The organism is Actinomadura violacea (genome assembly GCF_017573465.1).
GTDB classification, from domain to species: domain Bacteria; phylum Actinomycetota; class Actinomycetes; order Streptosporangiales; family Streptosporangiaceae; genus Spirillospora; species Spirillospora violacea.
In genome coordinates this window covers 109951-167621 of record NZ_JAGEPF010000016.1, presented here as the reverse complement: position 1 = coordinate 167621, position 57671 = coordinate 109951, and the positions used below count along the sequence as shown (strand labels likewise).

Sequence of the window (57671 nt, the reverse complement as noted above, 5' to 3'; positions counted from 1 at the left end):
CGTCGAGGAGATGGAGCGGGAGATCCGCGACCAGGTGCCCGAGTACGCGGGCGGCGGGCACGGCGAGTACGCCCTGCGGGTCGAGCGGACGGTCAGCGAGACGGTCGCGTTCTTCGTCGACTCGGTCGACCACCCCGACGCCGACGCGCGGCACCTGACCGAGCTGTACATGCACCTCGGCGAGCTGGAGGCGCGGCAGGGGCGCGGGCTGGAGGCGCTGCAGACCGCGATGCGGGTCAGCAGCCAGATCGCCTGCCGCCGCTTCATCAAGGACGCCTACCGGCTCGACTGGTCGCGCGAGACGCTGGGCCGGCTGACCGACTCGCTGTTCATGCTGGTGGCGCGGGTCGCCGACGCGGCGGCGCAGGGGTACGCGCGCGAGCAGGGGCAGCTGGCGACCGAGCGGGAGCAGCGCCGCGAGCGGCTGCGGGACGCGCTGGTCGCCGAGCCGTCGCCGGGCCATGAGGCGATCACCGAGCTGGCGGTCGCGGCGCGCTGGGACCCGCCGCGCAGCGTCGGGCTCGTCGCGCTGCCTTCCGGCGCGCCCGCGGGCGCGCGGATCCTGCCGCCCGCGGTATTGGCCGCGTGGGACGCGCCCGTCCCGTTCCTGGTCGTCCCCGACCCCGGGGGGCCCGGGCAGGACCGGCTGTGGCCGGCGCTGCGCCGGATCGGCACCGCCGCGATCGGGCCGACCGTCCCGCTCACGCAGGGCGCGGTGTCGCTGCGGTGGGCGCGGCATGCGCTGACGCTGGTCGAGCGGGGGTTGCTGCCCTCCGGCGCGCCGGTCCGGTGCGTCGACCACATCGCCCCGCTGGCGACGCTGGCGGCGGAGGAGCTGGTCGGCGCGACGGCCGGGGCCGTGCTCGGCCCGCTGCTCGACCTGGCGCCGGCGCGCCGGCAGCCGCTCGCCGAGACGCTGCTGACCTACCTGGAGTCCGGGGACAACGCCGTGGTGGCGGCGGAGCGGCTGCACATCCACGAGCAGACCGTCCGGTACCGGCTGCGGCGGATCGCGGAGCTGACCGGCGGCCGGTTCTCCGACCTCGACGGCCGGCTCGACGTGATGCTGATGCTGAGCTGGCTGGTGCGGTCCGGGCGCGCCGAGGAGTCCGCCTGACCGGCGCCTGGAGCGGAGCGGAAGGCGCCGGTCAGGCTTGCTCTTGCCGGGGGGTTTGGGGGTCGACCCCCCAAAGCTGACCCGCGCCGCGCCCGGCTAGCGTCCGGCGAGGCGGTGGCCGAGGAAGGCGAGCTGCGCCGGGAGGCGGGGGCGCCAGAAGCCGCCGTCGTGGCAGCCGCCGCCCATCGAGCCCTCCGGGTGGATCCTGCCGCGCAGCCTGCGGGCCATCGGCGCGAACGGGTCGCTCGTGCCGCAGTCGACCCGGATCGGGACGCCCTTCAGCGCGTCGAGGTCGGAGAAGACGTCGTTGCGGGCGAAGTCGGCCGCGTCGTCGAAGGACCGCGCGTTGGTGCGGCGCGCGTCGGCGTAGGAGCCGAACAGGGCCGGGGACGAGGCGACGACGGCGGCCGTGCGCCGCGCGCCCAGCCTGCGCGCCAGCACGAGGGCGCCGTAGCCGCCCATCGACCAGCCGATGGCCCCGACCCGGTCGGTGCGGGCGCCCTGCCGGCGCAGCCGCGGCAGCAGCTCGTCGACGATCATGCCGATGGGGTCGTCGCCGTCCGCCCTGGCGTGCCAGTAGGTGTCGGGGCCGCCGTCGACGGCGGCGATCAGGAACGGGGGGACGCCGCCGCGCGCGACCGCGTCCGGGAGGTAGTGGTCCAGTGCGAGCGACCGCACGGCCGACGCGCCGTCCCCGCCGCTGCCGTGCAGGGCCACGGCGACCGGCAGGCCGCGCGGGGACCGGTTCGCCGCGGGCAGCACCACGGTCGCGGTGACGTCGGTGCGGCGGTGCGCGGAGTGCCAGGTCAGCCGCTGGACGGTGGTGGACGCGGCGGGCGGCGCGGGCACGTCCCCGCACCTGCCGAGCGCCTTGTCGAGGCGGACCCGGCCGGGCAGGACGTCGCGCTCGACGAGGGCGTAGCCGGTCCCGCCCGCCGCCGCGAAGGCGCCGAGCCCGCCGAGGCCGCCGAGCAGCAGCGCGCGTCTGGAGATCACGGGAGGTCCTTCCGGGAGGGGGGCGACACCCGGTTGGATCTCCGCAACCCCGCAAAGGTTCCGACCGAATCGCGCCGCGCCCGGAAACCGGTGGTCAGGGGGCGGCGGGCTCGTCGGCGCGGCCGGGCGCGGACTGCGAGTGCGACAGGACGGTGACCCCGGCGGTGAGCAGCACCACGCTCAGCCCGACCGCCGCGAACGCCGACGCCGACCGCGGCGGCTCGGTGTGGAACGCGAAGACGGCCAGCACGTAGGACGCGACGGGGTTGGTCATCGTCATCGCGGTCATCGCCGCGGGCAGCGACCCGGCGGCGAACGCCTTCTGCTCCAGCACGAGCCCGAGCAGCGTGGACCCGGCGAGCGCGTAGCCGGGCCAGTCCAGCGCCGTCGCGGCGATGCCGCGCTCGACGAGGTCGGCGGTGGTGAGCTTGATGAGTACCGCGGTCGCCGCGAACATCAGGCCGGAGCAGACGCCGAGCAGGACGGCCCGGACCGTCCCGCGGCGGATGTTGGCGGCGCGCGACAGCGCCAGCACGAACGGGAGGGCGACCAGGCCGGCGAGGATCAGCCGGGGCCGGGACGGCTCGCCCTGCGGCGGGATCGCGCCGGGCACGGTGAACAGCACGGCGAGGCCGGCGGTGACGGCGATCCCGCCGACCAGGTCGCCGCGGGCCGGGCGGCGGCCCGTCACGGCGGCGCCGAGCAGGATCGTGAACACCAGCTGGGTGACCAGCAGCGGCTGGACGAGCGCGGTGGAGCCGAGGTGCAGCGCGGCGGCCTGGCTCATGAACCCGGCCAGGTTCGAGGCCCAGCCGGCCAGCCACACCGGGTCGCGCAGCAGCGCCCCGATCAGCCGGACGGCGGGGATCCGGCCCCTGCCCTCGCCCACCGCGCGGCGGGCCGCGCGGTACTGCAGCGCGGCGGCCGCCGCGAACAGCAGCGCCGCCAGCACGCTGAACGCGGCGGACCACGCCATCAAGGCGTTCCGGTCTGCGCGCCGCTGCGGCCCGGGCCGGCGTCGACGCCGAGCTCGGCCGCGAGGGCCTCGAACGCCCGCGGCAGGCCGGCGGCGAGCCGGTCCGCGCCGGGCGGCGCCAGGGTCTCGGCGATCACGGACACGTGCAGGGCGCCGTCCAGGCTCAGCACGCCGACCGCGACCGGGACGCCGCGGGCGGGCGGCAGGATCGGATGGACGGCGCCGAGCGGCGCCCCGGCCAGCAGCAGCGGGCCGGACGGTCCCCGCAGGTTCGCGACGACGGCGCAGGAGGGCGGCGACCGGCCGTCCGGCGGTGCGGCGTCCCGCTCCGCGGCGGCCTCCGCGGCGGCGTCGCCGGCGAGCGCGGCCAGCAGATCGGCGACCCGGATGCCGGCGGCGCGGGCGACCTCGCGGACCCGGTCCAGCGGCAGGGTGACGGTTCCGAAGCCGTGCGGCGGCGCGGACGCCCCGTTGACCGCCGGCGGTGCCGCCATGGCGGGCGGCGCGGGCGCGGGCAGCACGGCGGCCGGGCCGGGCCCGCCGGTGTCGCCCGCCGGGTCGAGGAGGCCGCACAGCAGGTCGAGGGGGCGACCGCCGTCCGCGAGGGCGCGGTCGAGCAGGACGACGACGGCGTCCGGGGCCGTCCCGCCGCCGCGGACGAGGTGGAGGCGCCACGGCGGGCGGCCGGGCGCGAACGGTTCGGCGATCAGCCGCGCGACCAGGGCGTCCCGAGCGCGGCGGTCGCCAGGGGCAGGCAGCGCGGACTCCCGGACGTGCCATGCCGGGTCGGGTTCGCCGGCGTCCTCCCAGCGCGCCCGGCCCGGGGCGCCGGGCGCGCGGAGCCGGCGGGTGAGGTGCGGCAGGTCCGGCAGCCGTTCGGCCAGCAGCGCACGCACGCGCGCGGCGGCGGGGCCGGGCCCGGTGAACTCCGCGACGGCTCCCACCACCCGCGGCGCCTCCGCGCGCCCCGCGAGGACCGCCGCGGCGCGCCGCGACGGCCCGGACGCCGCGTCCGCCGGCGGACCGGTCCCCGGGCGGCGGCCCCGTACGAGCCGGGCGCGCAGCGCCTCGGCGCCCGCCGCGGCCGGGACGAGCAGCAGCCCGCCCGGGATGTCCACGACGTAGTGCGCTGCCGTCGCGACGATCACCAGGCCGGTGACGACCAGGTGCAGGGCGCACAGCCAGGCGACGGCGGCGCCGCAGCGCGCGCGGACGGCGGTGACGCCGATCCACGCCACCCAGCCGATGTGCAGGCTGGGCATCGCCGCGTACGGGTCGGCGCCCGCCGAGACCACGCCGGTCCCCCAGGTGGCGGGCGGGTGGTGCAGCGCGATGATGTCGGTGTACCCCTCGCCGGGCAGCAGCCGCGGCGGCGTCGACGGCCACGCCGCGAAGCAGGCGATCGCGATCAGCGTGATCCAGATGAGCATGCTGCGGGCCCACGGGTAGACGGGGCTCCGCCGCCACCACAGGTAGCCGAGGAACCCGAACGTGGCGAGGACGTACGTCGTCGCGTACTCCCACGCCGCCAGCGCGCCGAGCCAGTGGTGCCGGATCAGCACGCCGTTGAGCCGGTGCCCGGCGTCCAGGTGCGCCCAGCGCTCCAGGGCCAGCAGCGACCGGCCGTGGGCGTCGCTGACGGCCCGCGACCCGGCGAACGCGTGCGTGAACGCCAGGTACACCGCCAGCACGGCCAGCCCCCCGGCGATCTCGCGCGCCGCCGCGGCGGCGCGCCCGCGGCCCTCCTCGCGGGCACCGGCCGGGGCCACCTCGCACCGGGTCACGCCGCGCCTCCCGCCTCGGCCATCGCACCACCCCCACCGATCATCATCCCCACGTTCCCTCGCGACGACCGCGAAGAAGGTGGCCGATCGCCGCCTTTTCCGCGGCGGAGACCCACACGACCGGACCGACCAGCACATTTCGGTGAACTCGATGGCCGCCCGGACACCGATGATCTACGTTGGGAGGCCCCCGGGCGGACCGCGCCCGCCGAGCGAAGGGCCGCAGCCGTGACCGACACCCCGCCGCCGGAGGAGAGCGCCCCGGAGGGGATCGATCCGACCGTGCCGGCCGCCCCGCGGATCTGGAACCACTGGCTCGGCGGCAAGGACAACTACGCCGCCGACCGCCGCGTCGGGGACCAGATGGCCGCGCAGTACCCGAGCATCGTCCGGCTGGCCCGGGCGGACCGGGAGTTCCTCGGCCGGGCCGTCCGGCACCTGGTGCTGGAGGAGGGCGTCCGGCAGTTCCTCGACATCGGCACCGGGCTGCCCACGGCCGACAACACCCACCAGGTCGCGCAGGCGCTCGCCCCCGGGTCGCGGATCGTGTACGTCGACAACGACCCGCTCGTGCTGGCGCACGCCCGCGCGCTGCTGACCAGCACCCCCGAGGGCGCCACCGCCTATATCGACGCCGACCTGCACGACCCGGAGCGGATCCTCGCGGAGGCGGCGCGGACGCTGGACTTCTCCCGGCCGTTCGCGGTGATGCTGCTCGGCGTCCTCATCTACGTGGACGACACGCCCACCGCGTACTCGATCGTGCGGACGCTGAAGGACGCCCTGCCGTCCGGCGGGCACCTCGTGATCGCGCACAGCACCAGCGAGGTGCACGGCGAGGCGACCGAGGAGGTCGTCCGGATGCGCAACGAGCGCGTCAAGCCGGCGATGACGCTGCGCAGCGGCGCGGAGATCACCCGCTTCTTCGACGGCCTCGAGCTGCTGGAGCCGGGCGTGGTCCCGTGCAACCGCTGGCGGCCGCACCCGTCGGCCGAGGGCTCGGAGGACGTCGACGAGTTCAGCGGCGTCGCCCGCAAGCCGTAGCCCCGGCCCGGCCGGACGCGTCGGGCGCGTCAGGCGCGTCAGGCGAGGGGGACGCGGAGGCCGACGGTGCCGCGCAGGTCGAGCCAGGCGGTCCCCTCGCCGATGACCAGCCGCAGGACGACGTGCTCGCATCCGGGGCACCGGGCGACCGCGCCCGGGGCGTGCGCGTAGACGCGCAGGCCCGGCAGCGGTCCCGCCAGGCCGCACTCGGTGCACCGCACCGCCGCCAAGGTGACGTCGACGCCGAACACCTCGCTCAGCGGCCCGGCGAGCGCGTTGCCGTCCTGGTACGCGCCCGTGTCCTCGTAGACGACGGCCTCACCGCCCGCGACCGCCCCGCCGGTGCCCGCGCCGCCGCCCGCCTCCGCTGCCATGTCAGCCTCCGCTCGGTCCGAAGCGCTCGGTCCTGATCCGGCGCGGGTCGTTCCCCAGGGCGACCAGCAGGTCGGCCGCCGCCTCCACGAACCCGGTCGGCCCGCACACGAAGCAGGCCGGGTCGAACTCCGGCGGCCACGCCCATGCGGCGAGGTCGTCCTTCGCCAGCCGGCCCGGCGGCCGCGCCCAGCCGTCCGGCGCGGCGCGCGTGTACAGCGGGAAGACCTCGACGCCCGGGTCGGGGCGCCGCAGTTCGCCGGTGTACCACCGCTCCTCCGGTGTCCGGACGGAGTACACCAGCCGGAACGGGACGCGCGATCCCGCGACCCGCCGGGCCCGGACCATCGCCATCAGCGGCGCCACCCCGGCCCCGCCCGCGACGAGCGTGACGGGCGCCGGGTCGTCCGGGCGCCACACGAACCAGCCGCCCACCGGACCGCGGACCTCCACCGGGTCGCCGGCCGCGAAGACGCCGGTCAGGTATGGGGAGACCTCGCCGTCCGGGACGTTCTGCACGGTCAGCTCGACGCGGGCGCCGGCCGCCGGGGCGGCGAGCGAGTAGCTGCGCTGGGCGCTGTAGCCGTCCTCCGCGGTGAGCCGGACGTCCACGTGCTGGCCCGCGAGGTGGCCCGGCCAGCCGGGGACGTCCAGGACGAGCGTGCGCGCGGTGGGCGTCTCGTCGCGGGTCTCCGCGAGCCGCGCCACCCGCCATCGCAGCCGGGTCAGTCCCCCTGGTACCGCTGTTCCAGCCATGGGTCCCCGTAGTCGTGGTAGCCGGCGGTCTCCCAGAAGCCGGGCTCGTCCTGGGTGAGCAGGTCGAGGCCGCGGATCCATTTCGCCGACTTCCAGAAGTACAGATGCGGTACCAGCAGCCGCACCGGGCCGCCGTGCTCGGGGGCGAGCTCCTCGCCGCCGAAGCGGTAGGCGAGCCACGCCTGCCCGTCCAGCAGGTCCTGGAGCGGCAGGTTGGTGGTGTAGCCGCCGTAGGAGCGGGCGAGCGCGTAGTCGGCGGTGGTCTCGACGTCGGCGAGGAGCGTGTCCAGGGAGACGCCCGTCCAGGTCGTGCCGAGCTTGGACCACTTGGTCACGCAGTGGATGTCGACCGTCGGGGTCTCCGCCGGGAGCTCCAGGAACTCCTGCCACGTCCAGCCGCGCCGCTCGCCCGTCTCGGTGGTGACGGCGAACTCCCACTCGTCGGTGCCGACCCGGGGCGTCGGCCCCGCCGACAGCACCGGGAAGTCCTCGGTGAGGTACTGGCCGGGCGGCAGCTTCACGTCCCCCTGCCGCCGCCTGCCGTGGAATCCGGGCGAGACGATGCCCATCCCCGCTCCTGTTCGTCCGGACGGCCCGTGCTCCGGCATCCTGCCCGGTCAGGACGGTTCAATCCCTAGGCGGCGCGAAGTTCCAGCCGGGAGCCGACCGCGTTCGGGACGAACGCGTCCGGCAGCCGCGACGCGAGGGCGTGCGCGGCGCGCCAGCCGGTACAGTGCGCCGGGACGACCACGCCGGGCTCCAGGCCGGCGAGCGCGCCGACGGTCGGCTCGATGATCGGCTCGAACGCCGGGCCGCTCAGGTGGAACCCGCCGACGACGGCCGCCACCCGCGGCTCCCCGGTGAGGCGGCGCGCGTACCGGACGATGTTGACGATCCCCGCGTGCCCGCAGCCGGTGAGGACGACCAGGCCGCGCCCGCGGACGTTCAGCACGAGCGCCTGGTCGTCGCGGACGAGCGGGTCGGGCGCCCAGCCGCCGCCCGTGAGCGCCTCGTGGTAGGCGGGCATGCCGCGCTCGAACGGCGTGACCCGGTCGATCTCCCCGGTGATCAGCACGGACCCGCCGAACAGCAGCGACGGCTGCGCCCGCTCGACGATCTCGAAACCGGCGCCGGCGAGGGCCCGCCGGCTCGGCGCGGCCAGCCGCAGCGGCTCGGCGCCGGGCACGTTCATCCGGCGGCCCGTCCAGACGCCGGGGTGCACGACGAGCGGGGTGTTCGCGGCGCCGACCGCGCGGATCAGCCCGTCCAGGCCGGTGACGTGGTCGGCGTGGCCGTGGCTGAGCACGACCGTCTCGACCGCGGCGGGGTCGACGCCGAGCCGCCGCATGTTGCCGACCAGGCCGTCCGGGGTCATGCCCGCGTCGAACAGCAGATGGTGGTCGCGGCCGTCGCGCGTCACCGTGACCAGCATCGAGAACCCGTGCTCGGCGAGCGGGACGTCGTAGGACTCCCCCACGTCCAGGATCCCGGCGGGCAGGTGCGGGACGGCGGCGGCGTGCCGCATCCCGGTGCGCCGCATCGGGCCCTGGTCGGCGAGCAGCAGGTCGCTCTGGTTGTCGATGAGCGTCGTCAGCACGACGGCGTCGACCGGTTCGAGCCGCACCCGGTCGGGCGTCTCGCGTCCGGGGTCGGGACGCGGCGCGGCGAACACCACCTCGTCCGGGTCGGCGACCGGCTCGTAGCACATGGGCCCTCCCGTTCCCGGCGCTCGCGGACGGGATCATGATTCCACGGGCGGCCCGGCCCCCCCGCAGGAAGGATCTTGATTCGGCGGCGGAACGTCCGGATGGCCCGATAGGCTACGCCGCGGCAAGGCCGTAGCGCAGAGGTCGTCGCGCCTTACAGCGGGCTGGAGGACGTCGGTTCGAATCCGACCGGCCTTGCCACCCCCGCCCCGGTGCCGCGCCGGACCGCGGGGCACGGCGGGCGGGAACGGGGGACGCGGTGACGGTGATCGACACACGCGCGTTCCCGCCGCAGGAGGCGTCGCGGCTGCGGCGGATCCGCCGCTACGCGGTCCCCCGCTGGATGATCGAGCGGGCTTCCGAGCGGCGCCTCGCCGGCGACTGGCTCGGGGCGTGCGCGGCGGCGAACATGGACGTCGCCTTCGACCTCGCCGAGGTCGCGGACGAGCACGGCCGCGAGGTCGCCGCCGCCCTTGCGGACGACCTCCGCCACTTCGCCCCCGACCTGCTGCGCTGGCACGCGCCGCGCGTCGGCCGCGGGCGGACGACGCTGGCCCCCGACCAGGTGCTCGTCCTGTCCGCCACCCCGGGCGACCCGCGCCGCACCCTGCACGTCACGACGCCTCGGCAGCTCGTCCACGGGCCGCAGCGTCTCACCCTCCGGTTCGGCGCCGTAACGGACCTGTGGCCGTACCTGAACACCGACCTGCCCTACCTGACGCTCTGGCACAACATCGCGCACCGGTGGGACGCGGCGCGGCACCTGTGGGACGTCCGGCACACCGATGAGCTGCGGGAACGCTGCGGCGGCGACGCCCGGCGCGCACCGTTCCTCGAGCCGGACGGCACGCCCCGCCCGGCCGATCGACTCCCGTCCGCCGACCCCGGGCGCGACGACCCGGCCGCGCACGCCGAATGGGCGGTCCTGCTGCACGAGTCCGGTGACGCGCGCGCCGCCATGGCCGCCGCCGGGATCACCGTCGACGAGGCGGGCGTCGACCTCGACGAGTACCTCGGCGGCGGGGTGATCGAGACCGTCGACGTCCTCGCCCGGCTGCCGCTGGCCCCGGCGCGGCTCGCGGACGAGGTCCGGCGGCTGTCGGAGCGCGGGCACGGCGACGAGTACTGGATCCCCGCGACCCAGCACGTGGCCGTCGTCCTGCGGCGCGCCGGCGAAGGGCTCGGCGCGGAACTGGTCGGACGCGACGACCTCGACGAGGACCTCCCCGTGGTTCCGGACGCGTCGTGGCGCATGCCGCCGGACGCCGACGCGCTGCGGCACGGCGTCGTGCCCGCCGAGGAGCTGCATCCGCTCGTCCGCGATGCCCTCGCCCCGGCCCGCGCGTTCACCGGCCCCGGCGGGCCGCCCGGGCCCGGGCGCCCCGGGCCGGCGCGGATCCGCTGCCGCGGGGAATGGCACGAGGTCGCCTTCCGCGACGGCGCGCTCGGCATGCCGCACGACGAGGGCGAGCGGCGGCGCGAGCGGGCGCTGCTCGCGCTCGGCGGCTCGGTCGGCGGCTGCGAGGCGGCGGAGCGGGCCTGGCGGGAGGGCGGCCGGCTGCCGAAGGCGCTGGACGCCCAGCGGCGCGAGCTGCTGGCCCGGGTCCAGCACGGCGACACCCCCGGCGTGCTCGCGCTGCTGGACGCCGGGGCCGACCCGCGCGTCCGGGACGCGCGGGGCCGCACCCTGCTGCACGCGCTGCCGCAGCTGGACTGGGAGGCGCTGCTCCCCCGGCTGCTGCCCGTCCTGGACCTGGAGGCCCGCGACGGCGCCGGGCGGACGCCGCTGCACGTGGTGGTGTTCGAGGAGGGCTCGCCCGCGCTCGTCCGGGCCCTGCTCGACGCCGGGGCGCGGATCGACGCGCAGGACGACGACGAGATCACCGTGGCGCGCGTGATCGACTGGCGCCGCACCGACCTCGACTTCCTGGCGAAGCGGATCGAGGAGGAGCACCCGGACCTCGAGTGGTGAACCGGCCGCACCGCGCCGCCATTTAGTACATACCGACCGGTCGGATTCACCTGGGGATAGAATCGGCGGGCGGCGGCCTCGACAAGCGGGTTCACCCGCCTCGACGGGCGCCGTTCTCGCGGCGAGTTCCCGCCCGGTAGGCTGACGGCTGATCACGGGCGGCGCGGCGGTCGCGGGGCCCGGCCCGGACGGAGGTGGAGTCTTGACGCAGACCTCAGCGGGACGGCTGTCCGACGACGTGCCACTTCCCGACCGGCTGCTCGCCGTGGCCACCCGCATGTTCGCCGAAAAGGGCTTCGAAGGCACCTCGGTCCAGGAGATCGTCAACGCCGCCGGCGTCACCAAAGGCGCCATGTACCACTACTTCGGCTCCAAGGACGACCTGCTCTACGAGATCTACCACCGGCTCCTCGGCCTGCAGATGCGCCGGCTCGAGCAGATCGCCGACGGCCCCGGCGCCGCCGGGGAGCGGCTGCGCGCCGCCGCCCTCGACGTCCTGGAGACCTCGTTCCTCTACCTCGACGACTTCACCGTCTTCTTCCGCTCCACCCACCTGCTCCCCCGCGACCGCCGCGAGGCCGTCCGCGCCGAACGCCGCCGCTACCACGAGCGATTCCGCGACCTCGTTGAAGAAGGCCAGCGCGAAGGGGCCTTCCGCGCGCAGATCCCCGCCGATATCGCCGTCCATTTCTTCTTCGGCACCGTGCACCAGATCGGCGCCTGGTACCACCCCGGCGGCCGCCTCAAGACCCGCACCATCGCCGAGCACTACGCCGACCTTTTCCTGAACGGACTGGGTGTGCCTTCCCAGGGGGGCGACCCTGTGTTGACCCAGGGGGGCGACCCCCTGGAACCCCCGTTGCGATGAAGGGGGCGTTTCCCGCTCCGCTCGCTGCGCTCGCTCCGCGGGAAACGCCCCCTTCATCGTCGGGCAGGCCCGCTGCGCTCGCTGCACTCGCTCCGCGTGCCTGCCCGTGACGGGGGCTTAGGTCCGGCCCTCCGCTCGGTTGTTCAGCCGGGCCTTCCGTTCGGTTGTTCGGCTGGGTTACCGGAGGGGCTTTTCAGCGGTCGATTCGTTCTATTTTCAGGGCCTCGCTCTTGTGGCGGGCTCGGAGGGGCTTCTTGTCGAACTTGCCGACGGTGGTCTTCGGGATCTCGTCCATGAAGGTCCAGTACTCGGGGACCTGCCAGCGGGCGACGCGGGCGGCGAGGTGGTCGGCGAGTTCGGCGGCGGTCGCCGCGGCGTCGGGTCGGAGCACGACGCAGGCGAGCGGACGCTCGTCCCAGCGCGCGTCGGGGATGCCGATGACGGCGGCCTCCGCCACGGCGGGGTGGCCCATGAGGTGGTTCTCCAGCTCGACCGAGGAGATCCACTCGCCGCCCGACTTGATGACGTCCTTGGCGCGGTCGGTGATCTGGTAGAAGCCGCGGTCGTCGATCGTGCCGATGTCGCCGGTGCGCAGCCAGCCGCCGTCGAACTTCTCCGGCGCCGGGTTGCGGTGGTAGGAGCCGGTGATCCACGGGCCGCGGACCTCGATCTCGCCGACGGACTCTCCGTCCCACGGCAGCTCGCGGCCCGCGTCGTCGACGATGCGCATCTCGACGCCGGCGGCGACCCGGCCCGACTTCAGCCGCCAGTCCATCTCCTCGGGCGTGCCGGGCTCCACCTCGGGCGGCGGGAACGCCATGCCGCCGAGCGGGCTGGTCTCGGTCATCCCCCAGCCCTGGATGATGCGCAGGCCGTACCGCTCCTCGAACGCCTCCAGCAGCGAGCGGGGCGCGGCGGCGCCGCCGGACGTGCCGGCGCGCAGCGACGACAGGTCCAGCTCGTGCTGCTCGCCGTAGGTGAGGATGCCGTGCCAGATAGTGGGGACGGCGGACGCGAGCGTGCTGCGCTCCCGGGCGACGAACTCGGTGAGGTGCTGCGGCTGCATGAACGGGCCCGGCATGTGCAGCGTCGCACCGGACAGGAACGCCCCGTAGGGCAGGCCCCAGGCGTTGACGTGGAACATCGGGACGATCGTCAGTACCCGGTCGGCCTCGGTGATGCCGACGAGCGACGCCGACTGCACGGCCATGGCGTGCAGGAACGTCGAGCGGTGCGAGTAGACGACGCCCTTGGGGTCGCCGGTGGTGCCGCTAGTGTAGCACATGGACGCGGCGGACCGCTCGTCCACCTCGGGCCACTCGTAGCCGGGCTCCTCGGCGGCGAGCAGGTCGTGGTAGCGCAGGACGGGGGCGCCGTTGCGGTTGGCCTCGAGCGGCGCGCCGTCGCCGTCGCCGACGATGACGAACGCCTCGACGGCGGGCAGCTCGTCCACGACCCGCGCGAGCAGCGGGACGAGGCTGTCGTCGACGATGATCACCTGGTCGTCGGCGTGGTTGATGATGTGGGCGAGCTGCTCGGGGAACAGCCGGATGTTGAGGGTGTGCAGGACGGCGCCCATGGCGGGCACCGCGAAGTACGCCTCCAGGTGCTCCTGGTTGTTCCAGCAGAAGGTCGCCACGCGGCCGCCCTGCCGGACGCCGAGCTTCTGCAGCGCGGCGGCGAGGCGTTCGGCGTTGTCGGCGACCTGCGCGAACGTGGCGCGGCGGGGCTCGCCGCCGCCGGTCCAGGTGACGCATTCGCTGCGCCCGTAGACGCGCCGGCCGTGCCGCAGGATCGCGGCGACCGTGAGCGGGAAGTCCTGCATGGTGCTGGGGATCATGACGGTCTCTCCGGGATGACGGGGCGGGCGGGGGCTCAGCCGACCAGCAGGGACAGGACCTCGGCGACGCAGACCGGCTTGCCGCCGCCCTCGCGCTCGACGGTCACGCGGACCTTGGCCCGCGCGCCCTGCGGGGTGCGCTCCAGCGAGACCAGCTCGGCGCCGGCGCGCACCCGCGACCCGACGGGGACGGGCGCGGGGAAGCGGACCTTGTCCGAGCCGTAGTTGACGCCCATCGTCAGGCCCTCGACCCGGGAGATCTCCGACATGAGCATCGGCAGGAGCGACAGGGTGAGGTAGCCGTGCGCGATCGTGCCGCCGAACGGGCCGTCCTTCGCCCGCTCGGGGTCGACGTGGATCCACTGGTGGTCGCCGGTCGCGTCGGCGAACCCGTTCACCTGCTCCTGGGTGACCGTGTGCCATTCGCTGTGGCCGAGTTGGGAGCCGACGGCCTTCTCGTACTCGTCGATGCCGCTGAACGTCCTCACCGCGTTACCTCCTCCGCCGGGCGCTTCCGTGGACGCCACGATGACAACATACCGACCGGTTGGTATGCAACGCGAGAGGCGCGCGGATCAGGCTTTCCCGAGGGCGGCGAGGCCGGAGCGGAGCAGCGGCTCGACGGCGTCGCCGATCGCGTCGAACCCCTCCCCCACGGTCTGGCCGTGCAGGTAGCGGTAGTGGATGCCCTCGGAGATCACCGCGAGCTTGAAGCAGGCCAGCCCGACGTAGAAGCCGATCGCCGACAGGTCGCGGCCGCTGCGCTCGGCGTACCGGGCCACGACCTCGTCCGGTGACGGGAAGCCCGGCGCCCGCGTCGCGTCGGCCCGGGCCGGGGACGGCGCCGTCCGCTTCATGTAGACGAGCAGGAGCGCGAGGTCGGTGAGCGGGTCGCCGAGCGTCGCCATCTCCCAGTCCAGGACGGCCGCGACCCGGTCGTCCGCGCCGACCAGGAGGTTGTCCAGCCGGTAGTCGCCGTGCACGATCGCCGGGGGCGACTCGGGCGGGATGTTCGCCTCCAGCAGCGCGTGCAGCTCCGCGGCGCCGTCGAGGTCGCGGCTGCGGGAGGCGTCGAGCTGCTTCTTCCAGCGGCGCACCTGGCGGCCGAGGAAACCCTGCGGCCGTCCGAAGTCGGCCAGCCCGACCTCGGCGGGGTCGACGCGGTGCAGGTCGACGAGCGTGTCGATCATCCGGCCGGCGATGTCCGCGACCCGCGTCTCGCCGAGCGGGGCGAGTTCGTCCGCCCCGCGGTACGGGGTGCCCTGGACCATCTCCATGACGTAGAACGGCGCGCCGATCACGTCCGGGTCGTCGCAGAGCAGGTACGTGGCGGGAACGGGGACCGCGGTGCCGGCCAGCGCGGTCATGACCCGGTACTCGCGGGACATGTCGTGCGCCGTCGCGAGGACGTGGCCGAGCGGCGGGCGCCGGACGATCCAGGAGCAAGCCCCGTCGGTCACCTCGTAGGTCAGGTTCGAGCGGCCGCCCGCGACGACGCGGGCGCGCAGCGGGCCGGCGCCGGCCGGCCACAGGGCGCCGGGGCGGGCCTCCTCGGCGTAGCGCCGGAACCGGTCCAGCGGCAGCCCCGGGACGTCCCCGTCTTCGAATACCCGCAATGCACCCTCCTCGCCGATCCGAGCCCTTGTACCGTCCGGTCGGTATGGCGCAGGATAACGAGATGGGAACCCTCGCCGTCCGAGGCCGGAGGGCCTCGGGTCGCGCCCCCACCAGGCAGGCATCGGTGCGCCGATGACACCATACCGACCAGTTGGTATGCAATAGCCGATTCCCATTGCCATTCTCGGTTCGCGGCATTACTTTTGCGGCACGACGCGGAGCGGTGTGAGCTTCGCCACCCTGCGAAGGACCGGCCGATGACGACCACCGACCCCGGGACCACCCGCGACCGGGCGCGCGGACGCATCGGCACCGCGGCACTCGCCATCGCCGGCGGCACCCGCTGCGGGCCGTCCGGCACGGTGCGGGCGGACGGCCGCGAACGCGCCGCCGGCCCGCACCCTTTCCAGGAGGACCGGTACTCGGGGGAGACCAGCGCCCGGAGGAGTCCCTGACATGTCCGTTTCATCGTCCACCAACGACGGCGTCGCGCCCGGCGCCGACGCGCCCCCCGGCCTCGCGGCACGGCTGTGGCGGCGGGACCTGCCGCACTACCCGGAGACGGGACGCCGCTACCTCTACCTGGGCATCGTGGTGATCACCACGATCGTCCTGTACTACCTGCTCTACATCCAGTACGCGGTGGCGACCTCCATCATGGAGCACTACCGCATGACGTTCGGCTACTTCATCATGCTGTCGGTCATCGGCAACGCGATCGGCGCGTTCGCGTCGCTGTTCGCGGGGCTAGCCGACCGCTGGGGGCGCGCGAACCTGGTCGTGTACGGCCTGCTGGTCGCGGGCGTGATCGTGCTCGTGCTGCCGCACTCGCCGAGCAAGCTCGTGTACCTGGTGCTGTTCGCGGTGCTCAGCCTCATCGAGGGCATCGTGCTCGTCGCCACCCCCGCGCTGATCCGCGACTTCTCCCCGCAGCTCGGCCGCGCCACCGCCATGGGCTACTGGACGATGGGCCCGGTCATCGGCAGCCTCGTGGTCACCACCGTGACCAGCGCGACGCTCGACAGCTCCAGCTGGCAGGACGAGCTGACCTTCTCGGGCGTCGCGGCGCTCGTGGTGTTCGTCATCGCGCTGTTCGGGCTGCGCGAGCTGTCCCCCGCGCTGCGCGACCAGGTCATGGTGTCCATGCGCGACCGCGTGCTGATCGAGGCGCGGGCCCGCGGCATCGACCCGGAGGCGCAGCTGAAGGGCAGCTGGCGGCAGATGATGCGGCTGGACGTCATCGGCTCGGCGTTCGCGATCAGCGTCTACCTGCTGCTGTACTACGCGGCGGTCGGCAACTTCGTCGTCTACTTCTCCGCGACGTTCGGCTACAGCGAGCAGCGCACCAACTCGCTCGGCAACTGGTACTGGGCGGCGAACGCGATCGCGCTGGTCCTCGCGGGCCTGCTCTCCGACCGGCTGCGGGTCCGCAAGCCGCTGATGCTGGTCGGCGGCATCGGCTCGGTGGTCTGCACCGCGATCTTCGCCTCGTGGGCGACGGAGCCGAAGACCGGCTACCACGACTTCGCCTGGCTGTTCGTCGGGATCGGGATCTTCGGCGGGCTGGCGTACGCGCCGTGGATGGCGGGCTTCACCGAGACCGTGGAGAAGCACAACCCGGCGGCGACCGCGACCGGGCTGGCCGTGTGGGGCTGGATCCTGCGGATCGTCGTGGCGTGCTCGGCGCTGTTCGTGCCGATGGTGGTCAACTCGGTGACGCCGATCGTCGAGCACGGCACCGAGGTGAAGACCGCGTCCGTGCAGGCGAAGGAGGCCCTGGCGATCACGGCCGCGCATCCGCAGATCTTCGCCGAGCTCGGCAAGTACCCGGCCGGGCAGGCGCCGCCGACGCTGCAGGCGCAGGCGGCCAAGGAGGTCGGCGTCGCCGGCCTGCAGACGGTCGCGAAGGCGCAGCCGCAGCTGAAGATCCTCAAGGAGCACGGCGCCGAGGTGCAGAAGGCCGCCAAGGACGGGCCCGGCCAGTGGCAGACCTGGTGGTACGTGGCGCTCGGCGGCCAGGTCGTGTTCATCCCGTTCATCTTCATCATGAGCGGACGCTGGAGCCCGCGGAAGGCGCGTGAGGACGCCGAGGCGCACCAGAAGGCGATCGACGCGGAGATGGCCGCGCTCACCTGACCCGCGGGTGCGGCGCCGGGACGCCCGGCGCCGCACCGCCCCTCACCGCACGAGCCGATCCGCCGGCCGGGACGTCCCGGCCGGTGGATCGCCGCTTTCCGACGGCCCACAGGAAACCTAGCCAGGCAAACCTATAGGCGCTTTATAGAAGCAAGTGATATAAACCGGGACATGGATGCGCCGTCCCCGCTCGACGAGCTGGAGCTGGCGGCCGGCCTCGGCCGCCTCTACTCGCTGATGCGCTCGCTGTCGCTGCCCCGCGACCTGTCCATGACGACGGTGTCGACGCTCGCCACGCTCGAACGCCGCGGCCCCTGCCGGGTGACGGAGCTGGCCGGGCTCGAGGGCGTCACCCAGCCCGCGATGACCCAGGTGGTGTCCCGGCTGGAGCGCCAGGGCCTCGCCGAGCGCCGCGCGCTGCCCGGCGACCGCCGCGTCGTCGCGGTGCACCTCACCGCCGCCGGCCGCGACGACCTGGCGCGGCGGCGGGCGGGGCAGGCGAAACGGCTGGCCGGGCTGCTGGCCGGGCTGCCCGCATCCGACCGGGCGGCGATCGCCGCGGCCCTGCCGGCCCTGGACCGGCTGGCCGGCGCCGCCGCCGGCGTCCCCTCACCCCCTGCTTCCGGAGAGTGCGCATGAGTCAGCCGTCCGCGGGCGCGCAGAGCCCCTTCAAGCAGCCGAAGGCCGTGTGGGCCGTCGCGTTCGCGTGCGTGGTGTCGTTCATGGGCATCGGCCTGGTCGACCCGATCCTGCCCGCGATCTCCTCGGACCTGCACGCCTCGCCGAGCCAGGTCACCCTGCTGTTCACCAGCTACCTGGTGGTCACGGCCGTCGCGATGCTGGTGACCGGGTTCGTCTCCAGCCGGATCGGCGCCAAGCGCACGCTCATCGCCGGGCTCGCCCTCATCGTGGTGTTCAGCGCGCTCGCCGGGACGTCCGGCAGCATCTCGGGCATCATCGGCTTCCGGGCCGGCTGGGGCCTCGGGAACGCGCTGTTCATCGCGACGTCCCTGGCCGTCATCGTCGCGTCCGCGAGCGGCGGGCTCGGCGGCGCGATCATCGCCTACGAGTCCGCGCTCGGCCTCGGCATCGCCGTCGGGCCGCTGCTCGGCGGGCTGCTCGGCGCCGTCAGCTGGCGCGGCCCGTTCTACGGCGTCGCGGTGCTGATGGCGATCGCGCTGATCGCCACGGTCGTGCTGGTGCGGCCGCAGCCGAAACCGGCGCGCAAGACCTCGATCGCCGACCCGATCAAGGCGCTGCGGCACCGCGGCCTGCTCGTGATGAGCCTGACCGCGCTCTGCTACAACTGGGGCTTCTTCACCGTCCTCGGCTACGCGCCGTTCCCGATGCACCTGAGCGCGATGCGGCTCGGCCTGGTGTTCACCGGCTGGGGGCTGCTCGTCGCGGTGTTCGCGGTGTTCGGCGCCCCGTGGCTGCAGCGGCGGCTCGGCCTCGCCCGCACCCTGTACTTCAACCTGGCGCTGTTCGCGGTGGACGTGGCGGTCATCGCGATCTTCGTGAACTCGCAGGCGACGCTGATCGTCGCGGTGATCGTCGCGGGCGTGTTCATCGGGGTGAACAACACGGTGACGACGCAGGCCGTGATGATGGTGGCACCGGTGGAGCGCCCGGTCGCGTCCGCCGCGTACGGGTTCGTCCGGTTCATCGGCGGCGGCCTCGCCCCGTTCGCGGCGGGCAAGATGGCCGAGCACGCCAACATCCACGTCCCGTTCGCCGTCGGCGCCGGCGCGATCGCGCTCGGGATCGGCGTGCTCGCGATCGGGCACCGCGACCTCTCGCGCGCGGAGCGCGAGCAGGCCGAGGTCGACGCGCAGGCGGCCGGCGGGGCCCGGGACGCGGAGGTCACCGAGGCCGCGGAGGCCGGTTCCGGATCCGGCTCGTAGCACTCCGTCACGCTGTCCCCGGGCGCACAAAAGACCGCGATCTTTTGTGCGCCCGGGTGCGTAGCCGGACGGCCCGGCGGCGGGGTTGGATCACCCCATGAAGATCGCCGTGCGGGCGGCGATGATCGTGGCGGCCCTGCTCGCCGCGTTCATCGCCCACCCCCTGCCCGCCGGAGCGGCACAGAACGCTCCAGGAACCACCGAGCACACCATCGCCATGGGCGACTGGAACCGCCCCTACCTGCTGCACGTGCCGCCGGACCGCCGGCCCGGCGAGCGGCTCCCGCTGATCGTCGCGCTGCACGGCGGGCTGAACGACGCCGCGTACGTGGAGAACCAGAGCGGCCTCGACAAGATCGCCGACAAGGACCGCTACATCGTCGCCTACCCCGACGGGCTGCTCGGGACCTGGAACGCGGGCGCCTGCTGCTGGTTCGCCCGCTGGGCCGGCGTCGACGACGTCGGGTTCCTCGACAAGCTGATCGGCACCCTGGTGAAGCAGGGCGTCGCCGACGGCCGCCGGGTCTTCATGACCGGGTTCTCCAACGGCGGCGGGATGGCCTACCGGTACGCGTGCGAGCGGGCCGACAAGATCGCCGGGATAGCCGTGGTGTCGGGCGCGCTCGCCATCGGCTGCACACCGAAGCGCCCGGTGTCCGTGCTGGCCTTCCACGGGACATGGGATCCGTCCGTCCCCTACGACGGGGGCGGGAACATGGACGCCGACGTGCACTTCCCGTTCATCGGCGTGCAGTTACTGATGGAGTTCTGGAGATGGGTGGACAAACTGCCCGCCTTGTCGTGGCCCGTGCCGGACGGCCCTGAGGGCTGCGTGGGCACCGGGCCGGGAGCCGTCGAGGTCGCGCTGTGCACCAAGCAGCAGGGCGGCCACGAATGGCCGGACTACGCGAGCAAGCTGATCGGCGAGTTCTTCGCGGGCCGCCCGTCGCTGCCGAAACCGGTGGCCTGACCCGGCGGCCGGCCGCTCCGGGCGGGATCGAGGGCGGGCCCACCCCCGGGCCCGCCCTCGGGTCATGGATCACCCGCGCCGCGCGTCACGCGGTGAGGCTCCGCGGACGCAGGTCCGTCCAGTTCTCGGTGATGTAGGCCAGGCATTCGGGCCGGGTGCCCGGGCCGAACGCCGTCGTCCAGCCGGACGGGACGCTGGCGAACTCCGGCCACAGCGAGTGCTGCCCCTCGGCGTTGACCAGGACGAGGAAGGTGCCGTCCGGGTCGTCGAACGGGTTGGTCATCACGCCTCCTGCGGGACGCTCGCGAGGCGCGCCGAGCGCCGCGCGATGGACTGGACGATCTCTCCGGTGCGCACCGCCGTCATCGACAGCAGCGACGAGGCGATGCCGTGGCTGTGCTCGGTGCCCCCCTGCAGGTAGACGCCCCACTCGCGGCCGGGCTCGGTGGCGATGCGGTAGTCGCGCTCCATGACCGGGCGGCCGTCCGGGCGGGTCCGGCACCGGGATCCGGCCTCGCCGAGCAGGTCGAACGGGTCGCGCTCGCGGTAGCCGGTGGCGTAGACGACGGCGTCGGCGTCGAGGTCCGCCGTCTCGCCGGTGGGCAGGAACGCGACCCGCACCCGCACTCCGCCGTCCCGCTCGCGGACGTCGAGGACGCGGGAGGCGTTGAGGATCCGCAGCCGTTCGGCGCCGGCGACCTTCTCGGCGTACGCGCGCCGGTACAGCTCGTCGATGAGGTCGAGGTCCACGACGGAGTAGTTGGTGTTGCGGGAGTAGCCGAACAACATCTCCTTCACCTCGTCCGGCGCCGCGTAGTAGTGGTCGACGGCGGCGGGGTCGAAGATCCGGTTGGCGAACGCGCTGTCGTCGGCGGGCGAGTAGCCGTAGCGGGAGAAGACCGCGCAGACCTCCGCCGAAGGGTGGCGGCGGTGCAGGTACTCGACGGCCTCGGCGGCGCTCTGCCCGGCGCCGACCACGACGAGCCGGCGCGGCTCCCAGCCGGGCCGCGCGTCCAGCCGGGTCAGCAGCTCCTCGGTGTGCCAGATCCGCTCCCCCTGCCGGACGCCGGCGGGCAGCACAGGGTCGAGGCCCGCGCCGATCACGACGTTGCGGGCGAGGTGGGTCTCCAGCTCGTCGTCGCGGCGGACGACGACCTCCAGCGTCGACGCGTCGTGCTCGCGCAGCGCGACGACCTCCGCCCCGTACCGGACCCGTCCGGCGAACGCGGCGGCGGCCCATTCGAGGTAGTCGTGGAACTCGACCCGCGTCGGGAACATCGTCTTGTGGTTGACGAAGTCGACGAGGCGGCCCTTGGCGTGCAGGTAGGACAGGAACGAGTAGGGGCTGGCGGGGTTGCGCAGCGTCGCCAGGTCCTTGAGGAAGTGGACCTGCATCGTGGCGCCGTCGATGAGCATGCCGCGGTGCCAGCCGAACGCGGTCTGCTTCTCGAAGAACACGGCGTCCGCCGACGGGTGCGCCTCCTCCAGCGCGACGGCCAGGGCGAGGTTGGACGGGCCGAACCCGATGCCGACGACGTCGCGGACGGGCGGGTGCGGCTCCTGCGCCGTCAGATCGTCCGGCATCAGGCCGCCTTCGCCGTGGCCGCCGCCTTGGCGATCTGCGGGACGACCTGGTCGACGACGTACGGGACCGACAGGGCGGTCGGGGTCCGCAGCGGCCAGAACGACTTCAGGTCGAGGCGGACGTAGGAGCCGCGCTTGACGACCGGAAGGCCCGAGAACAGCTTGTTCTCCTCGAACTTCTTCTGCGTCGCGGGGTCGTCGTTGTAGTGGCTGAGCAGGACGTCGGTGTCGAGGACCGGCAGCTTCTCCATGCTCAGCTCGGCGGCGAACCCGTCGCCGGGCAGCTTGCTCAGCTTGTCGGGCAGCACCATGCCGAACTGCTCGAACAGTTTCACGCTGGTGTCGTCCTTCGACTTCATCACGCCGATGTTGCCGCTGGGGAACACGCTGGTCAGCGCGAAGCCCTTGCCCTGGAGCTCGGGGTGGGCGGTCTTCACCGACGCGATCTTCGCTTCGGCCGCGGCGACGACCTTCTCGCCGTCCGCGGAGCGGCCGACGGCCTTGGCGACCTGCCGGGTGATCTGCTGCCAGGAGTCCTCGGCGGGCCCGGTCTGGTAGGCGACGGTCGGCGCGAGCTTGGAGAGCTTGCCGTACTCCTTGTCGATGGTGAAGTCGCCGCCGGCGAGGATCAGGTCGGGCCGCAGCGCGGCGATCTTCTCCAGGTCGAAGCCGGAGTCGCCGGCCGTGAGCAGCGCGGGCTTGTCGCCGGTCACCTTCGGGGCGCTCCAGGGGGCGAGGCCGTCCTTCTGGATCCCGGTGAGCTCGACCATCCCGACCGGCTGGACGCCGAGCGCGAGCAGCGCGTCCTGGTCGACCTCGCCGAGCGCGACGATCCGCTTCGGCGCGGACTCGACGGTGGCGCTGCCGAGCTTGCCGGTGATCGTGACCGGGAACGATCCGGCCGCGCCGCCGGAGGATGCCTTGGCGGGCTCGTCGTCGCCGCCGCACGCCGCGGTCAGGGCGAGACCGAGGACGAGCGCGCCGGTGGCGGCCAGACGCCGCGTCAGTGTGCGCATGAGGGCCGGTGTCCTTCCAGGTGTTCCAGGGGGTGTCGGGGAGCGATCTTAGGTTAGCCTTACCTAACTAATCAATGATCTGCGGGGTATGACCCGCCTCACCCCTCGCCGCGGGCGCCGTCGTCCAGCCGGGCCAGCAGGCCCGCGACGGTCGGCGCCGCCATCAGCGCCGCGATCCGCACCCCGGCGCAGCCGGGCTCGCGGCGGATCCGCCGCACCAGCCGCATCGCGAGCAGCGAGTGGCCGCCGAGGTCGAAGAAGTCGTCGTCCGGGCCCACCTCCGGCACGCCCAGCTCCTCGGCGAAGATGCGGCACAGCACCGCCTCCCGGTCGTCCCCGCGCCGCACCCCGGCGGGCGCGGGCGGAGCGCCCGCCTCCGTGACGGCGCGGGCCGTGAGCACGGCGGGCAGCGCGCCGACGGGCGTCCCGGGATCGTCCGCGACGGTCTCCAGCAGCGCGACCAGTCCTGCGGCCATCGTCTCCACCGTCTCCCGGTCGAACAGGTCGGCGGAGTAGTCGACGATCAGCTGGAGGCCGCCGCCGCGCTCCCGGAAGATGAAGTCCAGGTCGAACTTCGCGGCCGACGGCCCGAACGACGCCGCCGCCTGCTCCAGGCCGGGGAACCGCACCTCGCCGGGGTCCTGGTTCTCGTAGCCGACCATCACCTGGAACAGCGGGTTGCGTCCCGGCACGCGCCTCGGGCGCAGCGCCTCCACGACCGCCTCGAACGGCAGGTCCTGGTTGGCCAGGCCCGCGAGCCCGGCCTCCCGGACGCGGCTGAGCAGCTCCGCGAACGTCGGCTCCCCCGACACGTCGGCACGCAGCACGAGCGTGTTGACGAAGAAGCCGACCAGGTCCGCGGCGGCCTCCTCGGTGCGTCCCGCGACCGGGCTCCCGAGCGGGACGTCGTCGCCCGCGCCCATCCGGTGCAGCAGCGCCGCGACGGCCGCCTGGCAGACCATGAACACGCTGGCGCCCGCGTCGCGGGCGACCCCGCGCAGCCGGCCGGTCAGTCCCGGCGGCAGGTCCGCGGCGAGGGTCCCGCCGCGCTGCCCCGCCGTGCCGGGCCTCGGCCGGTCGGCCGGCAGCGCGATCTCCTCCGGCGCTCCGGCGAGGGCCCGCACCCAGTGGGCGAGCTGCCGCGCGTGGACGCTGCCCGGGTCGAGCGGGTCGCCGAGCAGCTCGGCCTGCCACAGCGTGTGGTCGGTGTACTGGACGGGCGGCGCCTCCCATGCGGGCGGCGTCCCGTCCAGCCGCGCGGCGTACGCCTCGGCGACGTCCCGCGCGAACGGGCCGAACGACCATTCGTCGAACGCGATGTGGTGGAAGACCGCGAGGAGGAGGTGCTCCCGCTCCCCCTCCGGGAACACCGCGACGCGCAGCGGGATGTCGCGCGCCAGGTCGAACGGCCGGGCGATGACCTCCTCGGGCGCGCACGTCGCGACCTCCAGGACGGGACGGGCGTCGTCCGGGTCGAGGATCCGCTGGTAGGGGGTGCCGTCGTGCTCGGCGAAGACCGTCCGCAGCGCCTCGTGCCGGGCGGTGACGTCACCGATCGCCGCTTCGAGCGCGGCGAGGTCGAGGTCGCCGCGCAGCCGGACGGCGAGCGGCAGATGGTAGGCGTCGCGCGGCCCGTCGTCCTCGCGAAGGATCTGGTCGAGCAGCCACAGGCGGCGCTGCGCAGGCGACAGCGGGACGCGCTCGGGACGCTTGCGCGGCGTGAGCGCGGGACGCGGCGCCTCGTCCCCGTCGCCGCCCAGCCGTCCGGCCAGCTCCGCGACGGTCGGCGCCTCGAACAGGTCGCGGATCGCCAGCCGCGCGCCGAGCGCCGCGCGCGCCCGGCCGACGAGCCGCGTCGCGAGCAGCGAGTGCCCGCCGAGGTCGGAGAAGTCGTCGTCGACGCCCACGCCCGGCGCGTCCAGCACCTCGGCGAACAGCGTGCACAGCACCCGCTCGACCGGCGTGCGCGGCGGCCGGCCCCCGGCACGGCGCGCCCCGTCCCGGCCCGGATCGGGCAGGGCCCGGCGGTCGAGCTTGCCGTTCACCGTGAGCGGGAGCACGTCCAGCGTCACGATCGCACTCGGCACCATGTAGCCGGGCAGCCGCCGCTTCAGGCTCTCCCGGACGCGCGCGCCCAGCACGCCGTGATCGCGCGCCGCGACCGGATCGTTGGCGTACGCCGACGGCGCCCGGCCTGGCTCGGCCGGAAGGTGCGCCGCTCCCCCGCCGAAGACGGCGTCGTAGCACCCGGCCTGCGCGGACGGCGTGAGCACCGCGTCCGGGAACAGCGCGTAGAGCGCCTCCGTCTCGACGCCCTCGGGTGCGGCGGCGAGCGCCTCGCGCGCCTCGTCCGACGATCCGCCGTCGCGCAGCACCCGCAGCGCCGCCGCCTCCGCAGACAGCCGCGGGTCGGGAATCCCCCGCACCCGCACCGGCCCGCCACCCGACGCCGCCGCGAGGTCGTCCAGCGCGGTCCAGTCCACGACCGGTGTGTCGGGGACGGGCGGGACGTCGGGGCCCGGCTTCCAGAGGACGACGTCGTAGCGGTGCCGGGTCAGCTCGTTGTGGTGCACGCCGCGCTTGGTGAGGACGTCCACGCGGGCGGGACCGTCGAGGGCGGTGAAGAAGGCCGGGTCGAGGAGGAGTTCCTTCTCCATCCGGACGGCGCGTTCGACGGCGCGGAGGTCGGTGTCGCCGCGTCCGAGCCGGATGGCGGCGTGGAGGTGGTGGATCGTCCGCAGGTCGCGGACGTCGCCGAGGAAGAGCTTCCCGCCGGGTGCGAGGAGGCGCATCGCCTTGGCGACGACGTCTTCCAGGTAGGCGGCGCCCGGGAAGTACTGCGCGACGGAGTTGATCACGACCGTGTCGAAGCGGCCTTCGGGCAGGCCGGAAGTGTCGTGCGCGGGGCGGTGGCTCAGCCGGACGGGCGAGTCCGGGCCGAGGTCGGCGCGGAGCTTGGCGATGACGGGCTCGGAGAAGTCCGTCCCCCAGTACTCCTCGCACTCCGGGGCGAGCCGGGTGAGCAGCAGGCCGGCGCCGACGCCGATCTCCAGGACGCGGCGGGGCCGCAGCGCGCGGATGCGCTCGACGGTCGTGTCCCGCCATTCGCGCATGTCGTCGACCGGGATCGGCGCGCCGTCGTAGCTGCTGTCCCAGCCCGCGAACTCCTCGTGGTGGACGACCGTGCCGACCTCGGTGTACTCGGCGTCGTAGATCTGCCGCCATTCGGCGAGCTGCTCGTCGGCGGCGCCGTCGCGCGACCCGTCCGGCACGACGTAGCCGATGATCCGCTTCACGCCGGGCACGCCGGTGGCCGCGGCGACGACGGCGGCCTGCCCGACGCCGGGCTCGGCGGCGAGCGCGGTCTCGATCTCGCCCAGCTCGATGCGGTAGCCGCGGATCTTCACCTGGTCGTCGGTGCGGCCGAGGAAGTCGATGTTGCCGTCCTCGCGGACGCGCACGAGGTCGCCCGTCCGGTACATGCGGCCGCCGGTGAACGGGTCGGCGACGAAGCGCTCGGCGGTCAGGTCGGCGCGGCCGAGGTAGCCGCGGGCCAGGCCGGCGCCCGCGATGTACAGCTCGCCGGGCGCGCCCGGCGGGACGGGCCGCAGCCATGCGTCGAGGATGTGGGCCCGGGTGTTCCAGATCGGCTTGCCGACCGTGGGCGTGGCGCTGTCCTCGGTGCCGCCGCCGAGCGTGTTGATCGTGTACTCGGTGGGCCCGTACAGGTTGTAGCCGAGGACGCCGTCGGCGCCGGCGAGCCGGTCCCAGACGGACGCGGGGACGGCCTCGCCGCCGAGCAGGACGAGCGGCGGCCGGTGCCCGCCGTCGAGGAGTCCCTCGTCGAGGAGCTGCTGCGCGTAGGTGGGCGTCACGTTGATGACGTCGACGCGGTGTTCGCGCAGGTAGGCGGTGAGCGCTTCGGCGTCGCGGCGCAGGTCCTCGTCGCAGACGTGGACCTCGTGGCCCTCGATGAGCCACAGCAGCTCCTCCCACGACATGTCGAAGGAGAACGACACGGTGTGCGCGATCCGGAGCCGGCGGCCCGCGGACCGCACCACCGGGTCGAAGATGTTGGCGCGGTGGTTGAACTGCATGTTCGTCAGTCCCCGGTACGGGGTGACGACGCCCTTGGGGCGGCCTGTGGAGCCCGATGTGTAGATCACGTAGGCGGGGTGGTCGAGGCGGCCCGGGGTGCCGGGTGCGAAGCCGGGCAGCTCGGCGGGTCCGAGGTCGGTGCCGGGCAGGGCGGCGAGCGTCCGGGCGGTGCCAGAGTCGTCCAAGGCGAGGACGGGGCCGGCGAACGTGAGGCCGCCGGCGATGCCACGGTGCGAGACGAGCACCGCCGGAGACGCGTCCGCGATCATGTAGTCGAGCCGGTCGGCCGGCAGGTCGAGTTCGAGCGGCAGGTAGGCGGCGCCGGTGCGCAGGACGGCGAACAGCGCGACGACCATCTCCGCGGAGCGCGGCAGGGCGAGCGCGACGACCCGTTCCGGGCCCGCGCCGTTCGCGAGCAGGAGGCGTGCGAGCCGGTTGACCTGGGCGTTCAGCTCGCCGTAGGTGAGGCGGACGTCCGGCAGCGACACCAGCGCGGTGTCGTCGGGCTGCTCGGCGGCGCGTTCGGCGAGGAGTTCGGCGACGGTCTGCTCGGGAACCGGATGCCACGCCTCGTCCCGGTCGCGGCGAAGCCTCTCGTGCTCCTCGGGGACGAGCAGGTCGAGGCGGTGGCACGGCGCGTCGGGGGCGTCGGCGATCTGCCGGAGCACCCGCACGTACCGGTCGGTGACGCGTTCGGCCTCGGCCTCGGTGAACGCGTCGCCCCGGTACATGACGCGGAGCGCGACGCCCGGGTCGACGACCATGGTGATCGGGTAGTGGGTGGCGTCGCGGACCTCGCGTCCGGTGACGCGCAGCGCGCCGTCCGGCCCGAAGCCCCGGTCGGTGGGCATGCCGGGGAAGTTCTGGAAGACGAAAAGCGTGTCGAAGAGGGTGCCGAGGCCGGTGGCGCGCTGGACGTCGGCGAGCGCGACGTAGGAGTGGTCGAACAACTCCGACTGCGCGGCCTGGACGCGTTCGAGCACGGCGGTCACCGGGTCGGCGGCCCCGGCCCGCACGCGGATCGGGACGGTGTTGAACAGCAGCCCGACCATGGACTCGACGCCGTCCACGTCCGGGTGGCGGCCGGAGACGGACGCGCCGAACACGACGTCGTCGCGGCCGGTCATCCCCATCAGCGTCAGGCCCCACGCCGTCTCGAAGAGGGTGCCGGGGGTGACGCCGTGGTCGCGGGCGACCGCGTCGAGGCGGCCGGCGAGCCCGGCGGGCAGCGCGCGGTGCACCTCGCCGGCCGTGGCGAGGTCGGCGGGACGGTCGGCGAGGCCGGGGCGGACGAGCGCCGGCTCGTCGAACCCGTCGAGGGCGCGGCGCCAGGCGTCCACGGCGGCGTCGCGGTCCTGCCGGCCGATCCAGTCCAGGTACGCGCGGAACGGCGGGACGGGGCGGGCGGCCTCGGCGGCGGCGTCGGTGTAGGCGTTCAGCAGCGAGGTGACGAGCAGGCCGCCGGACCAGCCGTCCAGCAGGATCAGCTCGGACGTCAGGACGAGGCGGTGGTCGTGCTCGCCGAGGCTCGCGAGCGCGAACCGGATCAGCGGCGGCGCGGCCGGGTCGAACGGCTCGGCGCGCTGGGCGTCGACGAACGCGTCGAGCCCGTCCTGCCCGGACACGTCGGCGTGCGTCCAGGGCGTCTCCCAGGCGTCGGGGACGAACTGGACGGAGCGGTCGCCGTCGGTGCGGAACCCGGCGCGCAGGTTGGGGAACTTCGCCAGGACGGCGTGCGCCGCGTCCGCCATCCGGGCCGGGTCGACGGGCCCGGACAGCGACACCACGGCCTGCTGCACGTAGATGTCGCGGCCTTCGCCCGCCATCATCAGGTGGAAGAGCAGGCCCTCCTGGAGCGGCGACAGCGGCAGCTCGCCGGCGGCCTCGCTCTCGACCACCGCCTCGGGCGCCGATGTGCCGGCGGCCTGCGCGAGGGCCTCGACGGTCCGGAGCCGGAACACGTCGCGGACGGTGAACGACAGCCCGGCGCGGCGGGCGCGGGCGACGAGCAGGGCCGCGCCGATGCTGTCGCCGCCGGAGCGGAAGAAGTCGTCGTCGGCGCCGACCGCGTCGCGGCCGAGGACGGCGGCGGCGAGGCGCGCGAGGACGCGCTCGGCCTCCGTCGCGGGCGCGCGCCCGGCGGCGGGCCGTCCCGGTTCGGGCAGCGCCCGCCGGTCGACCTTGCCGTTCGGGTTGAGCGGCAGCTCGTCGAGCACGAGCAGTTCGGCGGGGACGAGGTGGGCGGGCAGCGTCGCGCGGAGCCGGTCGAGCACCGCGCCGGCCTCGGCGCCGCCGGTGACGTAGCCGATCAGCCGGGACCCGTGCACGGCGACGGCGGCGCGGCGGACGCCGTCCTGCGCGGCCAGGGCCGCCTCGACCTCGCCGGGCTCGATCCGGAACCCGCGCAGCGAGATCTGGTCGTCGGCGCGGCCGAGGAAGTCCAGGCCGCCGTCGCGGCGGCGCCGCACCCGGTCGCCGGTCCGGTAGAGGCGGGAGCCGGGCGGGCCGAACGGGTTCGCGACGAACCGCTCGGCGGTGCGGGCCGGGTCGCCGAGGTAGCCGCGCGCGAGGCCGTCGCCCGCGAGGTACAGCTCGCCGGCGGGCACCTCGCGGAGCGCGGCGTCCAGGACGTACGCGCGGGTGTTGGCGATCGGGGCCAGTCCCCCGCCCTCCGCGACCAGGCTGTCCCCGGCGGCCTCCGAACAGCCGTAGAGGTCGACGAGGCGGGCGGGGACCTTCGCGGCGAGCGCGGCGGGCAGCGCCTCGCCGCTGCTGATCCAGGTGGTGACGGACGGCGGCAGGCCGCGCTCCACGAGCGCGGCGAGCAGGCTCGGGACGAGCGTGACCGTCCGCACGCCGTGCCGTTCGACGAGGTCGCCGAGCGCGACGGCGTCGGCCGCGGTGGCGTCGTCGGCGATCACGACGGTGTCGCCCGCGACGAGGCCGCCGAGCAGCTCGGTCGTGCCGTCGATGAACGCGGGCGGGCTCTTGGCGACGCGGACGCCGGGCTCGGCGAGATCGGCGCCCCAAGCGAGCCGGTTGGCGAGGGCCTCCTGCGTCCCGGCGACGGTCTTGGGCGTCCCGGTCGAGCCCGACGTGAAGATGACGTAGGCGAGATGGCCGGGCCGGACGTCCGGACGGGCCCGGCGCGGCGCGTCGAGGGGCGGCTCGTCGCGCCCGAGGACGAGCAGCGGCCGGGCGGCGTCCAGCATCGCCTCGACCCGCGCGCGCGGGTACGCGAGGTCGATCGGCAGGTAGGCGGCGCCGGTCTTCAGGACGGCCAGCAGCGCGACCGCGAACGCGTCGGAGCGCGGCAGGGCGATGCCGACGACGCGTTCGGGTCCCGCGCCGGCCGCCGCGAGCCGGTCGGCGAGGGCCTCGGCTCGGCGGTCCAGTTCGGCGTAGGTGATCGCGGTGCCGCCGAACACCAGGGCGGTCGCGTCCGGGGTGCGGGCGGCCTGCGCCTCGACGAGCGCGGCGACGGTCCGGACGGGCAGGTCGCGGGCCGTGTCCGGATGCTCGACGGGCGCGCCGAGCGCGGACAGGCGGCGGCCGGGGTCGGCGGCGGCCTGGTCGAGGATGCGGGCGAGGTCGCCGAGGAGGCCCTCGACCGTGGCGGCGTCGAAGAGGTCCTCGGCGAACGCGGCGAACCCCTCGATCTCGTCCGCGCCGTCGCCGCCGGCCGGGCCTTCGGCGAAGTACAGGTCGAGGTCGAACTTGACGCCACCGGTCGCGGGCAGGAACGGCTCGGCGCGCACGCCCGGCAGCGCGAGCCGGACGTCGTCCAGCCGCTGGTGGACCATCATCACCTGGAACAGCGGGTTGCGCGCGAGCGACCGCTCCGGCGCGAGGCGCTCCACCACCCGCTCGAACGGGACGCCGGCGTGCGAGAACGCGGCGAGGTCGGCGGCGCGGACCCGCTCCAGCAGCTCGGTGAACGCGGGGTCGCCGGACAGGTCGGTGCGCAGGACGAGCGGGTTGACGAACACGCCGACGAGCCCGGCGAGGTCCTCGTCGGCGCGCGCGGCGATGGGCGTGCCGAGCGCGACGTCGTCGCCCGCGCCGGACCGCTGGAGGAGCGCGGCGACGGCGGCGTGCAGGACCATGAACACGCTGGTGCCGGTCGCGCGGGCGAGCCGCCGCGCGCCGGCGGCCGGGAGCCGGAACGGGACGAGCCCGCCGCGGTGGCTCGGCTCGGCCGGACGCGGCCGGTCGAACGGCAGCACGGTCTCCTGCGGCAGCCCGGACAGCGTCCGCTCCCAGTGGCCGAGCCCGTCGGCGAGGTCGGCGGAGGTCTCGCGCTCCCAGGCGGCGTAGTCGGCGTACTGGACGGGCAGCGGCTCCCAGCCGGGCGCCTCCCCGGCGCGGCGGGCCTCGTAGGCGCGGGCGAGGTCGGCGAGCAGCGGCGTGAACGACCACTCGTCGGCGGCGGCGTGGTGCAGGAGCAGGGTCAGCGACCACTCCTCGTCGCCGGTGCGGACGAGCGTGGCGCGGACGGGCAGGTCGGCGGCGATGTCGAAGACGTGCGACGCGGCGTCCCGCTCGATGGCGGCGCGGCGCTCCGGGCTCTCGGCGCGGGCGTCGAGGGCGGTGAAGTCCACCGGCGTACCGGGGGCCAGGATCCGCTGGACGGGCAGGCCGTCGTCGTCCTCGACCAGCAGCGTCCGCAGCGCCTCGTGCCGGTCGACGACATCGGTGAAAGCGGCGCTCAGCGCGGCGGCGTCGAGGGCGCCGGTGAGGCGGAGGCCGAACGGCAGGGCGTAGGACGCCGACGGCCCGCGCAGCCGCTCCTCCAGCCACATGCCGCGCTGCGCCGCCGACGCGGGCACGGTCCGCGGCCGTTCCACGTCGCGGACACGGACGCCGTGCCGCGCCACCAGGCGAGGGGCGAGCGCGGCGACGGTCGGCGCCTCGAAGACGTCGGCGATGGAGAACTCCGCGTCCAGGACGGTCCGGACGCGGGCGGCGAGCTTCGCGGCGAGCAGCGAGTGGCCGCCGAGCGCGAAGAAGTCGTCGTCGACGCTGACCCGCTCGTACCCGAGCAGCTCGGCGAACAGCGCGCACAGCGCGGCCTCGCGGGCGTCGCGCGGCTCCCGGCCGTCCGCGCGCGCGCCGGGCGCGGGTAGCGCGCGGCGGTCGAGCTTTCCGTTGACGGTCATCGGCAGCGCGTCGAGGCGGACGAGGGCGCCCGGCACCATGTAGGCGGGCAGTTCGGCGGCGAGCGCGGCGCGCAGCCCGGCTTCGCCCTGCGCATCGGGGCCGGCGACGTAGTAGCCGACGAGGCGCGGCTCCCCCGGCCGGTCCTCGCGGACGACGACCGCCGCCCGCGAGACGCCGGGCAGCGCCGCGAGCGCGGCCTGCACCTCGCCCGGCTCGATCCGGAAGCCGCGGATCTTCACCTGGTCGTCGGTGCGGCCGAGGTACTCGATCGAGCCGTCCCGGTTCCAGCGGGCGAGGTCGCCGGTCCGGTACATGCGGGTTCCGGGCGGGCCGTACGGGTCGGCGACGAACCGCTCCGCCGTCAGGTCGGAGCGGCCGACGTAGCCGCGGGCGAGCTGCGCCCCCGACAGGTACAGCTCGCCGGGGATCCCGGCCGGGACGGGCCGCAGCGACGCGTCCAGGACGCGGGCCCGGGTGTTCCACAGCGGCTGTCCGATGCCGGGTTCCGGCAGGTCGGCGGCGGTCGCGTAGATGGCCGTCTCGGTCGGCCCGTACATGTTCGCGGCGCTGCGGGCGCGCGCCGTCAACTCGTCCGCGAGCGCGGCGGGCAGCGCCTCGCCGCCGGTGACGACCCGGAGGCCCTCCAGGGCTGCGGGGTCGAGCGAACCGAGCAGTGACGGCGTCGCCTGCAGGTGCGTGACGCCGCGTCCGAGCAGACGCGCCAGCGCCGCCGGGTCCCGGACGGTCTCGCGCGAGGCGAGGACGATCGTCGCGCCGGTGACCAGCGGCAGGCAGACCTCCAGCGTCGCGATGTCGAACGCGATGGTCGTCACCGCGGCCCACCGGTCGCCGGGGCCGAGCGGGTACTCGGCCCGCATCCGCGCGACGAGGTTCGCGAGCGCGCGGTGCGGGACGGCGACGCCCTTCGGGCGGCCCGTCGAACCGGACGTGTAGATGACGTACGCGAGGTCGTCGGGGTCCGGTTCGCGGACAGCGGGATCGGCCGCTTCAAGGTCGCCGTCCAAAAGGACGACGTCGGTGCCGTCCGCGAGCAGACCCGCCGTCTCCGGCGCCGCGACGGCGCAGAGCGCGCCCGCGTCCTCCAGCATGAACGCGACGCGGTCGCGCGGATGGTCCGGGTCGAGCGGCAGGTAGGCGGCGCCCGACTTCAGCACCGCGAGGACGGCCGTCACGAGGTCGGCGGTGCGCGGCAGCGCGAGCGCCACGACGGCGTCCGGCCCGGCGCCGCGAGCCCGGAGCGCACCGGCCAGCGCGGACGACCGCCGGTCCAGCTCCGCGTAGCTCAGGATCTCGCCGGACTCGGTCTCGACCGCGGGCGCGTCCGGCGTGCGGGCCGCCTGCTCGGCGAACAGCGCCACGACGCCGGGACCGGTGACGTCCCGGCCGGTGGCGTTGGGCGCGTCCAGCCGGGCCGCCTCGCCGTCGTCCATCAGCGCGAGCGCGCCGACCGGGCGGTCCGGGTCGGCGATCGCGTCGCGCAGCAGCGTCTCCAGGTGGCGGAGGAGCGCGTCGATGCGGTCGTCGTCGAACGGCTCGCGGCGGAAGGTCGCCTCGACCGTCATGCCCTGCGGCCGGACGAACGCCTCCAGCGACAGGTCGAAGTGCGTCATGCCGTTGTGGACGTGCGTCCACGACGTGGTGAGGCCGGGCAGCTCAAGCTCGCCGATCTCCTGGGCGAGGAACAGCAGCATGGTGTCGAAGAACGGCGAGCGGCCGCGCCCGCGCGCGGGCCGCAGCTCGTCGACGAGCGCGTCGTAGGGCAGTCCCTGGTGCGCGAACGCGCCGGTGACGGTCTGCCCCGTGCGGCGCAGCGCCTCGCGGAACGTCGGTGCGCCGGACAGGTCCGTCCGCATGACGAGGGTGTTGCCGAAGTTGCCGGCGAGCCGCTCGACCTCGGCGTGCTCGCGGTTCATCACCGACGACCCGACCGCCACGTCGGCGGAGCCGGTGTAGCGGTGCAGCAGGACGGAGTAGGCGGCGAGCATCACCGTGTAGGGGGTGACGTTCTCCTCCTTGGCGAGCCGGGTGAGGCCCTCGGTCACGTCGTCGCCGAAGCGGCGGGCGCGGCGGCCGCCGTGCTCGGACGCGGCGGCGGCGCGCGGCCGGTCGGCGGGCAGGTCGAGCGGCGGGGGCGGCGGGTCGAGGCGGGCGCGCCAGTAGGCGAGGTCGTCGTCGGCGAGGGGCCGCTTCTGCTCCCAGTCGGCGAAGTCGGCGTACTGCACGTCCAGCGCGGGCAGGCCGTCCGGCTCGCCGGTGACGGCGGCGCGGTACAGGGCCGACAGGTCGCGCGAGATCGAGCCCCAGGTCATGCCGTCCCAGGCGATGTGGTGGACGACCAGGACCAGCGCGTGCTCGTCGTCGCCGGTGCGCAGCAGTTCCAGCCGGACGGGCCGCTTCGCGCGCAGGTCGAACGGTGTCGCCGCGAGCTCCGCGGCGCGCGCGCCGGGGTCGGCGCAGTCGAGGGGCGGCAGGTCGAGCGAGTCGTCGCCGGTGACGATCTGGACGGCGGTGCCGCCGGGTCCGTCGGCGTAGACCGTGCGAAGGATCGCGTGGCGCCGGATGAGGCCGCGCAGCGCCTCCCGGAGGGCGGCGGCGTCGAGCGTCCCGGACATGCGGACGAGCAGGCACACGTTGTAGGCGGGGCTCGCGGGGAAGGCGCGGTGGTGCAGCCACATGCTCCGCTGCGCGTAGGACAGGGGGGCGGGCCCGGCGGACTCGCGCGGGGCGGGGCGTCCGGCGTCGGGGCCGCGCCGGTCCGCCGGAAGCCCGGCCTCCGCCATCATCCGCCGCATCAGTTCGCGTCGCTGCCGAGGGCCTCGCGCCGCCGTCGTCGTCTGCTCGTGCACGCCTCAGCTCTTTCGTCGTCGGCTTGATCAGCAGAAGTTAGGTTAGCCTTGCCTATCAAAATCGCACAAGGTTAGCCTTACCTAAGTTCTCGGCTCGAATCCCGACAGAGCCGCACTTTTCCCCTGTCGGACTTCTTCATCCAAGGGAGCCCACTGCCTTGTCCCCCGGTCTGCGCACTGACGACAAGCCCACGGAACGGGCGGTCGAGGCCGCCCGCGCACCGCTCGACCTGATGACCCGGCTGGCCGGGTCCGGACTCTTCACCGACCACGTCGTCTACGAGCGGCCCGGCCGCTGGACGTTCGCCGGCGGCGTCCTCGGCGAGGTCGTCCTCGACGCCGGCGCCGTGCACGTCCGCTGGCCGGACCGCGAGCCGGCGGCCGTTTCCTACGCCGGCCGGCCCGCCGACGCGCTGCGCGACGCGTTCGCCGCCGCGCCGCTCCCGGCCTGGAACGCCTACGGCTGGATCGCGTTCGAGTTCGCCTCCGCCCGGCCGTCCGGACGGCTCGCGCACTTCGTCGTCCCGCGCGTCGAGGTCGACGTGGAGGACGGCCGCGCCCGCGTGACCGGCGTCGACCCGCGCGACGTCGAACGCGTCGCGGACCTGTTGACGGCCGACGCCCCGCCGCGCGCCGCGCAGCCCTCGCCGGTCGACGTGCGGCAGGGCGGCGACGCCTACCGGGCGCGCGTTGCGCAGGCCGTCGGCGACATCGCGGCGGGCCGCTACCAGAAGGTCATCGTGTCCCGGCGGCTGGACGTCCCGTACCCGGTGGACGTCGTCGCGACCTACGCGCGGGGGCGGGCCGCGAACACCCCGGCGCGCTCGTTCCTGCTGGACCTCGGCGGGTTCCAGGCGACCGGGTTCAGCCCCGAGGTCCTCGCCAGCGTGGACGGCGACGGGCGCGTCATGACGCAGCCGCTCGCCGGCACCCGCGCGTTCGGGTTCGGCGGCGACGCCGACGCGCGGACCCGCCGGGAGCTGGAGACCGACCCGAAGGAGATCTTCGAGCACGCCGTGTCGGTCCGCACGTCGCAGGAGGAGCTGTACCGGGTGTGCGATCCGGACTCCGTGCACGTCACCGGGTTCATGACGGTGAAGGAGCGCGGCAGCGTGCAGCATCTCGGTTCCAGCGTCGGCGGCGTCCTCGCGCCCGGCCGCACCTGCTGGGACGCGCTGGACGCGCTGTTCCCCGGCGTGACGGCCTCCGGCATCCCGAAGGCCGACGCGATCGAGGCGATCGGCGGGCTGGAGGAGCGGCGCGGCCTGTACGCGGGCGCCGTCGTCGCCGTGTCGCACACCGGCGCGCTCGACTCGGCGCTCGTCCTGCGCGCGCTCTACAACCAGGACGGGCGGGCCTGGCTGCGCGCCGGCGCCGGCATCGTCAGCGGCTCGACGCCCGAGCGCGAGTACGAGGAGACCTGCGAGAAGCTGTCCAGCATCTCCCCGTACGTCGTCCCGCTCGCCTGAACGATCCGCATACGGCGCGCCGCCCTCCCGGAGGGCGGCGCGCCTTTTTCTAGTGCAGGCGGGCGGCGAGGGCCTTCTTGCTGACCTTGCCGACCGGGGTGCGGGGGAAGGCGTCGGCGGTCTCCAGCCGGTCGGGGAACTTGTAGGCGGCGAGGCCCCGGTCGCGCAGGAAGTCCTTGACGTCGCGCAGCGTCGGCGGCGCGTCCTTCGCGGCGTCGCGGAGGATGAGGAACGCGCAGGTCCGCTCCCCCATCATCGGGTCGGGGACGCCGACGACGGCGGCGTCGTGGACCGCCGGGTGAGCGAGCAGGTGGTCCTCCAGCTCCTCCGCGGACACCTTGTCGCCGCCCCGGTTGATCTGGTCCTTCTCGCGGCCCTCCACGATCAGGTGCCCGGACGGCAGCTCGCGGACGAGGTCGCCGGTGCGGTAGTAGCCGTCCGGCGTGAACGCGCGGACGTTGTGCGCGGGCGCCCGGTAGTAGCCGCGCAGCGTGTACGGGCCGCGGGTGAGCAGCTCGCCGACCTCGCCGGGCGCGACCGTCCTGCCGTCGCCGTCCACGACCCGGATCTCGTCGGCCGGGGACAGCGGACGGCCTTGCGTCCGCTCGACCAGGTCGGGCGGGTCGTCGAGCCGGGTGAAGTTGAGCAGGCCCTCCGCCATCCCGAACACCTGCTGGACGCGGCAGCCGAGCACGCCCGGCACCTCGGCGGCGCGTTCGGCGGCGAGCTTCGCGCCGCCGACCTGCAACAGGTCGAGGGAGGACAGGTCGTCCTCGGACCAGGTCGCCGCGTCCAGCCACAGCAGCGCGATCGGCGGGACGGCCGCGCAGGCGGTGACGCGCTCGCGCTCGATGAGCGGGAACGCCTCGTCCGGCGACCCGGACGGCGCCAGCACCACCGTCCCGCCGGTCGCGAACACGCCGAGCAGGCCGGGGCAGGCGAGCGCGAAGTTGTGCGCGGCGGGCAGCACCACCAGGTAGACGGTGTCGCTGGTGAAGCCGCACAGTTCGGCGCTGGCCTCCAGGTTGTAGACGTAGTCGCGGTGCGTCCGGGGGATCAGCTTCGGCAGCCCGGTCGTGCCGCCCGACAGCAGGAGGACGCCGACGTCGGCGGGATCGGGACGCGAGTACTCGGCAGGGTCGGCGTCCAGGTCGGCGAGGGCGGTGAACTCTTGGGCGTCGCCGTCCACGACGACGTGCTCGACGGGCAGCGTCCGGGCCATCGCGCGGTAGTCGAAGCCGGCGTCCGTCTCGCCGCACACGTAGGCGCGTGCCTCGGCCAGCTCGCACAGGTACCGGATCTCGCTCTCGCGGTGCGCGGGCAGCGCGAGGACGGGCGCCGCGCCGATCCGCACGAGCGCCAGGAACGCGACGACGAAGCCGGTGGTGTTGGGCAGCTGGACGACGACGCGGTCGCCGCGGCGGACGCCCAGCCGGACGAAACCGGCGGCGGTCCGTTCGGCGCGGCGGTCGAGGTCGGCGTAGGTGAGGCGGTCGTCGCCGGCGACGAGCGCGATGCGGTCCGGGTCGCCGCGCAGGACGTCGCCGAGAAGCCGGTCCTTCCAGTAGCCCTCCGCCTTGTAGCGCGCTTCGAGCTCGGCGGGCCAGGGGGTGAAGCCGTCCAGGGCGGCCCGGGTGGTGTCCGGCATCGCTCAGCGTCCGGCGAGCTGGGCGGGGGCGCCGGGGACGGGCTCGGCCGGGTCGGAGCCGAGCGCCACGATCCGGTTGGCGGCGTCGACGTGCACGACGCGCGGCTCGTGGGCGGCCACCTCGGCGTCGTCGAGGGCGGCGTAGGTGATGATGATGACCAGGTCGCCGGGCTGGACGAGGCGCGCCGCCGCGCCGTTCACGCCGATGACCCCGCTGCCGGCTTCGCCGGTGATGGCGTAGGTGACCAGCCGCGCGCCGTTGTCGATGTCGACGAGGTGGACCTGCTCGCCCTCGGCGATGCCGGCCGCCTCCATCAGGTCGGCGTCGATCGTCAGCGATCCCACGTAGTGCAGGTCGGCCTGGGTGACGGTCGCTCGGTGGATCTTTCCGTTCATCAGCGTGCGCTGCACCGGGAGGGCCCCTTCTCTCACGATCAACTAAGGATAGGCTTACCTTAGCTACTCCCCCGTTCGAGGAGAACCCCCGACGATGCTCCGGCGCCTCGCCCTGGACATCGGCCCGCTGCGCGACAGCCGGCCGTTCCGCAACGTGTTCATCGCCCGCACCGTCTCGGTCTTCGGGATCGGCATGCTGGCCGTCGCCGTCCCCGTGCAGGTCTACGCCCTGACCGGGTCGACCGTGCAGGTCGGCGCCGTCTCCGCCGCCGAGGGCTTCGCGCTGCTCGCCGGGTTCCTGTGGGGCGGCGTGCTCGCCGACCGGCAGGACCGGCGGCGGCTGATGCTGCGCGCCCGCACCGCCTCCGGCATCGCGTTCGCGCTGCTCGCGCTCAACGCGTTCCTGCCGTCCCCGTCGTCCGCCGCGCTGTACGTCCTCGCCGCCTGGGACGGGCTCGCCACCGGCGTCGCCGTCACCGCGCTGCTCGCCGCGACGCCCGCGCTCGTCGGGCCGGACAAGCTCGTCGCGGCGGGCGCGCTGAACGCGCTCACCGTCCGGCTGGGGTCGATGCTGTCGCCCGCGCTCGGCGGCCTGGTCGTGTCGGCGTTCGGCGTCGGCTGGAACTACGCGGCGGCCGCCGCCGGCACCCTCGGCACGCTCGGCCTGCTGACCTCGCTCCCGAAACTCGAACCCGCAGGCCGCGACGAGGCCGAGAGCCATCCGCTGAAGTCGATCGCCGGCGGGCTGCGGTTCGTCGCGTCGCACCGCGTCGTCGGGTCGCTGATGCTGCTCGGCCTGCTGTTCATGGTCGCGGGCGGCATCCCGGTGCTGATGCCGGCGTTCGCCGAGCACGGCCTCGGCGGCGGTCCCACCACGGTCGGGCTGCTGTACGCGGCGCCGGCCTGCGGCGCCGTGCTCGCGTCGGTCACCAGCGGCTGGGCGGGGTCGGTGCGCGTCCCGGGTCTCGCGCTGCTCGCGGCGTCGGTCGCCGGGTTCGTCCTGCTGGCCTGCACCGGCCTGGCCCGGCATCCGGCGCTCGCCGTCGCGATCCTGTTCGGATACGGCTTCGCCGCGTCCGTCGAGGAGATCCTGCGGTACGGGCTCATCCAGTCGCACACCCCCGACTCGCATCTCGGCCGCGTCAACTCCCTGTGGGCGGCGCAGGAGACCGGCGGCACCGCCATCGGGTCGCTCGGCGCCGGCGCCCTCGGCCGCTACCTGGCCCCGGGCTCGGCGATCGTCGTCTACGGCACGGTCAGCGCCGTCCTCGCCCTCGTCCTCGCCCTCACCCTGACCACCCTCCGCACCGCCACCCTCCGCCCGGAACCCGACCGTTGACTTGCGGCGTGTCGTCCTTAAAACGGGCCGCATAAGGACGACACGCCGCAAGTGAACGGGGTTCGGTCAGCCGGCGAAATGCGCGGCGACCTCGTCGTCGGTCATCGCTTCGACCTCCAGCCAGATCGCGGCGACGGCCTCCAGGCGGCCGGGGGCGTCCTCCAGCTCGGTGAAGCGGCGGGCGATGCGGGCGATGGTCCGCTCGGCGAACAGGACCCGGACCGGCAGCGCGGAGGTGTCCAGCGCCTCGCGCAGCCGCGCGACCACGGTCGTCGCGAGGACGGAGTCGCCGCCGAGGGCGAAGAAGTCGGCGTCCGCGCCGACGCGCTCCCTCCCCAGCACCTCGGCGGCGATCCGGGCCAGCACCCTTTCCAGGGACGTCGCGGGTTCGGCGTAAGGGACGGCGTCCTCACCCGCCTCGGCGGCGGCGAGCGCGGCGAGCGCCTTGCGGTCGACCTTGCCGTTGGCGGTGAGCGGCAGTTCGGCGAGCGGGACGAGCAGTTCCGGGACCATGTGCGGCGGCAGCAGGTCGCGGGCCCGGGCCAGCACCGCGTCGGCCGGGACGCCGGCGGGGGTGACCGCGGCGCACAGTCGGTGCCCGGCGACGAGCGCGACGGCGCGCTCCACGGCGGGGTGGTCGCGCAGCGCGGCCTCGACCTCGCCGAGCTCGATGCGGAAGCCGCGGACCTTCACCTGGTGGTCGCGGCGGCCGAGGAACTCCAGCACGCCGCCGGTGCGGTAGCGGGCGAGGTCGCCGGTCCGGTACCAGCGGACGCCGTCGCGCACGACGAACCGGTCCGCGGTGCGCTCCGGGTCGCCGGTGTAGCCGTCGGCGACGCCGGCACCGCCGATCCACAGCTCGCCCGCGACCCAGTCGGGGCGGTCGCGGCCCAGGTCGTCGACGACCCGGCAGGCGACGCCGCCGAGCGGCACCCCGTACGGGACGGCGCGCCAGTCCGCCGGGACCTCGCCCGCGACCTCCTGAACCGTGGAGTGGATCGCGGTCTCGGTGGTGCCGCCGAGCGCGACGAACCGGGCGCCCGGCGCGCGCTCGGCAAGCAGCCCGGGCAGGTGCGTGCCGACCCAGTCGCCGCCGAGCAGCACCAGCCGCAGCGACGGAACGGGCCCGGACCGCAGCAGCATCTCCAGGACGGACGGGACGCTGTTCAGCACCGTCACCGACCACCGGGCGGCGAGGGCGTTCCAGCGTGCGGCGTCGCGCCGCTCGTCCTCGTCCGGGATCACGACGGCGCCGCCCGCCGTCCACGGGGCGAACAGGTCGAACACCGACAGGTCGAAGTCGAGCGCGGACACGGCGAGGGTACGGTCGCCCGGGCCGATGCAGAAGCGTCCGACGAGGTCGGCGATGGTGTTCATCGCGGCGCCGTGCGACACCTCGACGCCCTTCGGCTCGCCCGTCGATCCCGAGGTGAACAGCACGTAGGCGACCTGCTCGGGACGGACCGCGACGGGCTCGGCCAGCGGCTCGGCGGCGGGCGCGAACCCGGGCGTGACGGACGCGGCGACGTCGGCGCTCGCGCGGATCCTCTCGCGGCGCGCGGCCGGCTGCTCCGGGCCGATCGGCACGTAGGCGGCGCCCGCCGCGAGAACGCCGAGCGCGGCGGCGGCCTGCCCCGGTCCCTTGGGAAGCTCGATGGACACCCGGTCTCCGGATCGGACACCCTGCGCGACCAGGGCGGACGCGATGCGCAGCGCCCTGTCGGCCAGTTCGCCGTAGGTGAGCGTGCCGTCGTCGCCCCAGTGCAGCGCGGGGGCGCCCGGGGTGCGGCGGGCGTGCTCGAAGAACCCCTTCGTCAGGGTCGAGGGCGGCGGGGCGTCGGTGCCGTTGAGGCTGTTCCGGACGCGCAGCTGCTCCGGCGTCGCGCCGATGCCGAGCGGCTCGTCCCAGCCGGCGCCGTCCGCGCCGAGCCGGGCGATCGCGGCGGCGTAGGCGGCGAACATCGCCTCGGCGACACCGTCCGGGAACGCGGGCCGGCGCACGTCCCAGTTCAGCAGCAGCCCGCCGGACACCTCGGTGACCTGCGCGTCCAGCAGCACCTGCGGGCCCTGCGAGATGATCCAGGCGGGCTCGCCGAACAGCTCGCGGACCGCGTCGCCGAACAGCTCGCCGAGGTTGAGCGCGCTGGTGTAGACGATCGGGGCGAGGACCTGCTCGCCGCGCAGCCGGGACAGGTCGCGCAGCACTTCGAGGCCGGAGTAGTCGCTGTGCGCGCCGGCGGTGTGCAGGTTCGCCTGGAGTGCGCGGGCCCGCGCGACGAACGGCAGGTCCTCGGAGAGGTCGGCCTCCAGCATGATCGAGCCGGTGAAGTCGCCGACGACCGAGTCCACGTCCGGGTGGACGGGCTCGCGGTGGAACAGCGGCAGGTTCAGCAGGAACCGCGGGGTCGCCGACCACGCGCCGATGACCTCGGCGAACACGGCGGCGAGCGCCATCGCGGGGGTGACGCCCTCGGCGTGCGCGCGGGCGATGAGCCGGGACTTCTCCTCCGGCGGCAGCCAGTGGTGCAGGCGCTCGACCTCGTCGCCGGGCTCGGGGACGACCGGCAGCTCGGGCGGGCCGGGCAGGTCGGCGAGCCGCTCCGCCCACCACCGCCGGTCCTGCTCGCGGGCGGCGGCGCGCGGGTCGTCGGCGAGGTAGCGGGCGTAGCCGTAGCGGATCGGGGCGAGGGTCTCGCCCTCGTAGAGCGCGGCGAGGTCGGCCAACATGACGCGGTAGCTCATCGCGTCGGCGGCCACCATGTCGACGTCGAGGTGGAGACGGGTGGTTCCGGCGGGCAGCAGGCTGAGACGGACGTCGAAGACGCGGCCGTCCTCGATGGGAAGCCGCTGCCGCGACATCTCGGCGCGGACCCGGTCCAACTCGGTGCCGGGGTCGGCGGCACCGCGCAGGTCGTGGACGGTCACGGCGGGCCCGGGGCGCTCGGGCAGGATCCGCTGCGTGCCGTCGTCGCCGACGGCGACGCGCAGCATCGGGTGCCGTTCGGCGAGCGCGCGGACGGCCGCCTCGAACCGGGACGGGTCGATGGCGCGGCCGTCCAGCTCGACGTAGAGGTGCGCGGCGACCGAGCCGAGCGACTGGGCGGAGTCGCGGCCGATCCAGTAGGCGTGCTGCATGAGGGCGAGCGGGAACGGGCCGTCCGGGTCGCCCTCGTCCGGTTCCGGGGCGGGCTCCGGCGGGCGCGCCTCCATCTGGCCGCGCTCGGCGAGCAGGTCCCACCAGCCGGCGAGGGTGGGGCGCTCGGCCAGCTCGGCGAAGCGCACCTCGACGCCGCGGCGGCGCAGCCGCCCGGTCAGCTGCATGAGGCGGATCGAGTCCATCCCGAGCTCGATGAGATTGTCGCCGGGTCCTGCGTCCTCGCCCAGCACGTCGGTCAATGCGGCGTGCAGCTCTTCCCAGGTCAGCACGGAGCTCCCTTCAACTTAGGTAAGGCTAACCTAAATTGATCACGAGGCGCCGTCAATGCAGTCGTCCTCACGCCGCTGCGCGGCGCCCCGACGTGAGCAGCAGCCAGGCCAGGTACACACCGCCGAGCACGCCGGTGACCACGCCGACCGGCATCGCCACCGGCAGGTGCAGCGAGATGAGGTCGCTGCAGGCCAGCAGCGCGGCGCCGGCCAGCCCCGCGGGCAGCAGCTGCGCGCCGGGACGGCGGGTCAGCCGCCGCGCGAGCTGCGGCGCCGCGAGCGCGACGAACGGCACCGGCCCGGCCGCCGCGGTCGCCGCCGCGACGAGCCCGACGCCCGCCACCATGAGCAGCGCGCGCGTCCGCTGCACGGGCACGCCGAGCGCGCGCGCCGCGTCGTCGCCCATCTCCCCCATGCCGAGCGGGCGGGCGAGCAGCAGCACCGCCGGGACGAGCACCGCGAGCGCGATGGCGAGCGGCACGGCCTGCGCCCAGCCGCGCCCGTTCAGGCTCCCGGTCAGCCAGAACGCGGCCTCGTACGCCTCGCGCAGTTCCGCGCGGGTGATGAGGTAGGAGTTCGCCGCCTCCAGCATCGCGGCGGCGGCCACGCCGATCAGCACCAGCCGGACGCCGTGCACGCCGCCGCCCCGCCGGTAGGCGACCGCGTACACGCCCGCCGCGGTCAGGAACGCGCCCGCGACCGAGCTGACCGTGATCGCGACGGCGCCGCCGCCGAACACCAGGATCTGCAGCAGCGCACCGGTCGCCGACCCGGTGGTGAAGCCGATGAGGTCGGGGCTGCCGAGCGGGTTGCGGGACATGCTCTGGAAGACCGCCCCGCTCATGCCGAGCGCCAGCCCGGCGAGCAGGCCGGTGACGGCGCGGGGCAGCCGCAGCGTCCGGACGATGAAGTCGGTCGCCTGGTCGCCCTGCCCGATGAGCGAGCGCACCACGTCGGCGGGCGAGATCGGGAACTCGCCGGAGCCGACCACGAGGACGGCGGCGCCCGTCGCGACCAGCCCCACCAGGCCGCACACCAGCGCCGCGCGCGGCTCCCACCGCACCGACATCCCGCCGGCGCGTACCACCCTGCTCATAGCTCACGCGTCCTTCCACGCCGGACGATCACCATGAACAGCGGCGCGCCGAGGAACGCGGTGACGATCCCGGTCTGCAGCTCGCCCGGCGTGGCGACGCGTCCGGCGATGTCGGCGGCGAGCAGCACGACGGGCGCGAGCAGCAGCGAGTACGGCAGCACCCAGCGCTGGTCGGGGCCGACGAACGCGCGGACCGCGTACGGGACGGCGAGGCCGAGGAAGGTGATGGGCCCGACGGCCGCGGTCGCCGCCCCGCACAGCAGCACGACCGCGAGGGCGCCGAGCGCCCGCGTCCGCGCCGGATGCGCGCCGAGTGCGCGGCCCGCCTCGTCGCCGAGGCCGAGGGCGTTCAGCGGACGGGCCAGCAGCAGCGCCAGCACCGTCCCGGCGGCGATGAACGGCAGCACCCGGACGAAGACCGCGGTGTCGCGTCCGGCGAGGGTGCCGACCTGCCAGAACCGGAAGCCGTTGAAGGCGCGCGGGCTGAGCAGCATCAGCCCGGCCGTCAGCGCGCTGAACACCGCGTTCACGGCGGCGCCGGCGAGCACCAGCCGCGCGGGCGACGTGCCGCCGCGCCCGCGCGCGCCGATCGCGTGCACGAGCACCGCCGCACCGGCGGCGCCGAGGAACGCCGCCCACACGTAGACCAGGACGTCGTCGGCGCGGAACGCCCCGATGACGATGACGACCGCGAGCGCGGCGCCGCCGTTCACGCCGAGCAGGCCGGGCTCGGCGAGCGGGTTGCGGGTGAGGGCCTGCATCACCGCGCCGGCCAGGCCGAGTGCGACGCCGACGCCGATCCCGAGGAGGGTGCGCGGGAGCCGCAGCTCGTGCACGATCAGCGCGTCCCGCGACCCGTCCGGCGCGAACACGGCCGGGGCGACCTTCCCGATCGGGACGTGCTCGGCGCCGACGGCCAGGCTCGCCGCGGCGGCCAGCAGCAGCAGGACGGCGAGGACGCCGAGCCCGGCCCAGCGGGCCGCCGGGCGCCGGGCGGGGGCCGCGGCGGCCGCCTTCGCCGGGGATGTGCGGGGGGTTCTCCGCGCGAGGGACAGCACGATTACTAAGGCTAGCCTAAGCTAACTCACCATCTCCACCCCTCCTCTCCGGACTTGCTCACCCTTCGGCCAATACAGGCGTATGGTATACATCTGTATTGGAGACTGAACGCTTGTACGGGAGGGATCGGAAGCGTGACGGAGACGGGCCCGGCACCCGAAGACCTGACGGCGCGCGCGCGGATCAGGGACGCCGCGCTGGAGATGTTCGCCGAGCGCGGGACGAAGGGCGCCACCTTCCGCGGCATCGCGGAGGCGGCCGGGGTGTCGGTCGGGCTCGTCCAGCACCATTTCGGCTCGAAGCAGGAACTGCGCGAGGCGTGCGACGCCTACGCGCTCGACACCATCCACCGGCTCAGCGCCGAGAAGATCGACGGGATCGGCGACCCGGGGTTCCTGGCGAAGGCGATGCGCATCGACCTGCCGGTGCGCCGCTACCTCGCGCGCGCGCTCGTCGACGGCTCCCCCGCCGCGGCCCGGGTGTTCGACGACCTCGTCGACACCACCGAGAACTACTTCGCCTCCGACCTGCCGTCCGGAGTGAACGCGCCCGCCACCACCGACGTGCACGCCTACTCCGCGGCGCTCGTCGCGATGTCGATCGGGATGGAGGTGCTGCACGAGCACCTGTCGCGGGTGCTGGGCGTCGACACCTTCACCCCCGAGGGCTCGCTGCGGCTGCGCCGCGCCCTGTTCGACGTCTTCGACGACCGCCTGCTGAGCCCGGAACTGGCGGCGCGCGCCCGCGCCGCCATGCAGGAGTACGAGAGCGGGGAATTCGGGCGCACCGCCCGCGCCGGGGACGGCGCTCCCACCGAGGAAGGCCCATGAAAGAAGGCAGGGATGACTGACGCCGTACAGGCCGAAGGCCTGGTCAAGACGTTCGGCCGGGCGCGCGCGCTCGACGGGCTGGACCTGCGCGTCGCGGCCGGCGAGGTGCACGGCTTCCTCGGCCCGAACGGCGCGGGGAAGTCCACCACCGTCCGCGTCCTGCTCGGGCTGATGCGCGCCGACGCGGGCACCGCACGGCTGCTCGGCGGGGACCCGTGGCGCGACGCCACCGCCCTGCACCGGCGCCTCGCCTACGTCCCCGGCGACGTCACGCTGTGGCCGAACCTGTCCGGCGGCGAGGTCATCGACCTGCTCGGGCGGCTGCGCGGCGGGCTGGACGAGCGCCGCCGCGCCGACCTCCTCGACCGCTTCGAACTCGACCCGAAGAAGCGGGGCCGCGCCTACTCCAAGGGCAACCGGCAGAAGGTCGCGCTCGTCGCCGCGTTCGCCTCCGACGCGGAGCTGCTCATCCTCGACGAGCCCACCTCCGGGCTGGACCCGCTCATGGAGGAGGCGTTCCAGGAGTGCGTGCGGGAGGAGCGGCGGGCCGGGCGGACGGTCCTGCTGTCGAGCCACATCCTCAGCGAGGTCGAGGCGCTCTGCGACCGCGTCACCATCATCCGCAAGGGCCGCACCGTGGAGACCGGCACGCTCGCCGAGCTGCGCCACCTGACCCGCACGTCGATCCGGGCGGAGCTCGCCGGGCCGCCCGACGGCGTCCCGCTGCCCGGCGCGCACGACGTCCGCATCGACGGCGACACCATCTCCTTCGAGGTCGAGACGGCCGAGCTGGACGCCGCGCTCCGGCAGCTCACCGAGATCGGCGTCCGCTCCCTCACCAGCCGGCCGCCCACGCTGGAGGAGCTGTTCCTGCGGCACTACGAGGACGACCACTCCGGGCGGGCCCTGCAGGAAGGCGGCGTGTCATGACCGCCGTGACCCTGCGGCCGGCGGCGCGCGCCGCGCGCGCGGGAGGCGGCCTCGCCGGCGCGGGCACGCTGCTGAAGATGTGGCTGCGCCGCGACCGCGTGATGATGCCGGCCTGGATCTACGTGCTGACCGCGCTGGTCGCGAGCACCGTGTACAGCTTCAAGAACGGGTACGACTCGCCCGCGTCGCTGGAGGGCTTCGCGCGCGGCATCGACCGGAACCCGTCCATGCGGGCCCTGTACGGACCGGTGCTGAACGACCACACCGCCGCGGGCGTGAGCGCGTGGCGCGTCGGTGCGACGGGCGCCGCGCTCACCGCCGTCATGTGCGTGCTGCTCGTCGTCCGGCACACGCGCGCCGAGGAGGAGACCGGACGGCTGGAGCTGGTCGGCGCCGCCGCCGTCGGACGCCGCGCGCCGCTGACCGCCGCGCTCGCCGCCGCCGTGACGGCCGCCGCGACCGCGGCGTCCCTGGCCGCCATCGTCATGATCGTGTTCGGGCTGCCGGCCGCCGGGTCGGTCGCGTTCGGGCTGTCCTGGTTCGGGACGGGCCTGGTGTTCGCCGGGGTCGCCGCCGTCACCGCGCAGCTCGCCGAGACGTCCCGGCTCGCCAACGGGCTGGCGTTCGCCGCGCTCGGCGCCGCGTACCTGCTCCGGGGTGTGGCGGACGCCGGCTCCGCGCACTGGGTGGCATGGCTGTCCCCGATCGGCTGGGCGCAGCGGGTGCGCCCGCACGCCGACGAGCAGTGGGCCGTCCTGCTGCTGCCCCTGCTGGCGTTCGCGGTCCTGGCCGCCGCCGCGTACGCGCTGGCCGGACGCCGCGACCTCGGCGCCGGGATCCTCGCCCCGTCGCCGGGGCCGGCGCGGGCCGCGCCGTCGCTGCGCGGCCCGCTCGCCCTGGCGTGGCGGCTGCAGCGCGGCACCCTGCTGGGCTGGACCACCGCGTTCCTGGTGTACGGGCTCGCCATCGGCGGCGTCGCGGACGGCGTCGGCGACCTCGTCAACGGCAGCGGCGCCGTCCTGGACGACATCCGGAAGATGGGCGGGCAGCACGACGTCGCCGACGCGTTCCTCGCCACCGCCATGGGCCTGATGGCCCTGTTCGCCTCCGCCTACGCGGTGCAGGGCGTGCTGCGGATGCGGGCGGAGGAGAGCGGCGGACGCCTCGAACCGGTGCTCGCCACCGCCGTCGGCCGGACCCGCTGGGCGCTCGCCGGCCTCGCCGTCACCATCGCGGGCACGGTCGTCCTGCTGGCGGTCACCGGCCTCGCGATCGGGCTGGTGCACGGCGCCCGCTCGCACGACCTGGCGGGCCAGATCCCCCGCCAGCTCGGCGCCGCGCTCGTCCAGCTGCCGGCGGTGTGGGTCCTCGCCGCCGTGACCGCGCTGATCTTCGGCGTGCTTCCCCGCGCGGCGTCCGCCGGGTGGGGCGTGCTGGCCGCGTGCCTGCTGCTCGGGCAGGTCGGCCCGCTGCTGAAGCTGCCGCAGGCGGCCATGGACGCCTCGCCGTTCACGCACACGCCGAAGCTGCCCGGCGGCGGGTTCGAGATCGCGCCGGTCGCCGGCCTGACCGCCGTCGCGATCGCCGTCGCCGCGGCGGCGCTGCTCGCCTTCCGGCGCCGCGACATCGGCTGAGCCGCGGTGCCGGGGGCGGCCCCGGCACCGCGGTCAGGAAGCGTCGTGGTCGGGGTGCGAGAGCAGCCAGGCCCAGATCTCGGCCGGGTCCTCGGCGGTGTGCCGGGCGCCGCAGTGGCAGATGCCGGTGAGCCGGTCCGAGCCCGGCGACCACTCGACGCGCAGGCGCCCGGCGCTCATCGCTCCGCCGTGAGCCGCTGGAGCATCCGGCGCGCGGCGAGGCCGCCGGTGTCGATGTTGATGGACAGCTCCTGGTAGCCCTCCGGCTCCGCGGCGATCACCTTCTCCAGCACGTCCAGCGCCTCGACGTCCTGCAGCACGACGGTGCGGTTGCTGTCGTGCAGGAACCGCGACACGCCCTCGTCGTCCAGCGCGAAGTCGCGGGCGACCCACCAGAAGTCGTGGGTGGTCGTGTCGGTCTCCGGGACGATCGCGTAGCCGACCTCCACGTGGAAGGCGCGCGAGTCGTCGCCGTCCGGGCCCGGCTCCACGCCGGTCGGCGCGATCCGGCTGTGCAGCAGGTAGAAGCACGGCGGGTGGAACTCGATGTCCTGCCACCGGTCGATGCGGCCCTCGATGCCGGTCGACTTGGAGTAGAACGGCGGGCACTCGACGTCCTTCATGCGGCGGCTGACGTAGACGACGCCGGCCTCCTCGTCCACCTCGGTGGTGATCGGGGTCTGCGCGACCTCGGGCGTGCCGATGTACCCGGCGTGCAGGTACGTCTCGTGGGACAGGTCGAGGAGGTTGTCGACGAGCAGCTCGTACCGCGCGGCGAGCGGCTCCATGCCGCGGACGGTCGTGTAGCCCGGCGAGTCCAGCCAGGGGGCGCGCGGGATCGCGGCGGCGTCGCCCGTCCCGTCGCCGATCCACACCCACAGCAGTGAGTCCTGCTCCACGAGCTGGTAGGCGGGGACGCGGGCGGTGCGCGGGATCCGGGTCTGCCCGGGCACCGCGACGCACGCCCCGTCGGGCGCGTAGGTGAAGCCGTGGTAGCCGCAGACGATCCGGTCCCCGTCGCGGTTGCTCTTGGACAGCGGGAAGCGCCGGTGCACGCAGCGGTCGGCGAGCGCGACGGCCTCCCCCGCACCCGTCCGGTACATGACGAGCGGCTCGCCGCAGATGGTCCGGGCGAGCAGACCGTCGCCCACCTCCTCGCTGTAGGCGGCGACGTACCACTGGTTGCGCGCGACGACCATGGGCTGCTCCTCGGGGTGAAGGACCGTGCGATCGACACGACCCTTCCCGCCGCCCGCGCGGCCGGGCCACACCGATTCCGCCCAACGGAAGAACCCGGCGGCGCCCGCACCGCCGGCGTTCAGACCTCCCGCATCGCCGACTCCGGGGGCCGCACCGCGCGCGGCGCACCGAGGGCGCGGGAGATGCCGCGGGCGCCTGCCCGCACGACGGGGACGAGCGAGCGCGCCTCCCAGCCGGACGCCGGGACGACGACCGCGACGGCCGCCACCACCGTGTCGTCCGGGCCGAACACCGGCGCGCCGACCGACAGCGCGAACGTCTCCACCTGCCCGTCGCTGATCGCCGCCCCGGTGCGGCGGACCTCGGCCAGCACGCGCCTCAGCTCGGCGCCGGTCGCGATGGTCTGCGGCGTGAAGCGGCGCAGCGGCCCGGCGATCGCCCGCTCCTGCACGTCCCGGCCGGTGTGCGCGAGCATGGCCAGCCCGACGCCGGTCGCGTGCGCCGGCCAGCGGCCGCCGACACGGGAGAACACGTGCACGGCGTCGCGGGCGGAGATCCGCTCGATGTAGACGACGTCCAGGCCGTCCAGAACCGCGAGGTGGATGTTCTCGTGGGTGGCCTCGTACAGGTCCTCCAGGAACGGCATCGCCGCCTCGCGCAGTGCCGGGCCCCTCGCGAGCGCGCCGACCTCCCATAGCCGCAGCCCGATCCGGTAGAGGCCTTCGGCGTCGCGTTCGAGGGCGCCCCAGCAGGCCAGCTCGCCGGCGAGCCGGTGCGCGGTGGACAGCGGCAGGCCGGCACGGCGGGCGATCTGGGTGATGCTCAGCGCGGGGCGCTCCGGCGTGAACGCGCCGAGGATGCCGAGGACCCGGCTCGTCACGGTGGGGCGCCGCCCGGCCTCGGCCGTCCGGGCGGGCTCGGCGGGCCCGGCGGTCACGGGGCTCCGCCCCGCGCGGGCCGGGGACCGCGTCCTGGTGTGCGCATGCGGGGGTCCTCTCGGGCGTCAGGCTCGAAGTTAGGCGTATGCTTCACAGCGGTCAAGCATGTGCCGAACATCGGGCCCGGGCGCCGCCCCGGGGCGGCGGTGCGCCGGCGGGACGACGGGAGCCGCGCGGATGGGACGACGAGGCCGGCCGGCACCGCCCGCCCCGGACACGGCGCCCGCCGAGGAGGCGCCGCCGAGGCTGCGGCCCCGGTCGCTGATGCTCACCTACCTCGGCAACTACGTGCTCGGCCGCCCTGTCGCGGTGTTCTCCGGCAGCTTCATCGACGCGTTCGCCCGGCTCGGCGTCGGCGAGCACGCGGTCCGCTCGACGCTGACCCGCATGGTCGACCGCGGGCTGCTCGCGCGGCACCGCGCCGGGCGCCGCATGCACTTCGGCCTCACCCCGCGCTCGGAGGCGATCCTCCTCGACGGCGAGGACCGGGTCTGGCGGCGCGGGGTGCTCAACACCGACTGGGACGGGACCTGGACCGTGCTGGCGTTCTCGCTGCCGGAGTCGTGGCGGCGCGTCCGGCACGACCTGCGCGCCCGGCTCGCCTGGGCGGGGTTCGGGCCGATCGGCAACGGCACGTGGATCGCGCCGTCGGCGGTCGACGTCCCGGCGCTCGTCGACGGCCTCGGCCTGGACGGGCGCCTCAAGGTGTTCACCGGCCCGGCGCAGGCGCCGACCGACGTCCCGGCGATGCTCGGCGAGGCGTTCGACCTGCGCGGCCTCGCCACCGGCCACCGGGCCTTCCTGCGCCGCTGGGACCGCCCCGACCCGCTGCCCGGCGCCCCCGACGACCTGGCCCGCTACCTGTGGATGACGACGGAGTGGCTGGAGCTCGTCCGCGCCGACCCGCGGCTGCCGGTCGAGCACCTGCCGGACGGCTGGCCGGCCGTCCGCGGCCAGCGGCTGCTGCGCGAGCTGCGCCGCCGCTGGGAGGCGCCGGCCCGGCGGATCGCCGACGCGGCGATCGAGTGCATCGAGGTGTGAGCGCCGCGTCCCCCGCGGGTTCAGCCCGCCGCCGTCATCTTCGGCACGGTCTCCTCGATCAGGTGCATGAGCGTGTCCTCCAGGAGCACGTGCGCCTGCGCGCGGGTGAGCCGGCCGTGCCGCAGCCACTCGCGGGTGGCCGCCTCCGCCATCCCGCTGAACCCGCGCAGCGCCGAGCGCACCTCCGGATGCTCGGCGGCGAGCCGGGACAGCCCGACCACCTCGGTGATGTGGTCGACCGCGCCCTCGCGCGCCGCGTCCACCAGCCGGGCGAGGTCGTCGTCGCCCGCCGACCCGGCCGCCATGTCGAGCGCGACGAGCCAGGTCCCGGCGTTGCGCTCCAGCAGCTCCAGCCAGCCGGTGATGCTCTCGGTGACCCGCTCGCGGACGCTCGCGCCCGGCTCGTAGGCGGGCACCGGCACCGGCGGGATGTGCAGCATCCGCTCCACGACCGCCAGGTACAGCTCCCGCTTGGTGCCGAAGTAGTGGTTCAGCAGGCCGCGGCTGACGCCCGCCACCGCCGCGATCTCGGTGTTGGACACCTCCTCGTACGGCCGTTCGCTGAACAGCTCCCGCGCGCACACCAGGATCTGCTCGCGCCGCTCGTCACGGTCCTTGCGCACCCGTACCCGCTCGCCCATGTCTCCCTGTCCGCGCCCTCGCCGCCGGCCGCCGCCCGGATGATCCGGGTCGCGCGGCGGCGCGTCCCAGTGTTCCAGAACCGCGGCCGTTCGCGTCCGGCCCGCGGCGAGGTCAGAGCGGGCGGGCGGGGTCAGAGCAGCCGGACGGCGGCGCCGCGGCGGACCCGCCCCGGGCGCAGCACCTGCGCGTACACGCCGGCGCACGCCCGCGGGCCGAGGCCCGGCATCGGCTCGACCCGGTTGCGGGCGGCCGGGACCCGCAGCGCCGCCGGGTCGCGGGGCAGCGCGCCGTGCTCCAGGGTCGGGATCGAGCACCGCGGCGTCGGCACCGTGACGCGCAGGACGACCTCGTCGCCGACCGCCATCTCGCGCCCCGCCCAGCCGTTCTCGCCGAACGCGGGACCGCCGGTCTCCACGACGAGGTTCGGCCGGTAGCGGACGTCCTCGGCGACGCCGCGCGGGCTCTCGGCGCCGATCGCCTCCAGCGTGGCCGTGCCGATCAGGTGCAGCGGCGCGAAGTCGACGAACCCGCCGCCGGACGGCGCGCCGAGCCCGATCACCGTCTCCTCGACGGCGACCTCGGCGGTGACCCCGGCCGCGAGGACCTCCTCGGGGACGGCCCGCTCCAGCGTGGCGCCCTCGGGAGGGACGGACGCCGGCTCGACCCGCCGGCCGAGCGCCCGCGACAGCACCTGCGCGGCGCCGGGGTCGCCGGTGCGGACGGTCTCACCGGTCGGGAGGGCGATGCGCGCGCCGTCGCCGTCCGCGGTCGCGGCCATGGTGAGCAGCGCCCGCCACAGCCGCGGGTTCTTCGCGCTGGCGATCCTGCCGGTCTCCGCGTCGAGCAGCGCCCAGCGGCGGTCGCCGCCGAGCCCGCCCGCGCCGATGTCCGCCTCCGCGAGGTCCTCGCCGAGCATCGATTTGACCGGGTAGCGGCGCAGCGCCGCCACCGTACCGAGCCGTGTCATCGCCGTCCTCGTCCGCCGGTGGAGCCGCCCCGTCGATTATCGGGGCGCCGGCAGGGTGATCCGTACGGTGGTGCCGCCGCCGGCCGGGCTGTCGACGTCGACGTGGCCGCGCAGCGCGCGGACCCGGTCGGTGAGGCCGGCGAGCCCGCCGCCGGGGACCGCGCCCGCGCCGCCCGCCCCGTCGTCGCGGACCTCGGCGACGACGCGGCCCGCCTCGTCCCGCACGCTCACCGCGATCTCGTCGGCGCCGGCGTGCTTGGCGGCGTTCGCGAGCGCCTCGCAGAGCGCGAAGTACAGCGTCGACTCGATCTCCGGCGGGTAGCGGCGGCCCGGCAGGTCGAGCCGGACGGGCGTCGCGGCGCGGGCGGCGACGAGCCGCATCGCGGCGGCCAGCCCCGCGTCGGTGAGGATCGCCGGATGCACGCCGCGGGCCAGGCCGTCCAGCTCGGCGGCGGCCTCCGCCAGCTCCCGGCGGCACGCGCGCGCCTGCTGGCGCGCCGGATGGCCCGCCGCCTCCTCCAACCGTTCCAGCAGGGCCTCCAGTGCGCGGAGCCGCTGCTGGGCGCTGCCCTGCAGTTCGGCGGCGAGCCGCTCGCGCTCCGCCGCCTGCACCCGGACGAGCCGTTCCCGCGCGTCCCGCGCCCGCTCCAGGTGCGCGCGCGCCGCGGCCTGCAGCCGGACGGTCTCCAGCGCGCGGCCGCCGGCGACCAGCGCGGCCTCGACGAGCGGCTCGTGCCCGCGCAGCCGGTCGTCTGCGTCGACGGCGGCGAGCGGCTCCCCGGCGGACGTGCGGACCTCGTGCCGCCACCGGCCCGGCGCGGGCCCGCCGCCGAACGGGACGCGGCGCCCGGTCACGTCGACGTAGCCGTCCTCGGCCCACAGCCACAGTTCGAGGGCGCCGTCACGCAGGACGCGGCGCAGCGCGTCGCGCACCTTCTCCACCGACACCGGGTCGGTGAGCCGGTGCATCCGCTCGGCGGCGGACAGCTCGGCGAGCCGGGCGCGCAGCGCGGCGGCGAGGAACGCCAGCGGCAGCACCGTCGCGGACACGCCCTGGAAGAGGTAGACCTCCATCACGTCGTCCAGGGTCACGTCCCCGCCGATGAGGGAGCCCTGCACCGCCAGGGCGCCGGCGACGCCGACGGTGACGGCGGCCGCGACGGGGACGGTGTACCGGCGGTCCAGCCGTCCGGTGCCCGGCAGCCGCAGCAGCAGGAGGATGACGAGCGCGCCGGCGAGCACCGCCTCCACCGTCGTGACGGCCCGGTACGCGCAGCCGAACGCCTCCCGCCCGGGCGCGGCCGACGGCCACACGGCGGAGGCGGCGAACCCGTTCCACTCGGGGCGCGACAGCGCGCACAGCAGCGCCTGCCCGCCGATCATGACGACGGCGGTGACGCCGGTCCACAGCCGGGCGACGGCGCCGTCGAGCCGCCCGTCGGGGTACAGCAGCACGCCGACGCCGATCGCGGTGAAGAAGACCGACTGCGCGAACACCGACACCACCGGCCCGGCGCCCGCGTTCCAGCTCGCCGTCCAGGTCAGCGCCCATGCGGCCGCGGCGGCGGTGAACGCCGCGCCGGTCCGGCGGCCGAGCCGCCCGGCGGCCAGCACGCCGCCCGCGACGGCGAACCCGCCGCAGCACGCCAGCGTCACCGCCGCCGCGCCCGGGCGGTCCCGCCAGTACGGCCAGCCGGCGGCGAGCGCCGCCGCCGCCACCGCCGCTCCCCCAGCGGCGGCGCGGCGCAGCCGGGCGCCGAACCACGACGGCGCCCGCAACCACGACGGCGCCCGCACGCGCACCGACCTCAATCCGCCCCTCCCTTTCCCGGAGCCGGGCCTCGGGCCCGCCCCGAAGGCTGCGTACGCGGCGAGCCGGCGGCCGGGGAACCACCGGACGGGCGTCGGGTTTCCCCGGATGCGCCCGCGGCGCGGCGGCGGGAGGATGGGGGCGCCGGGCGGCCACGGGCGCGGGCCCGCGGCGCGTCCCGGTGGCGTGCGGGGGCCGCCACCGGCGTCACGTACCGCGACCGGGCTCGTACCGAAAGTCTTCCGTACCGCGCCGCCGCGGGCGAGGGCCCGTTACCCGATCGATGCGCGGGACGGACGGTGCACCCGCGCCCTCCGAGGGTCTTTGCGGCGGGCGGGTCAGCGCGTCTCGGCGGCGCGCAGCCAGGTGAGCACCGCCAGCACCCGCTTGTTGCTGTCCTGCGGCCCGGGCGGCCCGCCGGACGAGGTGATCTTGAGCTTGGTGAAGATGGCCCGCACGTGGTCCTCGACGGTGCGGGCGGACAGGTGCAGCCGCTTGCCGATCCCCGCGTTGGAGTGCCCCTCCGCCATCAGCTCCAGCACCTCGCGCTCGCGCCCGGACAGCCGGGACAGCTCCCGCTCGCGGTGCCGGGCCTCCACGAGCCGGCTCACCACGTCCGGGTCGATGACGACCTCGCCGCGCCGCACCCGCTCCAGCGCGCCGCACAGGCTCTCGACGTCGGTGACGTGGTCCTTCAGCAGGTAGCCGACGCGGCGGGGCTGGTCGCGGAACAGCTCCATCGCCTGCGGCGTCTCGTTGTAGGCCGACAGCACCAGCACGCCGATCCCCGGATGGCGGGCCAGCAGCGCGCGACCGGCGACCACGCCCTCGTTGGTGTGGGTCGGCGGCATGTGCAGGTCGACGATCGCGACGTCCGGCGGGTCCTCGGCGACGAGGGCGAGCAGCTCCTCGCCCGAGCCCGCCGCCACCGTGACCTCGATCCCGGCCGTGGTGAGCAGGGTGACCAGGGCCTGCCGGAAGATCCCGCTGTCCTCCGCCACGGCTACTCGCATGGCAGGACCATCCTTACCGTCGTGCCCCGGGCGGGCTCGCCGTCGATTTCCAGGTGCCCGCGCAGCGCCCTGATCCGGCCGGCCAGCCCGTCCGGCAGCGCGCCGGGCTCCCCGCCCGGCCGCTCGCCGTCGTCGCTGACCTCGGCCACCAGCAGGTGGCCGTCCGGACGCACCCGGACGGTCACGCGGGTCGCACGCGCGCGGTCGACAGCGTACGACAAAGCCTCGCAAAGCACCGAGTAAAGAGTGGACTCGATCTCGCGCGAGTAGCGCTCGGCGGTCACGTCCAGCAGCACCCGGGTGCCGAGCCGCTCGGCGACGACCTCCAGCGCGGGGCCGAGGCCGTCCTGGACGAGCAGCGCCGGCTGCACCTCGCGGGCCAGCGCGCGCAACTCGGCGAGCGCCGCCATCAGCTCCGTGCGGCACTTGCGCGCGTGCTCCTTGACCTCCGCGTCCGTCGCGAGGGCCTCCAGCGTGCCGAGCATCGCGCCCAGCGCCAGCAGCCGCTGCTGCGCGCCGTCGTGCAGGTCGCGCGCCAGGCGCTCGCGCTCCACGGCCTCGGCTCGCAGCAGCCGCCCGTACGCCGACCGCACCTGCTCCAGGCCCGCCTGCACGTTGGACTGCAGCCGCGCCGTCTCCAGCGCCCGTCCCCCGGCCTCCAGCGCCGCCTCGACCAGCGACCCGTGGTCGCGCAGCGCCCCGCCCAGCTCCACGATCGCGAGCGGCTCGCCCGCGGCGGTCTCGACGCGGCGCCGCCACCGTCCCGCGTCGCCGGACGGGTCGCCCGGCGCCTCGTCCCCGGGGGCCGCGCCGCCGGCGTCCACGGCGGCGGGGCGGCCGGCGGTGTCGACGTAGACCTGCTCGGCGGGCGCCCAGAACCACAGCTCCAGCGTGGGGTCCTGCAGGACGTCGCGGAGGGCGTCGCGGATCCGCTCCACCGACACCGGCGCGGTCAGCCGCAGCATCCGGCCGGCGACGGCCAGCTCCGCGAGCCGGGTGCGCAGCCCGGACGCCAGCAGCGCGAGCGGGATGAGGGCGGACACCGCGCCCTGCACCGCGTACACCCGCAGCAGCGCGTCCAGCGAGATGGACTCCTCCATGATCGGCCGCTGCGTCAGCGCCGCGGAGATCCCGACGAACGCCAGCGCGACCGTCACCGGCAGCGTGACGACCCGCCGCATCCGGCTCATCCTCGGCAGCCGCAGCAGCAGGACGACGGCGAACGACAGCGCGAGCCCGATGTACAGCGCGGCGGAGACCTCCAGCACGGCGCGGAACGCCGCGTGGTCGGGGAACGGCGCGGGCCACCACACGTGCCGTCCGCGGAACGCCGCCCACGCCGGCCGCGAGGTGATCCAGAGCGCGGTCGGGCAGCCCCACAGGACAACGCAGGCGGCCACCGTCCAGATCCGGTCGGCGACGTACTCCAGGCGCCCGGCGGGATACAGCA

42 protein-coding genes and 1 tRNA gene (2 of these 43 only partly in view) are annotated in these 57671 nt (G+C 75.2%); 16 read left to right on the top strand and 27 right to left on the bottom strand.

From position 1 onward, the window contains the following. Positions 1-1117, top strand: the 3' portion of a protein-coding gene (locus J4709_RS26265; RefSeq protein ID WP_232384083.1) for a PucR family transcriptional regulator. The gene continues 92 nt to the left of window position 1, outside the view; only the last 1117 of its 1209 coding nucleotides appear in the window; its start codon lies off the left edge, out of view; its stop codon occupies positions 1115-1117. Between the two features lie 96 nt (positions 1118-1213). Here the strand turns inward: J4709_RS26265 and J4709_RS26260 are convergent, their stop codons facing one another. From J4709_RS26260 to J4709_RS26250, 3 genes are all read right to left on the bottom strand, one after another. Continuing rightward, complete coding sequence (locus J4709_RS26260) at positions 1214-2113, bottom strand: alpha/beta hydrolase (protein ID WP_208244456.1); 900 nt, start codon at positions 2111-2113, stop codon at positions 1214-1216. Between the two features lie 94 nt (positions 2114-2207). Further along, complete coding sequence (locus J4709_RS26255) at positions 2208-3089, bottom strand: DMT family transporter (protein ID WP_208244455.1); 882 nt, start codon at positions 3087-3089, stop codon at positions 2208-2210. Continuing rightward, positions 3089-4873, bottom strand: coding sequence for a bifunctional phosphatase PAP2/O-acyltransferase family protein (locus J4709_RS26250; RefSeq protein WP_208244454.1), 1785 nt, complete (start codon positions 4871-4873; stop codon positions 3089-3091). Before J4709_RS26250 ends, J4709_RS26255 begins: the two co-directional genes overlap by 1 nt. Before the next feature lie 228 nt (positions 4874-5101). On the opposite strand from J4709_RS26250, the gene J4709_RS26245 reads away from it, so the two are divergent. Then, positions 5102-5917: an SAM-dependent methyltransferase gene (locus J4709_RS26245; RefSeq protein ID WP_208244453.1), complete on the top strand. Its 816-nt coding sequence runs from the start codon at positions 5102-5104 to the stop codon at positions 5915-5917. 38 nt (positions 5918-5955) lie between these two features. Here the strand turns inward: J4709_RS26245 and J4709_RS26240 are convergent, their stop codons facing one another. The 4 genes from J4709_RS26240 to J4709_RS26225 all read right to left on the bottom strand — a co-directional run bounded on the left by J4709_RS26240 (position 5956) and on the right by J4709_RS26225 (position 8753). After that, on the bottom strand, positions 5956-6291 hold the full coding sequence (locus J4709_RS26240) for a DUF6510 family protein (RefSeq protein ID WP_232384081.1): 336 nt from the start codon (positions 6289-6291) through the stop codon (positions 5956-5958). A 1-nt stretch (position 6292) separates the two neighbouring features. After that, a complete protein-coding gene (locus tag J4709_RS26235) occupies positions 6293-7045 on the bottom strand; it encodes a ferredoxin reductase (protein WP_208244452.1) in 753 nt (250 codons plus the stop codon). Next, positions 7015-7614 carry a sulfite oxidase-like oxidoreductase gene (locus J4709_RS26230; RefSeq protein WP_208244451.1) on the bottom strand — a complete coding sequence of 200 codons (600 nt, stop codon included), beginning with the start codon at positions 7612-7614 and terminating at the stop codon, positions 7015-7017. Before J4709_RS26230 ends, J4709_RS26235 begins: the two co-directional genes overlap by 31 nt. A 65-nt stretch (positions 7615-7679) precedes the next feature. Beyond that, entirely contained in the window at positions 7680-8753 is a 1074-nt protein-coding gene (locus J4709_RS26225) for an MBL fold metallo-hydrolase (RefSeq protein ID WP_208244450.1), read from the bottom strand. Positions 8754-8877: 124 nt separating this feature from the next. Between J4709_RS26225 and J4709_RS26220 the strand changes: the two genes are divergently transcribed. From J4709_RS26220 to J4709_RS26210, 3 genes are all read left to right on the top strand, one after another. Further along, positions 8878-8952 (top strand) — tRNA-OTHER (locus tag J4709_RS26220). 64 nt (positions 8953-9016) lie between these two features. Next, positions 9017-10723: an ankyrin repeat domain-containing protein gene (locus J4709_RS26215; RefSeq protein WP_208244449.1), complete on the top strand. Its 1707-nt coding sequence runs from the start codon at positions 9017-9019 to the stop codon at positions 10721-10723. A 202-nt stretch (positions 10724-10925) separates the two neighbouring features. Further along, a complete protein-coding gene (locus J4709_RS26210; RefSeq protein ID WP_269757410.1) occupies positions 10926-11591 on the top strand; it encodes a TetR/AcrR family transcriptional regulator in 666 nt (221 codons plus the stop codon). Positions 11592-11784: 193 nt separating this feature from the next. On the opposite strand, the gene J4709_RS26205 is transcribed toward J4709_RS26210, so the two are convergent. The 3 genes from J4709_RS26205 to J4709_RS26195 all read right to left on the bottom strand — a co-directional run bounded on the left by J4709_RS26205 (position 11785) and on the right by J4709_RS26195 (position 15047). Further along, entirely contained in the window at positions 11785-13431 is a 1647-nt protein-coding gene (locus J4709_RS26205; RefSeq protein ID WP_232384080.1) for a long-chain fatty acid--CoA ligase, read from the bottom strand. Between the two features lie 35 nt (positions 13432-13466). Then, positions 13467-13919, bottom strand: coding sequence for a MaoC family dehydratase (locus tag J4709_RS26200; protein WP_208244448.1), 453 nt, complete (start codon positions 13917-13919; stop codon positions 13467-13469). An 87-nt stretch (positions 13920-14006) separates the two neighbouring features. Next, a complete protein-coding gene (locus J4709_RS26195) occupies positions 14007-15047 on the bottom strand; it encodes a phosphotransferase family protein (protein WP_232384079.1) in 1041 nt (346 codons plus the stop codon). A 258-nt stretch (positions 15048-15305) separates the two neighbouring features. Here J4709_RS26195 and J4709_RS26190 point away from each other — a divergent pair, with 258 nt between their 5' ends. The 5 genes from J4709_RS26190 to J4709_RS26170 all read left to right on the top strand — a co-directional run bounded on the left by J4709_RS26190 (position 15306) and on the right by J4709_RS26170 (position 20058). Continuing rightward, a complete protein-coding gene (locus tag J4709_RS26190; protein ID WP_208244446.1) occupies positions 15306-15503 on the top strand; it encodes a hypothetical protein in 198 nt (65 codons plus the stop codon). A gap of 1 nt (position 15504) precedes the next feature. Further along, entirely contained in the window at positions 15505-17184 is a 1680-nt protein-coding gene (locus J4709_RS26185) for an MFS transporter (protein WP_208244445.1), read from the top strand. 171 nt (positions 17185-17355) lie between these two features. Continuing rightward, positions 17356-17823 (top strand): MarR family winged helix-turn-helix transcriptional regulator, encoded by a 468-nt coding sequence (locus tag J4709_RS26180; protein ID WP_208244444.1) that lies wholly within the window; start codon positions 17356-17358, stop codon positions 17821-17823. Next, on the top strand, positions 17820-19088 hold the full coding sequence (locus J4709_RS26175) for an MFS transporter (protein ID WP_208244443.1): 1269 nt from the start codon (positions 17820-17822) through the stop codon (positions 19086-19088). Before J4709_RS26180 ends, J4709_RS26175 begins: the two co-directional genes overlap by 4 nt. 97 nt (positions 19089-19185) lie before the next feature. Beyond that, positions 19186-20058 carry a CE1 family esterase gene (locus tag J4709_RS26170; protein WP_208244442.1) on the top strand — a complete coding sequence of 291 codons (873 nt, stop codon included), beginning with the start codon at positions 19186-19188 and terminating at the stop codon, positions 20056-20058. 85 nt (positions 20059-20143) lie between these two features. Here J4709_RS26170 and J4709_RS26165 read toward each other — a convergent pair whose 3' ends face one another. The 4 genes from J4709_RS26165 to J4709_RS26150 form a co-directional block, all read right to left on the bottom strand. Next, entirely contained in the window at positions 20144-20341 is a 198-nt protein-coding gene (locus J4709_RS26165) for an MbtH family protein (protein ID WP_232384078.1), read from the bottom strand. Further along, positions 20341-21642 (bottom strand): lysine N(6)-hydroxylase/L-ornithine N(5)-oxygenase family protein, encoded by a 1302-nt coding sequence (locus tag J4709_RS26160; protein ID WP_208244440.1) that lies wholly within the window; start codon positions 21640-21642, stop codon positions 20341-20343. The genes J4709_RS26165 and J4709_RS26160 overlap by 1 nt, the downstream gene beginning before the upstream one ends. Next, complete coding sequence (locus tag J4709_RS26155; protein ID WP_208244439.1) at positions 21642-22658, bottom strand: iron-siderophore ABC transporter substrate-binding protein; 1017 nt, start codon at positions 22656-22658, stop codon at positions 21642-21644. The genes J4709_RS26160 and J4709_RS26155 overlap by 1 nt, the downstream gene beginning before the upstream one ends. Positions 22659-22756: 98 nt before the next feature. Beyond that, entirely contained in the window at positions 22757-34783 is a 12027-nt protein-coding gene (locus tag J4709_RS26150; protein ID WP_208244438.1) for a non-ribosomal peptide synthetase, read from the bottom strand. A 158-nt stretch (positions 34784-34941) separates the two neighbouring features. Between J4709_RS26150 and J4709_RS26145 the strand changes: the two genes are divergently transcribed. After that, positions 34942-36252 (top strand): salicylate synthase, encoded by a 1311-nt coding sequence (locus J4709_RS26145; protein ID WP_232384077.1) that lies wholly within the window; start codon positions 34942-34944, stop codon positions 36250-36252. 49 nt (positions 36253-36301) lie between these two features. On the opposite strand, the gene J4709_RS26140 is transcribed toward J4709_RS26145, so the two are convergent. Both J4709_RS26140 and panD read right to left on the bottom strand, forming a co-directional pair. After that, entirely contained in the window at positions 36302-37900 is a 1599-nt protein-coding gene (locus J4709_RS26140) for a (2,3-dihydroxybenzoyl)adenylate synthase (RefSeq protein ID WP_208244437.1), read from the bottom strand. Between the two features lie 3 nt (positions 37901-37903). Then, the gene (panD, locus tag J4709_RS26135) at positions 37904-38311 is read right to left on the bottom strand and encodes an aspartate 1-decarboxylase (protein WP_208244436.1); all 408 of its coding nucleotides are present in this window, start codon (positions 38309-38311) and stop codon (positions 37904-37906) included. Between the two features lie 79 nt (positions 38312-38390). Here panD and entS point away from each other — a divergent pair, with 79 nt between their 5' ends. Then, complete coding sequence (gene entS / locus J4709_RS26130) at positions 38391-39635, top strand: enterobactin transporter EntS (RefSeq protein WP_208244435.1); 1245 nt, start codon at positions 38391-38393, stop codon at positions 39633-39635. Between the two features lie 66 nt (positions 39636-39701). On the opposite strand, the gene J4709_RS26125 is transcribed toward entS, so the two are convergent. The 3 genes from J4709_RS26125 to J4709_RS26115 all read right to left on the bottom strand — a co-directional run bounded on the left by J4709_RS26125 (position 39702) and on the right by J4709_RS26115 (position 45215). Then, entirely contained in the window at positions 39702-43061 is a 3360-nt protein-coding gene (locus J4709_RS26125) for a non-ribosomal peptide synthetase (RefSeq protein ID WP_208244434.1), read from the bottom strand. Positions 43062-43128: 67 nt separating this feature from the next. Continuing rightward, positions 43129-44157 (bottom strand): FecCD family ABC transporter permease, encoded by a 1029-nt coding sequence (locus J4709_RS26120; RefSeq protein ID WP_208244433.1) that lies wholly within the window; start codon positions 44155-44157, stop codon positions 43129-43131. Then, positions 44154-45215: a FecCD family ABC transporter permease gene (locus tag J4709_RS26115; RefSeq protein WP_307801564.1), complete on the bottom strand. Its 1062-nt coding sequence runs from the start codon at positions 45213-45215 to the stop codon at positions 44154-44156. Before J4709_RS26115 ends, J4709_RS26120 begins: the two co-directional genes overlap by 4 nt. A 135-nt stretch (positions 45216-45350) precedes the next feature. Between J4709_RS26115 and J4709_RS26110 the strand changes: the two genes are divergently transcribed. Genes J4709_RS26110 through J4709_RS26100 form a run of 3 tightly spaced genes read left to right on the top strand, consistent with a single transcriptional unit; the run spans position 45351 to position 48610 of the window. Then, on the top strand, positions 45351-46046 hold the full coding sequence (locus J4709_RS26110; protein ID WP_307801563.1) for a TetR/AcrR family transcriptional regulator: 696 nt from the start codon (positions 45351-45353) through the stop codon (positions 46044-46046). 12 nt (positions 46047-46058) lie between these two features. Further along, entirely contained in the window at positions 46059-46976 is a 918-nt protein-coding gene (locus J4709_RS26105) for an ABC transporter ATP-binding protein (protein ID WP_208244432.1), read from the top strand. Beyond that, on the top strand, positions 46973-48610 hold the full coding sequence (locus tag J4709_RS26100; RefSeq protein WP_208244431.1) for an ABC transporter permease: 1638 nt from the start codon (positions 46973-46975) through the stop codon (positions 48608-48610). Before J4709_RS26105 ends, J4709_RS26100 begins: the two co-directional genes overlap by 4 nt. A gap of 33 nt (positions 48611-48643) precedes the next feature. On the opposite strand, the gene J4709_RS26095 is transcribed toward J4709_RS26100, so the two are convergent. From J4709_RS26095 to J4709_RS55745, 3 genes are all read right to left on the bottom strand, one after another. After that, on the bottom strand, positions 48644-48790 hold the full coding sequence (locus tag J4709_RS26095) for a hypothetical protein (protein ID WP_173091707.1): 147 nt from the start codon (positions 48788-48790) through the stop codon (positions 48644-48646). Next, positions 48787-49809, bottom strand: a complete 1023-nt coding sequence (locus J4709_RS26090) for a Rieske 2Fe-2S domain-containing protein (RefSeq protein ID WP_208244430.1) — start codon at positions 49807-49809, stop codon at positions 48787-48789. The genes J4709_RS26095 and J4709_RS26090 overlap by 4 nt, the downstream gene beginning before the upstream one ends. Before the next feature lie 119 nt (positions 49810-49928). After that, positions 49929-50747 carry an IclR family transcriptional regulator gene (locus J4709_RS55745; protein WP_208244429.1) on the bottom strand — a complete coding sequence of 273 codons (819 nt, stop codon included), beginning with the start codon at positions 50745-50747 and terminating at the stop codon, positions 49929-49931. A 178-nt stretch (positions 50748-50925) separates the two neighbouring features. Between J4709_RS55745 and J4709_RS26080 the strand changes: the two genes are divergently transcribed. Then, positions 50926-51789: a PaaX family transcriptional regulator gene (locus J4709_RS26080; protein WP_232384076.1), complete on the top strand. Its 864-nt coding sequence runs from the start codon at positions 50926-50928 to the stop codon at positions 51787-51789. Positions 51790-51809: 20 nt separating this feature from the next. Here J4709_RS26080 and J4709_RS26075 read toward each other — a convergent pair whose 3' ends face one another. The 5 genes from J4709_RS26075 to J4709_RS26055 form a co-directional block, all read right to left on the bottom strand. Further along, entirely contained in the window at positions 51810-52430 is a 621-nt protein-coding gene (locus tag J4709_RS26075) for a TetR/AcrR family transcriptional regulator (RefSeq protein WP_173091699.1), read from the bottom strand. 131 nt (positions 52431-52561) lie between these two features. Then, positions 52562-53398, bottom strand: coding sequence for an MOSC domain-containing protein (locus J4709_RS26070; protein ID WP_208244428.1), 837 nt, complete (start codon positions 53396-53398; stop codon positions 52562-52564). Positions 53399-53434: 36 nt separating this feature from the next. Then, entirely contained in the window at positions 53435-55201 is a 1767-nt protein-coding gene (locus J4709_RS26065) for an ATP-binding protein (protein WP_372442153.1), read from the bottom strand. 345 nt (positions 55202-55546) lie between these two features. Next, positions 55547-56221 (bottom strand): response regulator transcription factor, encoded by a 675-nt coding sequence (locus tag J4709_RS26060; RefSeq protein ID WP_208244426.1) that lies wholly within the window; start codon positions 56219-56221, stop codon positions 55547-55549. Then, positions 56212-57671 carry the 3' portion of a sensor histidine kinase gene (locus J4709_RS26055; protein ID WP_208244425.1) on the bottom strand. Its footprint extends 358 nt past the window's final position, so 1460 of the gene's 1818 nt are visible here — the last part of the coding sequence; its start codon lies beyond the right edge, outside the window; it ends in the stop codon at positions 56212-56214. Before J4709_RS26055 ends, J4709_RS26060 begins: the two co-directional genes overlap by 10 nt.

Bases quoted from the DNA above. Each gene is read 5' to 3' on its own strand.
- J4709_RS26105 (WP_208244432.1), top strand. From the start codon at position 46,059: ATGACTGACGCCGTACAGGCCGAAGGCCTGGTCAAGACGTTCGGCCGG.
- J4709_RS26160 (WP_208244440.1), bottom strand. From the start codon at position 21,642: ATGCCGGACGATCTGACGGCGCAGGAGCCGCACCCGCCCGTCCGCGAC.
- J4709_RS26180 (WP_208244444.1), top strand. From the start codon at position 17,356: ATGGATGCGCCGTCCCCGCTCGACGAGCTGGAGCTGGCGGCCGGCCTC.
- J4709_RS26185 (WP_208244445.1), top strand. From the start codon at position 15,505: ATGTCCGTTTCATCGTCCACCAACGACGGCGTCGCGCCCGGCGCCGAC.
- J4709_RS26175 (WP_208244443.1), top strand. From the start codon at position 17,820: ATGAGTCAGCCGTCCGCGGGCGCGCAGAGCCCCTTCAAGCAGCCGAAG.
- J4709_RS26080 (WP_232384076.1), top strand. From the start codon at position 50,926: ATGGGACGACGAGGCCGGCCGGCACCGCCCGCCCCGGACACGGCGCCC.
- J4709_RS26170 (WP_208244442.1), top strand. From the start codon at position 19,186: ATGAAGATCGCCGTGCGGGCGGCGATGATCGTGGCGGCCCTGCTCGCC.
- J4709_RS26075 (WP_173091699.1), bottom strand. From the start codon at position 52,430: ATGGGCGAGCGGGTACGGGTGCGCAAGGACCGTGACGAGCGGCGCGAG.
- J4709_RS26225 (WP_208244450.1), bottom strand. From the start codon at position 8,753: ATGTGCTACGAGCCGGTCGCCGACCCGGACGAGGTGGTGTTCGCCGCG.
- J4709_RS26165 (WP_232384078.1), bottom strand. From the start codon at position 20,341: ATGACCAACCCGTTCGACGACCCGGACGGCACCTTCCTCGTCCTGGTC.
- J4709_RS26140 (WP_208244437.1), bottom strand. From the start codon at position 37,900: ATGCCGGACACCACCCGGGCCGCCCTGGACGGCTTCACCCCCTGGCCC.
- J4709_RS26155 (WP_208244439.1), bottom strand. From the start codon at position 22,658: ATGCGCACACTGACGCGGCGTCTGGCCGCCACCGGCGCGCTCGTCCTC.
- entS (WP_208244435.1), top strand. From the start codon at position 38,391: ATGCTCCGGCGCCTCGCCCTGGACATCGGCCCGCTGCGCGACAGCCGG.
- J4709_RS26090 (WP_208244430.1), bottom strand. From the start codon at position 49,809: ATGGTCGTCGCGCGCAACCAGTGGTACGTCGCCGCCTACAGCGAGGAG.
- J4709_RS26255 (WP_208244455.1), bottom strand. From the start codon at position 3,089: ATGGCGTGGTCCGCCGCGTTCAGCGTGCTGGCGGCGCTGCTGTTCGCG.
- J4709_RS26095 (WP_173091707.1), bottom strand. From the start codon at position 48,790: ATGAGCGCCGGGCGCCTGCGCGTCGAGTGGTCGCCGGGCTCGGACCGG.
- J4709_RS26235 (WP_208244452.1), bottom strand. From the start codon at position 7,045: ATGGCTGGAACAGCGGTACCAGGGGGACTGACCCGGCTGCGATGGCGG.
- J4709_RS26205 (WP_232384080.1), bottom strand. From the start codon at position 13,431: ATGATCCCCAGCACCATGCAGGACTTCCCGCTCACGGTCGCCGCGATC.
- J4709_RS26060 (WP_208244426.1), bottom strand. From the start codon at position 56,221: ATGCGAGTAGCCGTGGCGGAGGACAGCGGGATCTTCCGGCAGGCCCTG.
- J4709_RS26070 (WP_208244428.1), bottom strand. From the start codon at position 53,398: ATGACACGGCTCGGTACGGTGGCGGCGCTGCGCCGCTACCCGGTCAAA.
- J4709_RS26190 (WP_208244446.1), top strand. From the start codon at position 15,306: ATGACGACCACCGACCCCGGGACCACCCGCGACCGGGCGCGCGGACGC.
- J4709_RS26240 (WP_232384081.1), bottom strand. From the start codon at position 6,291: ATGGCAGCGGAGGCGGGCGGCGGCGCGGGCACCGGCGGGGCGGTCGCG.
- J4709_RS26230 (WP_208244451.1), bottom strand. From the start codon at position 7,614: ATGGGCATCGTCTCGCCCGGATTCCACGGCAGGCGGCGGCAGGGGGAC.
- J4709_RS26120 (WP_208244433.1), bottom strand. From the start codon at position 44,157: ATGAGCAGGGTGGTACGCGCCGGCGGGATGTCGGTGCGGTGGGAGCCG.
- J4709_RS26100 (WP_208244431.1), top strand. From the start codon at position 46,973: ATGACCGCCGTGACCCTGCGGCCGGCGGCGCGCGCCGCGCGCGCGGGA.